Source organism: Kitasatospora sp. NPDC058170, assembly GCF_042883905.1.
Lineage (GTDB): Bacteria > Actinomycetota > Actinomycetes > Streptomycetales > Streptomycetaceae > Kitasatospora.
In genome coordinates this window covers 135,601-193,271 of the sequence record NZ_JBHVUV010000009.1, presented here as the reverse complement: position 1 = coordinate 193,271, position 57,671 = coordinate 135,601, and the positions used below count along the sequence as shown (strand labels likewise).

Here is a 57,671-nt window from a genome sequence, read left to right as displayed (position 1 = left end):
ACGTTTATCGAACGTCAATTGCCGCAGTGCACAGTGGAGTCCAGCGCCGGGGAAGCGTTGAGGGCGCTCCCGCAGCCGGGGGGCTGCGGGAGCGCCGAACGCTTCAGGGGGGAGCCTCCCGTCGGGGGACGGAGGCTCACGGCGCGGGGGGAGGGACGGGCTCGGTGTGCTGCCGGGAGATGAGGTCCGCCACGGGGGAGGCCTCTGGCACACCGAGCCGGGTGAAGATCGCGTGGGCCTCCCGCAGACACGCCAGCCCGCGGGCCGGCTGCGCCAGGCCGAGCAGCGCCTCGCCCAGCGCGGCGTTGGCGAGGCCCTGGCAGTACGCGCCGTCGATCTCCTGGGCGATCACCAGCGACTCGCCCGCCGCCTCGGCCGCTTCGGCGGTCCGGTCGCTCGCCAGCAGGCTCACCGACAGCCGCGCCAGGGCGTAGCCCTCGCGGAGCCGGCTCTGCTGCGACTGGTAGAGCGCGTGTGCCTCGCGCAGGTGCGCGACCGCCTCGCCGGGCGAGCCGGTCGACGAGAGCACCACGCCGAGCTGGTAGAGCGTGTCCGCCAGACAGGGGTCGTTCGCCGAGCGCCGCGCGGTGGCCACCGCCTCCTCCACCGAGCGCACCGCCTCCGCGCTCCGGCCGACGTCCAACTGCGCCCGGGCGATGTTGCCGAGCAGCCGGGCCTCGCCGATCGCGGCGCCGACCACCCTGCTGATGCCGAGTGCCTGCTCGAAGAACGGGAGGGCCTCGGCACCCCGGTTGGCCAGGCTCAGGATGATGCCCAGGGTGTTGGCCACCATCGAGCGCAGCACGGTGACGTCGTCGGGGTTCTGGAAGGACAGGCTGGTGCGCAGCGAGCGCTCGGCGCTCTGGAAGTTGTTGGTGAAGTACTCCAGGGTGCCCAGCGCGAAGTGGACCCGGGCGAGCGCCTGGGTGTCCCCGTGCGACTGGGCGTTGGTGTCGGCGATCTCCAGCAGTCGGCGGGCGCGCGAGGCGTGGGTCGGGTCCTCGACGATGCTGTTGAGCGCGATCAGCAGGTCCAGCGCGGGGCGCAGCAGCGCGGACGGGCCGTCCAGCGCGGCCTCCACGGTGCTCAGCAGCATGCCGACCTCGGCCCGGAGCCACTGCTGGGCGTCGGTGCCGCTGGGCATGGCGAGGCCGGGGCCGGTCATGCCGTCCAGCGGCTCGGGCAGCTGGTCGTCCGGCTCGATGAGCCGGGCGGCGTTGCGCATGGTCGGCAACAGGTGCTGCAGCAGGCGCAGCACGGCCTGCTGCTGCTGTGCCGTGTCGGCGACCTTCTCGTTCTGCCGCTGGGCGTAGAGCCGCAGCAGGTCGTGGTAGCGGTAGCGCCCCGGGGTGAAGCACTCCAGCATGTTCGCCTCGACCAGGGACTCCGCCAGGTGCTCGGCCCGCTGCTCGTCCTCCCCGAGGACCGCCACCACCGCGTCGAGCGGCAGGTCGGGCGAGTCCACCAGGGAGAGCAGCCGGAAGGCGCGGGCCTCGTCGGGCCGCAGCTGCGCGTAGCCGAGCCCGATGGTGGTCTCCACGGCCAGGTTGCCCAGCTGCAGCTCGTCGAGCCGCCGCCGTTGGTCGGCTAACCGACGGGCCAGGTCGGAGACGCTCCACCGGGGCCGGCTGGCGAGCCGCGCCGCGGCGATCCGGACCGCGAGCGGGAGGAAGCCGCAGGCGCTGACGACGGAGAGGGCGGCCTCGGGCTCCGCGGAGACCCGCTGCCCGCCGACGATCGCGGAGAACAGCGCGAGGGCCTCCGCAGGGGTCAGCTCCTCGACGTCCACCAGGTGGGCACCGGGGATCCCGGCGAGCCGGGAGCGGCTGGTGGCCAGGACGGCGCAGCCCGAGACCCCGGGGATGAGCGGCCGCAACTGCTCGGCGTCCTGGGCGTTGTCGAGCAGGATGAGCATCCGGCGGTTCGCCAGCAGGGACCGGTACAGCGCGGCCCGCTGATCGAGCGAGTCCGGGACCTCGGCGGTGCCGAGGGCGTGCAGGAAGTCGCCCAGGACGACGGCGGGGTCGGCCGGGGAGGCGCCCGCCCCGCGCAGGTCGACGTACAGCTGCCCGTCCGGGAAGTCGGACCGGACGCTGTGGGCCACGTGGACGGCGAGGGTCGTCTTGCCCACGCCGCCGATGCCCGCCAGCGAGGTCACCACGACCGCCTGGCCGGTGGCGCTCTGCAGGACCGCCCGCAGGTCGGACACCAGCTCGGTGCGGCCGCTGAAGTCCGACACGTCGGCCGGGAGCTGCGCCGGGGCCGGGGTGCCGGCGGGGGCCTCCTCGCGCGCGCCGGGGTTCGCCGGCCGGGCCGGGGGCGGCGGGGTCAGCGAGGGGTCGCCGGCCAGGATCCTGGCGTGCATGGTGGAGAGCCCGGTACCCGGTTCGACGCCCAGTTCGTCGATCAGCAGCTTCCGGGTGTCGGTGTAGACGCCGAGCGCCTCCGCCTGTCGGCCGCAGCGGTAGAGGGCGAGCATCAGCAGCTCGCGCAGCCGCTCGCGCAGCGGGTGCTCCGCGGTGAGCGAGCTCAGCTCGGCGACCACCTCGGTGTGCAGGCCGATCTCCAGCGCTGCCGCGCAGCACTCCTCCCAGACCGACACGTGGCGCTCGGCCAGCCGCAGCCGCTGGCTCTCGGCGTACGGTCCGGGCACGCCGGCCAGGGCCCGCCCGCTCCACAGCCCCAGGGCGGAGACCAGCAGCCGGTGCGCCTCGAACAAATCCCCGTTCGCCCGGGCGGTGGAGGCCTCGGAAAGGGCGGCCTCGAAGACCGACAGGTCCAATGCGCCCGAGGAGATCCGCAGGGCGTATCCATCGCTCACGGAGACGAGGATCTCGGCCGGTGCGCGGACCTCGCGATGCGGCTCGATGACCGTGCGCAGGCGGGAAACGTAAGTACGCAATGCGGCAATGGCCTGCGGTGGGGGCCGTTCCCCCCAGATGCCGTCGACGAGATCCTGCGTGGTGACCGGGCGTCCCTGCTGAAGCAGCAGGGACGTCAGGACGGCCTGCTGCTGCGGGGACCCGAGCGACAGGGACTGCTGGCCGCGCCACGCCTGCATCGGACCGAGCACCTGGAAGCGCAGCGCGTTGGTGTGCGGCGTTTCCTGAGGCTCCATGAATTCCCCCGATGACCTGTGGCGGTGCCCTGCACGTGCAGGGCGTTCGGCGGTCCCGCTGCGGTCGCACCAGCTTAGGCGGGCGCCTGCAAACACTGGAGAACAGCACAAGCGGCGCGATGTTTATAGGACATTTAACGGCTCCTACGATACTGTCCGGGCGCCTGGGTCGAGCCGGTCGGGCGCGAGCAGATGCCCGATGACCTGAAAGGCAGCCAGCCCATGGCCGAGAACGAGTCCACCAGCACCGCAACCCCGTCGGTCGAGCCAGCGGGCACCGAGGCCGCCACCGCGGCCAAGCCCGCCGACGCCGAGGTGGTGGCCGCGGCGGCGGCCGGTGTGGCCGGTCACATCGTCCCCGCGGACGAGCAGCACGTCGACCCGCAGGAGCTCTTCGGCGGCGAGGTCGTCGAGCCGGAGCACGCCGAGGAGAAGGCGGGCGAGACGTTCGAGCCGCTCGGCGCGATCAACAGCCGCCCGTAGGCGCGGCCGGTCCCAGTGCCCCGCACCCCGTTTCACCTGGGGGCGGGGCATTTGCCATGGCCGGGCCGGCGGGGCGGATCCGCCGGACGGTGTTTGCCCGCGCCCGTGACCGGGGCGGAAATCGCCACCCGTTGATCCGGTGCCCACCGGTCGGACCGGATTCCCGGATGACGGCTTCGGGCGCCTGAATATCAGGTCATTGCCGGTGTTTTGCCCGAGGTGGGTGATTTCGGGTTTTCGCCCGGCGATCAATAGCGGTCGGAGGGGTGCGGGGGGCGGCGAATCGCGGGTTCCCGGGCCGGTGGCCGGAACTCGCCGCACTGCGGACGGCCCGGGAGGTCAGGCGACCCGGCTCCCGTCGAGGCGTGGATCGTGGCCGCGGGCCGGCGGCCGGGCGCCGGGAAGGGCCCTCGCGGCCGCCGGGTCGGGGCCGTCCTCGGCGGGGGTCGGTGCCGGGCCGAGGTGCTCGGGCCGGGCGGTCCACTCGCAGCCGCCGGCGGGCGGCCGCAGGTAGCGCTCCCCGCCGATGGTGTCCATGTAGATGCCGGTGCGTCCGGTCCTCCGGTCGAGGACGAGTTCACCCACACACGGCCGGTAGGCCGCTGCGTCGCGCTTCAGGGTGCTCACCGCACTGCTCCTTGCTCTGGTGCGGGCGCGGCGACGGATCCGCCGGCCCTGGTCGCTGTCGGTGCTCGGGTTCTGCTCGGCGACTACCCAGCATCTCTAGAGAAGCTAATATCTCTAGAGATGTCAACGGTCCTACCGGCTTACCAGCGGCCGGAGGCGCGCCTACGATTTCTGGCGAGGGAGAGGACGGGGCGATGACCGGCAGCAGCGGCGGGAAGCAACCCAAGTACCAACGGATCGCCGACACGCTCAAGGCGGCCATCGACTCCGGCGAGTACCGCGCGGGCGACCGCCTGCCGGGCGAGAACGACCTCATGGACGCGTACGGCGTGGCCCGGATGACGGCCCGCCAGGCGCTCGGCGTCCTGCAGAGCGAGGGCATCGCCGAGGCGCGCAAGGGCGCGGGGGTCTTCGTCCGGGACTTCCGGCCGCTGCGGCGGCGCGGGATCCAGCGCCTCGCCCAGGGGCAGTGGGGGTCGGGCCGGTCGATATGGTCCGCGGACATCGACAACCGCACGCTGGTCGTGGACCAGGTGTCGGTCACCGAGCAGGGGGCGCCCGAGCACGTGGCGCGGGTGCTGGGGGTGAATCCGGGGACGCCGATGTGCGTGCGCCACCGCCGCTTCGTGCTGGACGGCAAACCGGTGCTGCTGTCGACGTCCTACCTGCCGGCCGGCCTGGTCGCGGGCACCGCGATCACCCGCGAGGACACCGGCCCGGGCGGCACGTACGCACGGCTGGCGGAGATCGGCGCGAAGCCGGTCCACTTCCGCGAGGAGGTCCGCTCCCGGATGCCCGGGGCCGAGGAGGGCGCCCGGCTCGAACTCTCGGCGGGCACGCCGGTCATCGTGATCTGCCGGACGGCCTTCGCCGACGAGGGCCAGGTCGTCGAGCTGAACGAGATGACGCTCGACGCGGCGTCCTACGTCCTGGAGTACGACTTCGACGCCTGAGCCCCGGCCGCGTCCCCGATCCCGCCCCGGACCCCGGGAACGCGGCCGCCCCGACCGCGCGGACGCGGCCGGGGCGACGGGAAGCCGGGGGTGCTACTCCTTCGAGCGGACCCGCAGGCTGGTGATGAGCGGGCCCTCGGTGGTCTCGCGGAAGAAGTCGTTGCCCTTGTCGTCCACCACGATGAACGCGGGGAAGTCCTCGACCTCGATGCGCCAGACGGCCTCCATGCCCAGCTCGGCGTACTCCAGCACCTCGACCTTCTTGATGCAGTCCTGGGCGAGGCGGGCGGCCGGGCCGCCGATCGAGCCCAGGTAGAAGCCGCCGTGCTCGGCGCAGGCGTCGGTGACCTGCTTGCTGCGGTTGCCCTTGGCGAGCATGACCATCGAGCCGCCGGCCGCCTGGAACTGGTCGACGTAGGAGTCCATCCGCCCGGCCGTGGTGGGGCCGAAGGAGCCGGACGCGAAGCCCTCGGGGGTCTTGGCCGGGCCGGCGTAGTAGACCGGGTGGTCCTGGAGGTACTTGGGCATGCCCTCGCCGGCGTCCAGCCGCTCCTTGATCTTGGCGTGGGCGATGTCGCGCGCGACGACCAGCGTGCCGGTCAGCGAGAGCCGGGTCTTGACCGGGTACTTGGAGAGCTCGGCGCGGATCGCCGACATCGGCTGGTTGAGGTCGACGCGCACCACGTCGTCGTCCAGGTGCTCGTCCGTGGTGTCCGGCAGGTACCCGGCCGGGTCGGTCTCCAGCTGCTCCAGGAAGACGCCCTCGGCGGTGATCTTGCCCAGCGCCTGGCGGTCGGCGGAGCAGGAGACGGCCATCGCGACCGGCAGCGAGGCGCCGTGGCGCGGCAGCCGGATCACCCGCACGTCGTGGCAGAAGTACTTGCCGCCGAACTGCGCGCCGATGCCGATCTGCTGGGTCAGCTCGGTGACCTTGGCCTCCAGCTCCAGGTCCCGGAACCCGTGGCCGGTCTTCGCGTCGCCCTCGGTCGGCAGCTGGTCCAGGTAGTGCGCCGAGGCGTACTTGGCGGTCTTCAGCGCGAACTCCGCGCTGGTGCCGCCGATCACGATGGCCAGGTGGTACGGCGGGCAGGCGGCGGTGCCGAGCGAGCGGATCTTCTGCTCCAGGAACGAGAGCATGCTCGCCTCGTTCAGGATCGCCTTGGTCTCCTGGTAGAGGTACGACTTGTTGGCCGAGCCGCCGCCCTTGGCCATGAACAGGAACTTGTAGGCGTCGCCGTCGGTCGCGTACAGCTCGATCTGCGCGGGCAGGTTGTTGCCGGTGTTCTTCTCGTCCCACATGGTGACCGGGGCCATCTGGGAGTAGCGCAGGTTCAGCCGGGTGTACGCGTCGTAGACGCCGCGCGCGATGGCGGCCTCGTCGCCGCCCTCGGTCAGCACGTTCTGGCCGCGCTTGCCCATGACGATGGCCGTACCGGTGTCCTGGCACATCGGGAGGATCCCGCCGGCCGAGATGTTGACGTTCTTCAGCAGGTCCAGCGCGACGAAGCGGTCGTTCGGGCTGGCCTGCGGGTCGTCCAGGATGCGGCGCAGCTGGGCGAGGTGGGCGGGCCGGAGGTAGTGCGAGATGTCGTGCATCGCCTCGGCGGTGAGCAGCCGCAGGGCCTCGGGCTCGACCCGGAGGAAGGTGCGACCGCCGGCCTCGAAGGTGGAGACACCCTCGGAGGTCAGCTTGCGGTACGGGGTCGGGTCAGCGCCCAGGGGGAGCAGGTCGCTGTACTCGAAGTCTGGCGTGGGAGCCATGGGGGCGGTCCTTAGTGTTCCGTGTTCCGGCTGCGTCGGCGAAGCACCCTCAAGGGTAGGACCCGGGGAAACGTCGCACGCGGACAGGGCAGCCTGCGTGACCGGTGTCACTCGGACATGCGTACGAGGCTTGCCCGGGTGACTAGTCTTGGGCCGTGGACAACTCGCCGTCGCAGGACGACCAGGGCCAGTCGCCCGTACCCATGACCAAGCCGGAGGCCGCGCCGCCCGTCCGGGCGGTGCCCGCCCCGGTCGCTGAGGCCGAGATGCGGGCCTCGGACGCCGACCGCGAGCGGGTCGCGGAGCTGCTGCGCGACGCCTACGCCGAGGGCCGGCTGAACGTCGACGAGCACGCCGAGCGGATCGAGGCCGCGTACGGGGCGAAGACCCTGGGCGAACTCGTACCGCTCACCCGGGACCTTCCGACCCACCGGTCGATCTCCTTCGAGAAGCCCCCGCTGGGCGCCCCCGAGGCCCGCCCGGACGGACCGGTGCGGCTGCCGGCCCGGCAGGAGGCGCCGACCATGGTGGCGATCTTCGGCGGGGCCTCCCGCAAGGGCCGTTGGCGGGTCGGTTCGCACCTGCGGGCGGTCGCGCTGTTCGGCGGGATCGAGATCGACCTGACCGACGCCGTCTTCGAGTCGCCCGAGGTGGTGATCGAGGTGACGGCGGTGTTCGGCGGGGTCGACATCAAGGTGCCGGAGAACGTCAGCCTGCACGGCGGCGGCGTCGGCATCTTCGGAGGCTTCGACGTGAAGGAGCAGACCGCCGCGGACCCGTACGCGCCCGTCGTCCGGGTCAAGGGGGCCGCGGTGTTCGGCGGTTGCGAGGCGCGGCCGCGCAAGGGCAAGAAGCTCAAGGAGTGGGTGCGCAAGCAGCTGGGCGCCGAGTAGGCCCGCCCGGCGGGACCAGCCGGAGCAGCGCCGGAGCGGCGCCGGAGTCGTGCCGAGGTCGGTACGGAGCCGCTCCGGGGCCGGTGCGCCCGAACTGTCCGAAGTGCCCGGCTGGGAACAACTCCCAGCCGGGCACTCCTCGTTGTGTTCGGTGCACTCTGTAGTCGATTGCGTGCAGTGTGCATGAATCACGGCGCGGCGGGGTAATTCCTCTCGCACATCGCTTCTTGTACGGCTGCGCACCGGGGGCGGCCTGTGGCCGGCCCGGGGGGTGAAGAGCGGGGGCTCGCAGCCGGGCAGGGGAGCGAGCTTCCCCGTGTCCGAGAGCCTCGTCAGGAGTACGGCCGTGCTGCATCCGATCGAGTCCCGCACCACATCGCCCATCGCCGCCGCCCAGGTACTGGACCGCAGGCCAGGCGCCCAGCCGCAGAGCGAGGACGATCCCTGGCACACCGGTGCGGCCTGTCGGCGGGACGAGGTGGGGCTGTTCTTCGCGCCCTCCAAGGAGCCCACGGCGGCCCGGCTTTCGCGTGAGGAGCAGGCGAAGCAGGTCTGCGCCCGCTGCCCGGTGCTGCTGGAGTGCCGGGAGCACGCGCTCGCGCAGCCGGAGCCGTACGGGGTGTGGGGCGGTCTGACCGCCGCCGAGCGCCGGGTGGTGCTGGCCCGCCGGCGGCGCCGGGAGGCCGAGCTGCGCGAGGCGGCCCGGGTGCCGGCCGCCCCCCGCCGGATAGCGGGCTGAGCGGGAGAACGACGGGGCGCGGCCTCGGCGGAGGGGGATTCCGCCGAGACCGCGCCCCGTCGTGCACGACCGGCCGCGAACCCGTCGCGAACCGGTCGTGAACGTGTCGCCGAAGCGGGTGCGCACCGGCCGCCGGTCCTTCGCCGGCCGGCCGCAACCCGCTTTCGGGATCCGTCAGTTGGCGCGGTCGAAGTCGATCGCGCTGTAGGCCCGCAGCTTGGACAGCTTGTGGGTGGAGTGGATCTCCCGGATGGTGCCGCTCTTGGAACGCATCACCAGCGAGCTGGTGGTGGCGGTCTCCTGGCGGTAGTGCACACCGCGCAGCAGCTCGCCGTCGGTGATGCCGGTGGCGACGAAGAACACGTTCTCGCCGCTGACCAGGTCGTTGGTGGTCAGGACGCGGTCCAGGTCGTGACCGGCGTCGAGGGCCTTCTGCCGCTCGGCCTCGTCCTTGGGCCAGAGCCGGCCCTGGATCACGCCGCCCATGCACTTCATGGCGCAGGCCGCGATGATGCCCTCGGGGGTGCCGCCGACGCCCATCAGCAGGTCGACGCCGGTGCCCTCGCGGGCGGCCATGATGGCGCCGGCGACGTCGCCGTCGGAGATGAACTTGATCCGGGCGCCGGCCTCGCGGATCTCCTGGACCAGGCCCTCGTGGCGCGGGCGGTCGAGGATGACGACCGTGACGTCCTCGACGGCGCTGCCCTTGGCCTTGGCGACCCGCCGGATGTTGACGGCCGCCGGGGCGGTGATGTCGACGAACTCGGCGGCCTCCGGGCCGCAGACCAGCTTGTCCATGTAGAACACGGCGCTGGGGTCGAACATGGTGCCGCGGTCGGCGACGGCCAGCACGGCGACGGCGTTGTTCATGCCCTTGGCGGTCAGCGTGGTGCCGTCGACCGGGTCCACGGCGACATCGCACTCGGCGCCGGTGCCGTCGCCGACCCGCTCGCCGTTGTAGAGCATCGGGGCCTCGTCCTTCTCGCCCTCCCCGATGACGACGACGCCGTTCATCGAGACGGTCGAGACGAGCGTGCGCATCGCCTTCACGGCGGCACCGTCGGCGCCGTTCTTGTCACCACGGCCGACCCAGCGGCCGGCGGCCATCGCGGCCGCCTCGGTGACCCGGACGAGTTCGAGCGCGAGGTTCCGGTCGGGAGCCTCGGGAGCGACCTCAAGGGATCGGGGGAGGTTGTGCGGGTACTGCGTGGTCATCGTCGTTACCTCTCTGTACGCGACGGCCAGTAAGCGCCCGACTACTGCCTGGTCGAACGCCGTGGTGAGGGTCCTGCGATCGTATCTGCCCACGAGATGACTGTCTGTGGCGTGGGTCGCCACCCCCTGCCGGGGCCGTGCGGTTTGCCCCGCTTCACCCGTACGTGGACACCCCGGGTGAGGGGGGCGCGAACCCCATGAGTCACCATGTGGGGGTGGCAGCGGAGAGCAAGGGCATGAGGGGCCGGCAGACGGTACGGGACATGGTCCTGTCGATGCTGGCGGTCGGTGTCGTGGTCTGGGTCGGATACCTGTTCCTCCCGCACGACGCGGACGGCGACGGTGTGCGGAAGGTCGAGTACAAGGTGGCGGCCGCCTCGGCGAAGCGGGCCGCGCCCTACCCCCTGCTGGCTCCGGAGGGCCTCTCCGACCAGTGGCGCGCCACCTCGGTGAAGTACGACCCGGCGGCGCTGGGCGGCGGCCGGGGCAACGCCTGGCACCTGGGCCTCGTCACCCCCTCCGGCCAGTACGCGGCCGTCGAGCAGAGCGACGTCTCCCGCGACACCCTGCTCGACGCGATGGTGGCGGGCGGCAAGCCGGACGGCACCTCGGAGGTGGCCGGCCAGACCTGGGACCGCATCCAGGGCACCAAGTCCCGCGCCCTGGCCGTCCAGAACGGCGGCGCCACCACCGTGCTCACCGGTACCGCCTCGTACGAGGAGCTGGCCGAGCTGGCCAAGGCGCTCAAGTAGGCCCGGACCAAAACGGGAGGGCCCGCACCGGTACGACCGGTGCGGGCCCTCCCGCATGCCTCGCGCGTGCCTCGCGGCTTCCGCGCCCGAGGGTGATCAGACGGTGGTGACGACCTCGTCGTAGGCCAGTCGCGGCGAGCGCGGGTACCAGGCGTCCTCGCCCGGCTTGCCGATGTTGACGACGGCCAGCACCGAGTGCTCGCCGTCGGCGAAGAACTCCTTGTTGATGCCCGCGGCGTCGTAGCCGGTCATCGGGCCCGCGGCCAGGCCGGCGGCGCGCACGCCGATGATGAAGTAGCCCGCCTGCAGGGCGCCGTTCAGCGCCGCGGAGGACTCGCGGACCGGGCGCTCGGTGAAGAAGAGGTCCTTGGCCTGCGGGAAGCTGGGCAGCTGGGTCGGCAGCTCCTCGTGGAACTCGTTGTCCACGGCCAGGATGGCGACCAGCGGCGCGGCGGCGGTCTTGGCCTTGTTGCCGTCCGCCAGGTGCTGGACCAGGCGCTCGCGGCCCTCGGCGGAGCGGACCAGGACGACGCGCAGCGGCTGCTGGTTGAACGCGGTCGGGCCGAACTTGACCAGGTTGTAGATGGCCTGGACCTGCTCCTCGGAGACCGGCTCGTCGGTGAAGGTGTTCGCGGTGCGGGCCTCGCGGAACAGCAGGTCCTGAGCGGCGGCGTCGAGTACCAGGGCGTCGGTGGTCATGCTTGTCTGCACCTCATGCGGGACGGGGTTCGTCTGGACGGCCGGCGGCGCCGGTCATCTCATCCCAACATGGGTGAACTTTCAACTGTTCCCCGGGGTGCTGTGATCCGGATCACTCCCGGGCCGGCCCGCCCTCCTCGGCGGCCAGTGCGGCGTCCAGCCGGGCCCGGGCGCCGTCCAGCCAGCGCTGGCAGACCTTCGCCAGCTGCTCGCCGCGCTCCCAGAGCGCCAGCGACTCCTCCAGCGAGGTGCCGCCGTTCTCCAGCTGCCGGACGACCTCCAGCAGTGCGTCCCGGGCGTGCTCGTACCCCAGCGCGTCGTCCGGGGTCCGCGGCGCCGCCTCCACCTGCTCCTGCTCAGCCATGGGAGCCAGCGTAGGGGCTGGCGCCGACAGAGCGCGGAACCCGCCCTCGGCGGGCACCCCGCTCACGCCCTACGGCTGCGGGCCCGCCGTCACGTCGAAGCCGCCGCCCGCCACCCGGGCGTGCAGCGCGTCGCCTGCGGCGACCTGCGCCGGATCGGTCACCACCGTGCCGTCCGCGCGCTGCAGCACCGCGTAGCCGCGCTCCAGGGTCGCGGCGGGGGACAGCGCGACCACCCGGGCCAGGGTGTGCCCGAGGTCGCTCTGCGCGTGGTCCAGCCGGTGCCCGAGGGTGCGCCGGGCCCGCTCCAGCAGGCCCGCCACCTCCTGGCCGCGCCCGTCCAGCATCCGGTGCGGCGCGGCCAGCGCCGGGCGGCTGCGCAGGCCGTCCAGCCCGTGCTGCTCCCGGTCGACCCGGCCGAGCACCTGCCGGCGGGCCCGGTCGCGCAGGTGCAGCACCTTCGTCAGCTCCTCGCCGACGTCCGGAACCACCCGTTTGGCGGCATCGGTCGGGGTGGAGGCGCGCAGGTCGGCGACGAAGTCCAGCAGCGGCTGGTCCGGCTCGTGCCCGATCGCGCTGACCACCGGCGTCCGGGCGGCCGCGACCAGCCGCACCAGGCCCTCGTCCGAGAACGGCAGCAGGTCCTCGACGCTGCCGCCGCCCCGGGCCACGATGATCACGTCCACCTCGGGGTGCTCGTCCAGCTCGCGCACCGCCGCGCTCACCCGCTCGACCGCGCTGACGCCCTGCACCGGCACGTTGCGCACCTCGAAGCGGACGGCCGGCCAGCGCCGCCGGGCGTTCTCCAGGACGTCCCGCTCCGCCGCCGAGTCGCGACCGGTGACCAGGCCGACGCACTGCGGCAGGAACGGCAGCGGCCGCTTCCGCTCGGCGGCGAACAGGCCCTCCCCGGCGAGGCGGCGCTTCAGCTGCTCCAGCCGGGCCAGCAGCTCGCCGAGCCCCACCAGCCGGATCTCGGCCGCCCGCAGCGAGAGCTGCCCGCGCGCCGCGTACCACTCCGGCTTGGCGTGCACGACGACCCGCGAGCCCTCCTGCACCGCGTCCGCGACCTGTTCGAAGACCGAGCGGAAGCAGGTGACGGTGAGCGACACGTCGGCCTGCGGGTCGCGCAGGGTCAGGAACACCACGCCCGCGCCCGGCCGCCGGCTGAGCTGGGTGATCTGCCCCTCCACCCAGACCGCGCCGAGCCGGTCGACCCAGCCGCCGATCAGCGCGGAGACCTTGCCGACCGGGAGCGGGGCTTCGGGGGAGCTGGTGTTGGCCATGCGTACGAGGCTAGCGCCGGATGCCGACAGGGGAGGCGCCCTGGACGAGCAGGACGAGGAGCCCGGCTCCCAGCCAGACCGCCCCCGCGATCTGTGCCGTGTGCGAGGCCTCGTAGACCACCGCGCCGATCACCGCCAGGCCCAGCACCGGCACCACCACGTGCCGCAGCCAGTCCCGCGAGCCGTGCTTCACCACGTACCAGCCGATCACCGAGGCCTGCAGCAGGGCGAAGGCCGTCAGCGCGCCCATGTTCACCACCGAGGTCAGCTGGTCCAGCCCGTCGTCGCGGTCGGCCGCCCAGACCGCCGCGCCCAGCGTGATCACCGCCGCCACCAGCAGCGCCCGGCGCGGTACCGCGGTGGCCGGGTCCACCGTGCCCAGCAGCCGCGGCAGCCGCCCGTCGCGGGCCATCGCGTACACCAGCCGCCCGGCCGCGGCCTGGCCGGCCAGCGCCGCGAACGCCGCGCCGATCGCCTTGCCGGCCGCCACCAGGACGTGCAGCCAGTGCCCGATCCCGCTCTCGACGGTGTCGTAGAAGGCCGAGCCCTGCGCCGCCGGATCGGCCGCCAGCTGCTGCGGGGTCGTCGGCTCCAGCAGCGCCGCCAGGTAGGTCTGCACCACGAACAGCACCCCGGCCAGCACCAGGCACCACAGCACGGCCCGGGCGACCGCCGCGGAGGCGCCCACCGCCTCCTCCACGAAGGTGGCGATCGCGTCGAAGCCCAGGTACGAGAGCACTGCCACCGACACCGCCGAGACCACCGCGGTCAGCGAGAAGCCGCCGACCGCCGTGAACGGGGTGTCCCAGCCGCGCTGCGCGCCGTCCCGCACCAGCACCACCACCGCCGCGACGACGAAGACGGCCAGCACCGCGATCTCCATCGCCAGCACCGCGAACCCGACCGAGGCCGCCGTCCGCACCCCGACCAGGTTGAGCGCGGTGGTCACCAGCACCGCCAGGGCCGTCCACACCCAGCGCGAGACCTCCGGCACCAGCGAGTGCAGCGCGATCCCGGAGAACAGGTACGCCACCGCCGGGATCAGCAGGTAGTCCAGCATCGCCATCCACCCGGCGATGAAGCCCGGCCCCTCGCCGAGCCCGGCCCGCGCGTAGGCGAACACCGAGCCGGTCTGCGGCACCGCGCGCACCATCTGGGCGTACGAGAAGGCGGTGAGCCCCATCGCGACGGTGGCCGCCAGGTACACCGAGGCGACCGCGCCGTGGCTCTTGGCGTCCAGGACGCCGAACACGCCCACCGGTGCCATCGGGGCGATGAACAGCAGCCCGTACACCATCAGGTCGCGCACGCTCAGGGTGCGCCGCAGCTCGCCGTGACCCGCTTGCTCGCTCATAGACTCCACATTTGAGCATTTGCGGCGGATTCCGACCCGAAGGCGCCAACCGTCGGCGCGGCTCGGTACCGCCCTTACGATGGAGCCATGTCCAACACCGCGCAGCGCCGTGTCCTGCTCGCCGCCCCCCGGGGCTACTGCGCGGGCGTCGACCGCGCCGTGATCGCCGTGGAGAAGGCCCTGGAGCAGTACGGGGCCCCCATCTACGTCCGCAAGCAGATCGTCCACAACAAGTACGTGGTGCAGACCCTGGAGAAGCAGGGCGCGATCTTCGTCGACGAGACGGAGGAGGTGCCCGAGGGCTCGATCGTGGTGTTCTCCGCGCACGGCGTCGCGCCGTCCGTCCATGACGAGGCCGAGGCCGGCCGGCTGGCGACCATCGACGCCACCTGCCCGCTGGTCACCAAGGTGCACAAGGAGGCCGTCCGGTTCGCCGACGAGGGCTTCGACATCCTGCTGGTGGGCCACGAGGGCCACGAGGAGGTCGTCGGCACCATGGGTGAGGCGCCGGACCGGATCCACCTGGTCGACGGCGCCGAGGACGTGGCCAACGTCGAGGTCCGCGACGAGTCCAAGGTGGTCTGGCTCTCCCAGACCACGCTCTCGGTGGACGAGACCATGGCCACCGTCGGCGAGCTGAAGAAGCGCTTCCCGCTGCTGGTCAGCCCGCCCAGCGACGACATCTGCTACGCCACCCAGAACCGCCAGGTCGCCGTCAAGCAGATGGCGCCCGAGACGGACCTGCTGATCGTGGTCGGCTCCAGGAACTCCTCCAACTCGGTCCGCCTGGTCGAGGTCGGCCTGGAGTACGGCGCCAAGGCCGCCCATCTGGTGGACTTCGCCGAGGAGATCCAGGAGTCCTGGCTGGAGGGCGTCACCACGGTCGGCCTCACCAGCGGGGCCTCCGTCCCGGAGATCCTGGTCGATGGCGTCCTCGACTGGCTGGCCGCGCGCGGCTACGGCGACGTGTCGACCGTCAAGACCGCCGAGGAGCACCTGACCTTCTCGCTGCCCAAGGAGCTCCGCCGCGACCTGCGCGCCGAGGCCGCCGGCAAGCTGTAGGACCGTCCCGCGATGCCCGGTGCCCTCAGGGGTACCGGGCATCGCGCTGTGCAGGGCCGGGCCCGCTCTCGTAGTTTTGTGCACAGTTGTGCACAGGCCTGTGGACAACGGTTCGGGACGGCCGTCCCGGACAAACGGTCCGGCGGAGGGTGTTCGTCATGACGGCGGTATTCGGTGTGGACATCGGCGGTTCGGGCATCAAGGGCGCCCCCGTCGACCTCGGCCGGGGCGTGCTCGCCCAGGAGCGGCACAAGGTCCTCACCCCGCAGCCCTCCGCGCCGGAGGCCGTGGTCGCCGCCGTCCGCGAGGTGGTCCGCCACTTCGACCACCAGGGCCCGGTCGGGCTGACCTTCCCCGGGGTGGTGGTCGACGGGCAGACCAGAACCGCGGCCAACGTGGACAAGGGCTGGATCGGCCTGGACGCCGCGGGCCTGTTCCGGGAGGCGCTGGACCTGCCGGCCACCGTGCTCAACGACGCGGACGCGGCCGGCTTCGCCGAGACCGCGCACGGGGCGGGCCGCGACCAGTCGGGCGTGGTGCTGGTGCTCACCTTCGGCACCGGCATCGGCAGCGCCCTGTTCGTGGACGGCACGCTGGTGCCCAACACCGAGCTGGGGCACCTGGAGCTACGCGGCAAGGACGCAGAGCGGCGCGCCTCCTCGGCGGCCAAGGAGCGGCACGGGCTGAACTGGGAGCAGTGGGCCGGCCGGGTGGACGAGTACCTGGACCTGGTGGAGATGCTGTTCTCGCCGCAGCTGATCGTGATCGGCGGCGGGGTGAGCCGCAAGCACGAGAAGTTCCTGCCGCTGCTGCGCGAGCGCGGGGCGCGGATCGTCCCGGCGGAGCTGCGCAACGACGCGGGGATCGTCGGGGCGGCCATGGCGGCCGCGCGGGCGGCGGGCTGACCGCCGCCACTGCGGCGGCCGCAGAGCGGGAAGGCCAGGGAGCCGTGAAGCCGTGAAGCCGTGAAGCTGTAGAGCCGTAGAGCCGTGAGCGGGGGATCGGGAGCAGCGAGCGCGGCGGGCACGACGGGAGTGGAAAGTCGAACCGGCCGACTTTCCACTCCTCAGCGCGCCCGGTGGATCCGCTTCTGGGCCACGAACCGGGCGATGACGATCGCCGCCGCCAGACCGGTGCCGGAGAACAGCCAGCCGGCCCGCAGCGCCAGCCCCGTCGCGAGGGCCACCACCTGGGCGGTCACCCCGGCGGAGGTCACCGGGCCGAGCAGCAGCAGGGCGGCGGCGAAGGCGATCGGCCCGCTGATCGGGGCGGCCAGCAGGTCGACGAAGCGCACCCGGACGGCCAGCTGGAAGCAGATCACCAGGTAGCCGAGGCCGAACAGCACCCCGAGGCCGCCGAACACCAGCCGGTCCACGGCGGCCACCGCGAGGGTCGCCGCCAGCGCGACCACGCCGGCCCCGACCGCGGTCAGCCGGGCCGGCCGGCCGTTGCGCCGGCGGCCGTAGACCCGCACCTCGGGGCGGCCCTCGCCGCGGGCGTCCGCACGCCCCTCGGTGCGCGCGCCGAACGGCAGCCGCAGCCGCGCGCCGCCCGGGCGGGCCCGTTCGGGCGCGCCGGCCACGGGGCGTAGCCGGGAGGCGGGGGCTGCGGCCCCGTCGGTCTCGGGGGCCCGCCCGGGCCCGGGGACGGCGGCCCCGGCCGCGCCGTTCGGCGGTCGGCGTCTGGGCCCTGGCGGCTGGGTTCGGATGCTCTGCTCCACCCGTCCAACGTACGGTCCGATCATCGCCACACTGTGTAATGGGGGTCCGGGCCTTGCTCCGTGTCTCCGGACGGAGTACTGATGTGATCGTCGATCAACTCGTCCAGGGGGATTCATGACCAGCGGTTTCACCTTCGAGCGCCTGCACCACGTGCAGCTCGACATCCCGGCCGGTGCGGAGGAGGACTGCCGCGCGTTCTGGGCGGGGGTGCTCGGTATGACCGAGCTGGTCAAGCCGCCGGTGCTGGCCGCGCGGGGCGGCTGCTGGTTCCGCGGCGGCGGGGTCGAGGTGCACCTCGGCGTGGTCCCGGAGTTCCGGCCCGCCCGCAAGGGGCACCCGGGGATCCAGGTGGGAGCGCTGGACGCGCTGGCCGAGCGGCTGGCCGCCCATGGTCATGAGGTCATCTGGGATGACAACCTGCCCGGTCACCGTCGGTTCCACTCCAGCGACCGGCTCGGTAACCGGTTGGAGTTCCTGGAGCCGCTACCGGCGGCGGCGGGCGCCTGAGTCGCTGCCCGTAGACTGGGGGATCGGCCCGCACGGTGCCGACCCAACTCCTCCAAGCCCACGGGACTGCGCTTCATGTCGCTCACGATCGGAATCGTCGGCCTGCCGAACGTCGGCAAGTCGACCCTGTTCAACGCCCTGACCAAGAACGACGTGCTGGCGGCCAACTACCCGTTCGCCACCATCGAGCCGAACGTGGGCGTCGTCGGCGTACCGGACGCCCGGCTGGCGAAGCTCGCCGAGATCTTCGGCTCGCAGCGGATCCTCCCGGCGACCGTGGACTTCGTGGACATCGCCGGCATCGTGCGCGGCGCCTCGGTCGGTGAGGGACTGGGCAACAAGTTCCTGGCGAACATCCGTGAGTCGGACGCGATCTGCCAGGTCATCCGGGCCTTCGTCGACCCGGACGTGGTGCACGTGGACGGCAAGGTCTCGCCGAAGGACGACATCGAGACCATCAACACCGAGCTGATCCTCGCCGACCTCCAGTCGATCGAGAAGGTGCTGCCCCGGCTCCAGAAGGAGGCCCGCCTGAAGAAGGAGTCGGCCGCCACGCTGGCCGCCGCCGAGGCCGCCCAGAAGATCCTGGAGACCGGCAAGACCCTCTTCGAGGCGGGCTTCGACGCCTCCTCGGTGCGCGAGCTGCACCTGCTCACCACCAAGCCCTTCCTCTACGTCTTCAACGTCGACGAGGACGAGCTGGTCGACGAGGAGTTCAAGGAGGCCCAGCGCGCCCTGGTCGCCCCCGCCGAGGCGATCTTCCTGAACGCCAAGATCGAGTCCGAGCTGATCGGCATGGACGAGGACGAGGCGCTGGAGCTCCTCCAGTCGATGGGCCAGGAGGAGACTGGCATGGCCACCCTCGGCCGGGTCGGCTACGAGACCCTCGGCCTGCAGAGCTACCTCACCGCGGGCCCCAAGGAGACCAGGGCCTGGACCATCAAGAAGGGCGCCACCGCCCCCGAGGCCGCCGGTGTCATCCACACCGACTTCCAGAAGGGCTTCATCAAGGCCGAGGTCATCTCCTTCACCGACCTGGTCGAGACCGGCTCCATCGCCGAGGCCCGCTCCAAGGGCAAGGCCCGCATCGAGGGCAAGGACTACGTCATGCAGGACGGCGACGTGGTGGAGTTCCGCTTCAACGTGTGATCCGGTCGTCGCTCCAGGCTGACACCACTTGTCGTGTTCGCAGGTCGGACGGGGCCCGCCTCTCCTGAGGCGGGCCCCGATCGCTTTCCCGAGCCGGCGGCACCGGGTGATCAGAACCGCGTCGTCGGCGACCTTGTGGATCAAGGTGATCCTCACTCCGGGGCCGTTGGATCCCGTACTGCCCCTCCGTCGTTCTCCAGTTCCTCGATCGCGGCGAGGATGCGGCGGGCGTTGGCCGGGCTGCGCAGGAGGCGGGCGGTCTCCTTGAGGGACTGGTAGTCGTCCAGGGGGACGATGACCACCGGCTCATGTCCGGTGCGGGTGATCACTACCTCCTCGCGGTCGTCCGTGACCGCGGCGAGCACCTCCGCGTAGCGTGCGCGGGACTCCGAGTAGGTCATCGTCTTCGTGGTCGAGCCCTCCTTGGGTGTACCGGAAACCGTACGTCCGCGGCGGTGCTCGACAGGCGTGCAGGGGCGGTTGCGGTATGCGGAGTGCGGTCTCCCAGTTGGCGTTCATTCGTGGTCGGCCGAGCCGATCGGACGGATGTTTGATTGACTGTTGATCAGTTCGCCAGGGGGGCGGGAGCGGTGGCGGCCGTGCCCGTGTCGTCGCCCTGGTCGCATGCCGTCCATGCCTCCGCGACCGGTCGTGCCGGTGCGCGGGGAGGCGCTCCGCACGATCGCTGGGGGAAGAATGACCCGTCCGAGCAAGCCCGTTCTGAGTCGTCGCGGTCTGATCGGGGGCACCGCGGCGGCCGGCGTCGGCGCCGTGCTGGCGTCCGGCACTCCGGCCGCCGCGGACTCCGGCCGCCGTCGGGACCACGTGGACCAGGCCGCGGTCGAGGCCGTCGCCGCCGGGCTCGACCGCGACCTGATCGCCTTGCGGCGCGACCTCCACCGGAACCCGCAGGTGGCGGGAGCCGAGGCGTTCGCCGCCGCGGCGGTGGCCGACCGGCTGACCGCCGCCGGGCTCGCCGTGACCACCGGCGTGGGCGGCACCGGGGTGGTGGCCGTGCTGAAGGGCGCACGCCCCGGCCGGACGGTGGCCTACCGGGCCGACATGGACGCGGTGCCGGGGGACGGGATCATGCCCCCGCTGAAGGACCGCCCCGCGGCGCACGCCTGCGGGCACGACATCCACACCACGGTCGGAGTCGGCGTCGCGCAGGTGCTGGCGCAGCTGCGGCACCGGTTGAGCGGCACGGTGGTCTTCCTCTTCCAGCCCGGCGAGGAGAAGCTGGAGGGCGCCGCGGCGATGATCAATGCGGGGGTGCTGGAGCGGACCGGCGCCGAGGAGATCCACGCGCTGCACTGTGGGCCGTACCCGGTGGGGCAGCTGTCCGTGACGCCGGGCAGCGGGCTGCCGGGCCAGGACTGGGCCACCGTGACGCTGACCGGGCCGGACGCGGCCGCGGCGGCGGGCCGGCTGGCGGCCGAGATCAACGCCCTGGCCGCGGTGGCCCTGCCGCAGACGGAGGCGGACCTGGCCCGGCTCGTCGCGGACGTGCAGACGCCGGACGGGCCGCTGACGCGGTTCGTGGTCGCCCGGAGCCGGGTGCAGACCGACGCCGAGGGCCGGGTGCAGGTGGCCGCCATGTACCGCTGCTGGCCCGAGGAGCGCACCGCCGAGGTGCGCGAGGACATCCGCCGGGTGGCGCGGTCGTACGCCGGGGCGACGGTGGCCTTCCCCCGGGACCCGTTCCCGGCGATGGTCTGCCCCGCGGACGACGCGAACGCGCTGGCCCGGCACCTGCGCCGGGTGCTCGGCGCCCGCGGGGTGACGGTTAACCATGGCGCGTTCCCCTTCAACGGCGAGGACTACGCGCTGTTCCTGCGCCGGATCCCGGGCACCTACACCTTCCTCGGTGTGCGCTCGCCCGGCGCCGGGGTCGCGTCGGCCTTCCCGCACTACGACACCTTCGTGCCGGACGAGCGGGCGATCGGCGTCGGCGTCAGGGCGATGGCGGGCTGGCTCGCCACCCGCGTCCGCGGGTGAGCGGCTGAGGCTGGCGTCCGGGCGGCACCTTCACCGCCCGGGCCGTGAGGCTGCCGCCCGGGCCGCCGCCCTCACCGCCCGGCGATGCCGACGGTGAGGGTGCCGTCCGGGGCGGCGGTGACCGTGACGGCCTCCAGGGTGGGGGCGTGCGCGGTGGGGTGGTGGGCGGCGGCGCGCGGGCCGATGCCGACGACGGGCATGCCGGCGGCCAGCGCCGCGGCGACACCGGCCTCGGAGTCCTCGAAGGCGAGGCAGTCGGCGGGGGCGAAGCCGAGCGCGGCGGCGCCCTTCAGGAAGCCCTCCGGGTCGGGCTTGCCGGCGCCGACGGACTCGGCGGTGACCAGGACGGGCGGCAGCGGCAGTCCGGCGGCGGCCATCCGGACCCGGGCCAGGTGCTCGTCGGCGGAGGTGACCAGGGCGTGCGGGAGACCGGTCAGGGAGGCCAGGAAGGCGGCGGCGCCGGGAATGGCGACGACGCCCTCGGTGTCGGCCTTCTCGTCGGCGAGCATCCGCTGGTTGTCGGCGTGGTTGAGCTCGGCCGGGCGGTCGGGGAGCAGCAGGGCCATGGTGAGGTGGCCCTGGCGGCCGTGTGCCAGGCGCAGCACCGCGGCGGGGTCGAGGCCGTGCGCGTCGGCGAAGCGGCGCCAGCAGCGCTCGACCACGGCGTCGGAGTCGACCAGGGTGCCGTCCATGTCCAGCAGCAGGGCGCGGACGGGCGGCAGGGTGGCGTTGGCGGGCATGGCGAGGCTCCTCGCTACGGGTTCGGAAGACCTGCGAGTCTATTGTTCAGCAAGGATACAAAACCTACCCGAGCAGGTGGGCGTTGACCGCACGGGCCGCCTCGGCCAGCTCCGGCAGCTCCACCACCTCGACCCCGGCCGCCTCCAGCAGGGCCGTCCCCTGGCAGTCGGTGACGAACAGATCCGGCTCGCGCCAGGCCACGACCACCCGCGGGACGCCGGCCGCGACGAGCAGCCGGGCGCACGGCAGCGGCCGGGAGGCCCGCTGCCCGCACGGCTCCAGCGAGCTGTAGACGGTCGCGCCGCGCAGTCGCGCGTCCCCGGCCGGGAGCTTGGCCAGGGCGGCCTCCTCGGCGTGGTCGTGGGCGTCCGCCTCGCGGCTGAAGCCCTCGGCCAGCACCTCCCCGTCCGCGCCGACGATCACCGCGCCGACCGAGAAGGCGGTCGCGGAGGGCGGGCAGAGCCGGGAGAGTTCGACGGCCCGGCGGAGGTGGTCGAGGTCGGTGGCGGTCACGGCGCGGACTCCTTCGGGGCGTACCTGAGCAGGACGACGTCGCCCACGGTACGTGCCTCCAGGAGGCGCATCCGGCGCGCGGGGCCGCCCGGGAACGCCGCCGGGTGGACGAAGCGCGGTGCCTGCGCCTGCCCGACCAGCAGCGGGGCGACGGCCAACTGCAGCTCGTCCGCGAGCCCCTGGGCCAGGAACTGGGTGTGCACGCTGCCACCGCCCTCGACCATCAGCCGGCGCACCCCGCGCGCCCCCAGGTCGTCCAGGACCGCGCCCAGTCCCACTGCCGCGCCCAGGGCCACCACCTCGGCCAGCCCGTCCAGCGCCGGGCGCAGCTCCGCGGCCCCCTGGTCCGTGGTGTAGGCGACCTTGTCGCCGCCGGTGTGCCAGAACCTGAGCTCCCGGTCGAGCCGGCCGCTCGCACTGAGCGTCACCTTCAGCGGGTGGGCGGGCCGGCCCGCCGCCAGCCTGGCGGCCCGCCGGGCGGGGTCGTTGACCAGCAGCCGGGGGTTGTCCGTGCGCAGGGTGTTGCCGCCCACCAGGACCGCGTCGGCGGCGGCGCGCTCCTCGTCGACCCGGTCGAAGTCGGCCGGACCGGAGAGCAGCAGCCGGTCGGGCGAGGCGTCGTCGAGGTGCCCGTCGAGCGACATCGCGGCGCTCAGCAGGACAAAGGGGCGGGACATGGAGGACCGTCTTCTGTAGGGGTCCGTCCACAGTACGGCCCACCGTGACGGCGCAGGGCCCGGAGGGCTGCTGTTCGTCCGGAGGCCGGTTCCCGTAGGGGCGGCGTTCGCCGACCGCCCCCACCCTGGTCCGGACCTCGCACCGCCCCCTCGTCGAAGGGCCAGCCCCGTGTCCCGCTTCTCCCGCGGCATCCTCCCGCTCGCCGTCGCCGTGCTGCCGGCCGTCGCGCTGCCGGGCGGCTCCGCCACCGCGGCCTCCTACGGCACGCCCACCATCACCCTCTCTACCGGCTACCTCTCCGGCGCGGTCGGTGCCACCGGCGACCCGACGGTCACCGTCACCGTGGCGCAGAGCGGCGCGAGCACCTCCGCGCTGACCGTCGCCGCCTCGGCCACCACGCGCAGCAGCGTCGCCCGGACCACGGACGTGACGGTGGCCGGTACCACCGGTACCCGTACCCTCGCGGTGGCCGCCCAGGGCGTCGGCTACACCGACCTCACCATCAAGGTCACCGGCCTCGGCGGCAAGACGGCCACCAGGACGCTGCACTACGCGGCCTCGCCCGCCGTCCGGGACTCCGCCGACAGCCGGTACCTGACCGGCTCCAGCGACGCCTCGGCGGCCGTGGACGCGGGCGGCGGCCACCTGGTGGTGGCCGACGACGAGTCCAACGTGCTGCGCCTGTACGACCGCAGCGCCTCCGGCGCGCCCGTGCGCACCTGGGACTTCAGCTCGGCGCTCGGCGTGTCCAAGGAGATCGACATCGAGGGCGCCGCCCGGGTCGGCGACACGATCTACTGGACGGGCTCGCTCGGCAACAACAAGGACGGCGAGATCAAGCCCGACCGGCACACCGTCTTCGCCACCACGGTCACCGGCTCGGGTGCCACCACCCAGCTGGCGCCGGCCGGTTCGTACGACGGGCTGCGCGACGACCTGATCGCCTGGGACCGGGCCAACGGCGACCGCTACGGCTTCGCGGCGGGCGCGGCCGCCGGGCAGGCGCCCAAGCAGATCGACGGATTCAACGTCGAGGGCCTGGAGTTCGCGCCGGGCAGCTCGACCACGGCGTACCTGGGCTTCCGCGCGCCGCTCGCCCCGGCCGTCACCGGCGGCCGGGCGCTGATCGTGCCGGTCACCAACTTCTCCTCCCTGCCGGGCGGTTCGGCGCACGCCACGTTCGGCGCCCCGATCGAGCTGGACCTCGGCGGGCTCTCCATCCGCGACCTGCGGCGCAACGCGGCCGACCAGTACCTGATCGTGGCCGGCTCCTGGGCGGCCGACGACAACTCCGACCCGTACGCGCTCTACCGCTGGAACGGGCAGCCGGGCTCGGCGCCGGTCAAGGTGTTGGACCTGCCGACCAGCGACGCCGGCGGCTGGGAGGCCGTGGCGGACATCCCGGACCTCACCGCGCCCGGCGCGCGGGTGCAGGTGATCACCGACGACGGCTCCGCCGACCTGTACGGCGACGGCACGGCGGCCAAGGACCTCACCCACCCGGAGTGGAAGAAGTCCCGCACCACCTGGTTCACCGTCAACTAGTCGGCGCCAAGTGGAAGTACGCCCTCGTCCGATCCGGGCGGGGGCGTTTTTCCGCTGTCTCGAAGTCAGAATATGAGACGAATCTTCTCGTCATGCGGGACGAGGAGTAGCGTCGGAGGCGTCGAGAAACCGACCCGCATCCAGGGGGACACCATGACCGGACAGCAGCCCGCCACCGTCTACACCCATGGCCACCAGGAGTCCGTGCTGCGCTCGCACCGCTCCCGCACCGCCGCCGACTCGGCCGGTTACCTGGTGCCCGAACTGCGGCCGGGCCAGGCCCTGCTGGACGTCGGCTGCGGACCGGGCACGATCACCGCCGACCTGGCCGAACTGGTCGGCCCCACCGGGCGGGTGGTGGCCGTGGACACCTCGGCCGAGGTGCTGGAGCAGGCGGCCGCGTACGTCGCGGGGCGCGGGCTGGACAACGTCGTCTTCGAGGTCGCCGACGTGCACGCACTGCACCACGCGGACGGGGAGTTCGACGTGGTGCACGCCCACCAGGTGCTGCAGCACGTCGCCGACCCGGTGGCGGCGCTGCGCGAGATGCGCCGGGTCACGGCCGAGGACGGCGTGGTCGCGGCCCGGGACGTCGACTACGCGACGATGACCTGGTACCCGCAGGCGCCGGAGCTGGACCGCTGGCTGGAGCTGTACCGGCGGATCGCCCGGTCCAACGGCGGCGAGCCGGACGCCGGGCGGCGGCTGCTGTCCTGGGCCCGGGCGGCGGGCTTCACCGAGGTCGCCGCCACCTCGTCCACCTGGACGTACGCGACGCCCGAGCAGCGCGCGTGGTGGGGCGGGCTGTGGGCGGACCGGATCCTGGACTCCGCCATCGCCGCGACGGCGGTCGCCGAGGGGTTCGCGGACAGGGCGGAGCTGGAGCGGATCTCGGCCGGGTGGCGGGAGTGGGCGGCCGCCGACGACGGATGGTTCGCGATGCTGCACGGCGAGGTGCTGGCGCGCGGGTAGCGGGGCTGGTGGCGGGGCTGGTGGCGGGCCGGAAAAGGGGTGGCGGGGTGATCTCCAAGATCGGGTAAAGTCGCGCGTCCGTTCCATTGCTCCGTCTGCGGAACGGTCGAGTCGAACTGTCGAGCTGATGCCCGTATCCGGCGGGCCGGGGGAGTCCCACGTGTCCAAGCCCGAGCCCGACGCGCCCCGCCCCGCGTCGGACACCCCGGCACCCGCCGAGCAGCCCGTCGAGCGTGTGGAGTTCACCAAGCCGGTCCGGGCCGACGCCGGGTCCGCCGCCGGGTCCGACGCCGAGCCGGGCACCGAAGCGGTTGCCGAGCCGGTCGCGCCCGCCGCCGGGGAACCGGCCGCCGAGGTGCCCGCCGTCGAGGTGCCCGCCGCCGAGGTGCCCCTCGTCGGGGAGCCCGCGCCGCCCGCCGACCCGTGGGCCGCCCCGGCGGCCTCCGGCGCCGTCCCGCCCCCGCCCGGCGCGCCGCCTGCGCCCGGCGCCCCCGTCGGCTCCCCGCCCGGCGCGCCGCTCCCGCCCGTCCCGCCCCGGCCGCAGGCCACCGGCTGGGCGGCGGTCACTCCCGGAGCGGTGTCCGGAGTCCAGCCCGGCTACGGCCACACCTACGGCTACCCGCAGGTGCCCGCCGTCACCAACGGCTTCGCCGTCGCCGCACTGGTCACCGGCGTGCTCTGCCTGTGGCCGCTCTCGCTGGCCTTCGCGATCACCGCGCTGGTTCAGATCCCGAAGCGCAACGAGCGCGGCCGGGGCATGGCGGTCGCCGGCCTGCTGCTCTCCGTCGGCGCGGTGCTGGTCTCCGCGGTAGGCGCGGTGGGCCTCCTCGCGGACAACGCCGACACCGTCCTCGGTGACCGGCCCGGCCGGGTGCCCAAGGCGCCGCCCGGGGCTGTCCACTGGGGCTCGCTCAGGTCCGGCGACTGCTACAACCAGCCCGGGGACTCCGCCGAGGAGGACTCGGAGGGCGGGGACCAGACCGTCTACTGGGTGCTCAAGGTGCCGTGCCTGATCCCGCACCAGGGCGAGGTGGCCGGCACCGCCCGGATCCCGGAGAGCGACGGCCCGGGCTACCCGGGCGAGACCAAGGTCCGTGAGCGCGCCGCCGTCCTCTGCGGGCCGGTGCTCGACGACTACGCCCTCGACAGCTGGGCCGTCCCGGACGGCATGGACGAGGTCTACCTCTACCCCGGCCGGGGCAACTGGAAGGCCGGGGAGCGGTACGTCACCTGCGCCTACGAGGACCGCGACACCCAGCACCGCGGCAGCGTCCGCACCGACCGGGGCAGTCTGACCCAGGCCCAGCTCACCTACCTGGAGGCCGCCCGGGCCTTCAACACGGCCTACGCGAACGAGCCGGACGCCGAGATCGCCGACGCGCGCCCCGAGTACTGGTCCTGGGCCGGCCAGATGGCCGCGGCCTCCCGCAAGGAGGCCGAGGACCTGTCCAAGGGCTCGACGCTCTGGCCGGAGGGCGTCAAGCCGAAGCTGGCCGAGCTGGTGGCCGTCCAGCGGGAGGCCGCCACCGCCTGGGACACCGCGGTGAAGACCGTCGACGCGACCGCGCTCGAACGCGAGGTGCGACGGGCGAAGGCCCTGGTGGCGAAGTCGGGCAAGCAGACCGTGGAGATCCGCCGCGAGCTCGGCCTGTCGACCGGCGAGCAGGCCGGCGAGGCCCGGGCCTGATCCGGACCGCGCCACGTCTTACCGGGCGTTAACCCGGCCCGCATCCGCCGGAATCAGGCGGGGCGTAGCGTCCTGCGGTGCGCGGCCCCGGCCCGACCCCCACGCGGGCCGGGCCGCGCACCGCCCCGGACCGCTCCCGGGCACCCCGGACCGCGCCAGGCCGCCCCGGACCGCTCCCCGACACCCCGCACTACGCTCGCCGCCATGGGGACCTACCGGGTGATGAGGCAGGACGACAACGGCAACCGCGTCGTGGTCGCCACCGGTCTGGAACGGGCCGAGGCCGAGCGGCCGGCGGCGCAGTTCGAGGCGCGCGGCCACAAGCGGCTCTACTGGGTGGAGGCCGAGGCCGCCGGGGCGCTCTGACCGGTCGCGGCCCGGCAGGGCCGGCCGGACAAAGCCCTACGCTCGGGGCCATGGAGAAGGCAACGCAGCACCGGATCGTCGTCGGCGGCGCACTCGTCCACCACGGGAGGGTGCTGGCCGCCCGCCGCAGCGCGCCGCCGGAGGTGGCGGGGCGCTGGGAGTTCCCGGGCGGCAAGACCGAGCCCGGCGAGACCGAGGCCGCCGCGCTGGAGCGCGAACTGCTGGAGGAGCTGGGCGTGCGGGCGCGGGCCCTGGCGCAGCTGCCCGGTTCCTGGACCGTCCGGCCGGGGCTGGAGCTCCGCTTCTGGACCGCGGAGCTGCTCTCCGGTGACCCCCGCCCGCTGGAGGACCACTCCGAACTCCGCTGGCTCACCCCCGCCGAACTCGGCGACCTCGACTGGCTCGACCACGACCGCGAGGTCCTCCCGCACGTCGCCCGCCTCCTCACCGAGGACTGAGCGCACGACTGCGCGCACGAGTGAGCGCACGACTGCGCGCACGGCCGGGTACCTGACGGGGTACATGACTGGTGGAACGGTCGCGCGAACGTCCGAACGCATGCTCGGGCCGCCGTGCGGCCCCGGTGGTCGGCCCCGGCGACGCGCGATACGCCGGGTAGGCCAATCGGAAAAGACGAACCACAAGCCGGGATAGCCTTGGTTCTGCTGGGTATGTCACTTTTCGGCACTATTCGTCACCATCGGTGAGCCGTCCCCAGCCGGCGACGCCGATCCCGACCAGAGCCGGAGGCCCCGTCGGTGTCGAGTACCGGTAACGGCGGCGGGGGAGCACGGCGTACGGGCGCCGGGGGGAGTGCCGCCGCCCGCGCGCGGCTGCGCCGCGGCGTGCGCCGGACGCCGCAGCCGGCGGAGGCCACCCGCCGCCGGGGCGAGGGAGCCACCGGCACCCCCCAGCCGGCCCCCTCCCTCGTGGTGCCCGACGCGACGCCCCGGACGGGCCTGCGCAGCCTGCCGGGCCGGCCGTTCCCCGCCGGCGCAGGCGGTGCCCCGGCCGCCCCGGCCGAGCACACCGGGGGCAGCCTGTTCGACGTGGTCAAGGTCGCCATCGCGATCCTGGACACCTCCGGCCGGGTGGTCCTGTGGAGCCCGGCCGCCGAGGAGCTGCTGGGCTGGCCCAACGAGCTGCTGGTCGGCCGCCGGATCGACGAGCTGATCCCGGACGAGGACCAGGTCGCCCGGATCCAGGCGGCGATCCAGGCCACCCTGCGGCACGGCCGCTGGGCGGGCCTCGCCGAGCTGCGCGACCGGGAGGGCGCCGGGGTCCGGGTCGAAGCCCGGATCTCCCTGCTGGTGGACGGCGACGGCACCCCGTTCCTCCAGGTCAACCTGGCCGAGGCGGATACCGTCCAGGCCGTCGAGCGGGACCTCGCCGTCCGCGACGCGCTGTTCGAGCAGTCCCCGCTGGGCATCGCCATCCTCGACACCGACCTGCGGTACACCGCCGTCAACCAGACCCTCGCCGAGATGAACGGCGTCTCCACCGAGGACCACGTCGGCCGCACCACCGGCGAGACCCTGCCCGAGCGCGCCGCCGACGAGATCACCGCCATCCAGCGCCAGGTGCTGGCCACCGGCGAGCCGGTGATCGACGTCACCCTCGCCTCGCCGGTCACCGCCCGCTCCGGCTACCGCTCGATCTCCTACAGCCGGATGACCGACCGGGCCGGCCGGGTGCTCGGCATCTCCGGCACCGTGATGGACGTGACCGAGCGCTACCGGGCGGTCGCCAAGGTCGAGCACGCCCGGCGCCGGCTCTCGCTGCTCAACGAGTTCGGCTCCCGGGTCGGCGACCTGCTGGACGCCTCCCGGATCGCCCAGGAGCTGGCCAGCGCCGTCGTCCCCCGGCTGACCGACCACTCCGCCGTGATCCTGCTGCAGGCCGTCGCCCACGGTGACGACCTGCCCCGGCACGGGCACGACCGCCGCACCTCCCTGCTCCAGCTGGGCACCGCCTCCGTCCAGGACGGCCCCGAGGTGGAGGTGATGCTGCGCCGCGGCGCCCGGATCACCTTCGCCGAGGACTCCGCCTGCGGCCGGGTGCTGCGCACCGGCGTCCCCGAGCTGCTCTCCGGCGCCGACCAGCTGAGCGACGTCACCTACCCGGGCGACCCGAAGATGCAGGCGGCGCACGACATCGGCGTGCACTCGATGCTGGTGGTGCCGCTGCGCGCCCGCGGCATCGTGATCGGGCTGCTGCTGGTCAGCCGGGCCGGCTACCGGGAGGGCTTCGACCGCGACGACCTGGCCTTCACCGTGGAGCTCGCCGACCGGGCCGGCAGCTCCCTCGACAACGCCCGCCTCTACGCCCGCGAGCGCACCGCCGCGCTCACCCTGCAGCGCACCCTGCTCCCGCAGCAGGTCCCGCAGCCGACCGGGGTCGAGGTCGCCTACCGGTACGTGCCCGGCAGCAGCGGCACCGAGGTCGGCGGCGACTGGTTCGACGTCATCCCGCTGCCCGGGGACCGCACCGCCCTGGTGGTCGGCGACGTGATGGGCCACGGCCTGCGGGCCGCCGCCACGATGGGCCGGCTGCGCACCGCCGTCCGCGTGCTGGCCGCCCTGGACCTGCCGCCGGACGTGCTGCTGCGGCACGTCCACGAGCTCGCCGACGACCTCGCCCAGGGCCCGGACGAGGCGCTGCTGGCCACCTGCATCTACGCCGTGTTCGACCCGGCCACCGCCCGGCTCACGGTCGCCAAGGCGGGCCACATCCCGCCGGTGCTGATCGTCCCGGGGGAGGGGGAGGAACCGACCAGGACCGGCGGCCCGCTGCCCGGCGGCGGCGGCCGGATCCTGGACCTGCCCTCCGGCGCCCCGCTCGGCGTCGGCGGCGTCCCCTTCGAGTCCGTCGAGCTGAAGATCCCCGAGGGCAGCCTGCTGGCCCTGTGCACGGACGGCCTGGTGGAGTCCCGGGACAAGGACCTGGACGTCGGACTCGGCCGGCTGCGCCTGGTGCTCGAACAGCCGCACGCCTCCATCCAGGCCGCCTGCGAGGCGGTGCTGGACACCATGGAGCAGGGCCGCGAGCCCGACGACGTGGCCCTCCTGCTGGCCCGGCTCGGCCACGGCCAGGCCGGCACCCCGACGGCCGGCTGGACCTTGCCGGCCGAGCCCACCGCCGTCTCCCGGGCCCGCCGGCTGGTCCGCGCCACGCTCGTCGAGTGGGGCGTCGAGCAGCTCACCGACATCGCGGAACTGCTGGTCAGCGAGCTGGTCACGAACTCCGTCCGGTACGCCAGCGCACCCATCGGCGTCCGGTTGACGCTCGGCGAGACGCTGCTGGTCGAGATCTCCGACCCGCTGCCGGACCCGCCCCGCGAGCGCCACGCGGCCGAGGCCGACGAGGGCGGGCGGGGCCTGGAGCTCGTCCGCCGGCTCGCACTGCGCTGGGGGGCCCGCGCCGAGGGCATGGGCAAGGTCGTCTGGTTCGAGCAGGCCCTGCCGGGTAATGAGCCCGACGAGCCGGGAGTCGAGTAGGACGCGAGTAGAACGGGGCTGCATATGCCAGCGGGAGGCCGGGGGGAGCGCGCACTCCGGCGGGGGGCGCGAGCGTGGCATTGTGGTTGCGCGGGCGGTAGGACAAAAACCTTCGCCCGATCTGATGTTGTGATGTTGAGGGCGTGTGAACGTACCCCTCGATGATGAATACTCGGTCTTCTCGGCATCCGGACGGTCACGGGTTTGGAGGGGTCGGTCCGTTGAACAGCACCCCGGCGCGTAACGCGCCGAGCAGCAGCGGTCATGCCGCTGTGCCCGGGCAGGCCGGCTCCCCGCACCTGCCCGCCGCGGCGGCATCGCCGGCCGCGGCCCCGGGTCAGGCCCGAGCCGCCCGCCCGGAGGTCGGCGCCCACCGGTGGGGAGCCGGGGACCCGGGCTCGATCTACGACTACATCCGGGTCGCCACCTTCGCGATCGGCCCCGACGGGCGGATCAGCCAGTGGAGCGAGCGGGCCGCCGAGTTCTTCGGCCTGCCCGCCGCCGAGGCCGTCGGCGCCGACCCGATCACCACCTTCGTCCCGCGCGAGCTCTGGCAGCGCGGCCGCGCCCGGCTGGAACGCACCCTGGCCGGCGAGGAGTGGGTCGGCACCACCCCGTACCGGGACGCCTCCGGCCGCGAGGGCCTCGCCGAGCTCTATCTGATGCCCGACAGCGCGCTGCCCACCGCCGGCGCCACCTGCCTGGCCGTCGACCTCGGCCGGCTGCGCCGGATCGAGACCGACCTCGCCGCCTCCGAGGCGGTCTTCGGGCAGACCCCGACCGGCTTCATCCTCTTCGACGACCGGCTGCGGCTGCAGCGCGTCAACGACGCCTTCGCCTCCGGGATGGGCCTCGTCCCCACCGACCTCGAGGGCCTCACCCCGCACGACCTCTTCCCGCAGTCCGAGGCCGACCGGCTCACCGCGGCCCTGCGCAAGGTCCTCGCCACCGGGGAGCCGGTCTTCGACCTGCGCTTCCACTCCGCCGTCCCCACCCGCGAGGGCAACCGGCTCTGGGCCGTCTCGCTCTACCGCCTCAACGGCTCGGCCGGCCAGCCGATGGGCGTCGCCGGCCAGGTCTCCGACGTCACCAGCCGGCACGTCGCCGAGCGCGAGGCGGACGGCGTCCGCCGCAACCTCGCCCTGCTGAACGAGGCGAGCGCCCACATCGGCTCCACCCTCGACCTGGAGACCACCGCCAAGGAGCTGCTGGACGTCGTCGTCCCGCCGTTCTGCGACCTCGCCACCGTCGACCTCTACACCGCCCTGCTCTCCGGCGAGTCCGTCCCCAGCGCCGGGCGGCTCGGCGACACCGTGCTTACCGACGGCAGCGGCGAACTGCGCCGGGTCGCCGTCTCCAGCGTCGTCGGCGGCGCCTCCTCCGTCCTCGGCTCGGTCACCGGCCTGCCGATCGCCGAGGCCGGCGGCACCCTCTGCTACCCCCGCCGCTCCCCGCACGCCCGGGCGCTGCGCACCGGCCGCAGCGTCGTCCCCGAGCCCGGTCCCGACCCGCTGCTGCGCTCCACCCTGATCGTCCCGCTGGTCGCCCGCGACCAGGTGCTCGGCCTGGTCCAGCTCTCCCGCGCGATCGGCAGCGAGCCCTTCGACGCGCGCGACGTCGCGATCGCCGAGGAGCTCGTCGCCCGCGCCGCCGTGTGCATCGACAACGCCCGGCTCTACCGCCGCGAGCACGAGCGGGCCCTGATCCTCCAGCGCAGCCTGCTGCCCCCGGGCAACCCGGCCGCCAGCGGCCTGGAGATCGCCTGTCGCTACCTGCCCAGCAACAACAACACCGAGGTCGGCGGCGACTGGTTCGACGTCATCCCGCTGCCCGGCAACCGCACCGCCCTGGTGATCGGCGACGTGATGGGCCGCGGCCTGCGCGCCGCCGTCGCGATGGGCCAGCTGCGCACCGCCGTCCGCACCCTCGCGATGCTCGACCTCGAACCCGCCGAGGTGCTCACCGCGCTGGACGAGATCGCCCGGGGGCTGGGCGACGACTCCGCGCCGACCAGCCCGCCCACCCCGTACGGACGGCTCACCTCGACCGCCGACGAGGAGGCCCGCGAGGTCTACCTGGCCACCTGCGTCTACGCGGTCTACGACGCCGTCACCCGGCGCTGCACCTTCGCCAACGCCGGCCACCTGCCGCCGGTCCTGCTCAGCCCGGGCGAGAGCGCCCGGATCCTGGACGTGCCGCCCGGCCTGCCGCTCGGCGTCGGCGGCGAGCCCTTCGAGGAGGTCGAGCTGACCCTCCCGGACGGCGCCGTGCTCGCCCTCTACACCGACGGTCTGGTCGAGAGCCGCAAGCACCAGCTGGACGAGGGCCTGCGGGCCTTCCGCACGGCGCTGTCGGCCGAGGGCAAGGGCCTGGAGGACCTCTGCGACCACGTCCTCGGCGAGCTCAACCCGCACCACGGCGAGGACGACATCGCGCTGCTGATGGCCAGGGTGCACGCCTTCGCCGAGGACGCCGTCGGCAACTGGTTCCTGCCGCCCGAGCCCACCTCGGTGGCCAAGGCCCGCGAGCTGGCCTGCAGCTGGCTGCTGGCGCGCGGCCTGGACGAGCTGGTCGACACCACCGAGCTGCTGGTCAGCGAGCTGGTCACCAACGCGCTGCGGCACGGCCGGGGCGAGATCCGGCTGCGGCTGCTGCGCGACCGCAACCTGGTCTGCGAGGTCTGGGACGACGGCTACGCCCAGCCGCGCCAGCGCCGCGCCCAGGAGACCGACGAGGGCGGGCGCGGGCTCCAGCTGGTCAGCCTGTTGGCCGAGCGCTGGGGCAGCAGGCGGACGCCCAAGGGCAAGATCGTCTGGTTCGAGCTGTCCGTCTGACCGGCCGGCCGGGCGTTTCGGCTGTCCGGGTGCAGTAGCCCGGCGGCCGCCGTGTCGCCGGGCCGGGCCCCGCCCGGGCGGCGTTCGATGGCCGCCATGCGCGTCCGCCAGCCCACCGCCGCAGCCGCCGCGCTGCTGCTCGCCACCGCCGCCCTGGCCGCCTGCTCCGGCGGCCCCCCGGCCCCCGCCCCCTCGCCGGTCCCGGCACCGGCCCCGCCCGCCGCCACCACCGGGGACGTGCGCCCGTCCGACCGCGGGGCCGTCCGGGACGGCGGCACGCTGCGCTGGGCGGTGGACGAGGTGCCGGCCACGCTCGACGTCTACCAGCCGGCCGCGACCGCCGACTCCGCGCTGCTCGCCCGCGCCCTCTACCCCTCGCTGTTCCGCCCGGACGAGCACGGCCGGCTGCTCGCCGACCCGGACTACCTGGTGGCGGCCGAGTCCACCCCGCCGGGCCGGCTGCCGCAGGTGGTCACCTACCGGCTCAACCCGGACGCCGTCTGGAGCGACGGCACCCCGCTGTCGGCGGCCGACTTCGCCGCCCAGCGGGCCGCGCTCTCCGGCCTCGACCCCGCCTACACCAGCACCCGCCCGGCCGGGTACGACGCCATCGACGCGATCGGGCCGGGAGCGGACGCCCACGAGGTCACGGTCACCTTCCGGCAGCCGTGCGCGGGGTGGCGGGCCCTGTTCGGGCCGCTCTACCCCGCCACCGAGACCGCCTCCGCCGCCGTCTTCAACCGCCCGTCGACGGCCGGTGCACGGGTGACGGCCGGGCCGTTCGCGCTCTCCGGAGCCGACCCGGCCGGCGGGCGGATCACCCTGGCGCGCAACCCGCTCTGGTGGGGCGAGCGGCCGAAGGTCGACCGGATCGACTTCCTGGCCGTCCCGCCCGACCGGCGGCTGGACGCGCTCGACCGGGACCAGCTCGACATCGCCCCGCTCACCGCGGCCGTCGACCGGGCCCCGGCCGCCCCCGGCAGCTCGGCCGACCTCGCCCAGGCCTCCGCCCAGGCGCTGCGCCGGGCCGAGGCGCTGCCCGGCATCACCGTGCACCGGGCGTCCGCCGCCTCGCTCACCCAGCTCACCCTGAACGCCGCCCGCGCTCCGCTCGGCGACCCCGCCGTCCGGCGCTCCCTGGCCAGGGCCGTCGACCGCCGCCGCGCCGCCGAGGCCGCGCTCGGCCCGCTCGGCCTGGCCGCCGCGCCGCTCGGCAGCCACCTGCTGGCCGGCGACCAGGACGGCTACCGGGACAACGGCGACGCCCTCGGCACCGCGGACCCCGACCGACTGCTGGACGCGGCCGGCTGGAAGCGGCCGAAGAACGGCGGCACCCGGGCCAGGGACGGCAAGGAGCTCGCGCTCACCCTGCTGATCCCCGCCGACTCCGCGCTGGCCCGGCGGACCGCCGACGCGCTGACCGCGGACCTGGCCGGGCACGGCATCGCCCTGCGGCCGGTCGCGGTGCCCGCCGCGGCCTTCCTGCGCGACCACCTCGCCACCGGCGACTACGACCTCGCCCTGTTCTCCTGGCCGGCCGGCCCGGACCCGGCCACCGAGCAGCGCCCGGTCTACGCCAAGCCCCGGCCCGGCCCGGACGGCGCCCTGGCGGCCGGCAGCAACTACGGCCGCTCCGGCACCGAGGAGATCGACCGCCTCCTCGACCGCGCGGCCGCCGAGCTCGACCCCGCCGCCCAGCTGGCGCTGCTCCAGGAGGCCGACACCCGGATCTGGCAGCTGGGCCACTCGGTGCCGCTCTTCCAACGCCCGGATCTGGTCGCGGTGCGCGAGGGCGTGGTGGGCGCCGGCGCCTGGGGTTTCGGCCCTCCGCGCTTCCAGGACCTGGGGTTCGCCCAGGGGTAGCGCGGGGCCGTCGGGAGTGATCCACCTGTGATCTTGATCCCGCCCGACCTGCCCGTTTCGGCCGACCTGGACGGTTCCCCGTACGATAGGAGGAAGCCGTGGCATGTCCTGCCCGGCGGGTGGACCGGTAGTAGCAGGCGGTACGGGCGGCGGCGATCGACAGGGATCGCCGGTCGGCGTCACGCAGCCGGGCGCCGTAACCCACGATTCCGGGAGAATCCGCTCCGCATGCCCACGCGCAATGACATCCGCAACGTTGCCATCGTCGCCCACGTCGACCACGGCAAGACCACGCTGGTCGACGCCATGCTGAAGCAGGCCGGCGCCTTCGCCGCCCACCAGCACCTCGACGACCGCATGATGGACTCCAACGACCTGGAGCGCGAGAAGGGCATCACCATTCTCGCGAAGAACACCGCCGTCAAGTACCACCCCAAGGAGGGTGGCGCGCCGATCACGATCAACATCATCGACACCCCCGGCCACGCCGACTTCGGTGGCGAGGTCGAGCGCGGCCTGTCGATGGTCGACGCGGTCGTGCTGCTGGTCGACGCGTCCGAGGGTCCGCTGCCGCAGACCCGCTTCGTGCTCCGCAAGGCGCTGACGGCCAAGCTGCCGGTCATCCTCTGCATCAACAAGACCGACCGCCCGGACTCCCGGATCGACGAGGTCATCAACGAGACCTACGACCTCTTCCTGGACCTCGACGCCACCGAGGAGCAGATCGAGTTCCCGATCGTCTACGCCTGTGCGCGTGACGGCGTCGCCTCGATGACCAAGCCGGAGAACGGCACCGTTCCCGCGGACAGCGAGAACCTGGAGCCGTTCTTCTCCACCATCCTGCAGCACGTCCCGGCCCCGACCTACGACGAGAACGCGCCGCTCCAGGCCCACGTCACCAACCTGGACGCCGACAACTTCCTCGGCCGCATCGCGCTCTGCCGCGTCGAGCAGGGCGAGCTGCGCAAGGGCCAGCAGGTCGCGTGGATGAAGCGCGACGGCTCGGTCCAGCAGGTCAAGATCACCGAGCTGCTGATGACCGAGGCGCTCACCCGCAAGCCGGCCGAGGTGGCCGGCCCCGGCGACATCTGCGCCGTCGCGGGCATCCCGGAGATCATGATCGGCGAGACCCTGGCCGACCTGGAGAACCCGGTCGCGCTGCCGCTCATCACGGTCGACGAGCCGGCCATCTCGATGGTCATCGGCACCAACACCTCGCCGCTGGTCGGCAAGGGCGGCAAGGGCCACAAGGTCACCGCCCGCATGGTGAAGGACCGCCTGGACCGCGAGCTGATCGGTAACGTCTCGCTCCGCGTGCTGCCGACCGAGCGTCCGGACGCCTGGGAGGTCCAGGGCCGTGGCGAGCTGGCGCTGGCCATCCTGGTCGAGACCATGCGCCGGGAGCTGTTCGAGCTGACCGTCGGCAAGCCGCAGGTCGTCACCAAGCTCGTCAACGGCAAGACCCACGAGCCGGTCGAGCGGATGACCATCGACAGCCCCGAGGAGTACCTCGGCGCGATCACCCAGCTCATGGCGACCCGCAAGGGCCGCATGGAGACCATGACGAACCACGGCTCCGGCTGGGTCCGCATGGAGTTCATCGTCCCGTCGCGCGGCCTGATCGGCTTCCGGACCCAGTTCCTGACCGACACCCGCGGCACCGGCATCGCGCACAGCATCTTCGAGGGCCACGAGCCGTGGTTCGGCGAGCTGCGGATGCGCAACAACGGTTCGCTCGTCGCGGACCGCGCGGGCGTCGTGACGCCGTTCGCGATGATGGGCATCCAGGAGCGCGGCACGCTCTTCGTCGAGCCCACCACCGAGGTGTACGAGGGCATGATCGTCGGCGAGAACTCGCGCCAGGACGACATGGACATCAACATCACCAAGGAGAAGAAGCTCACCAACATGCGTGCGGCCTCCTCCGACACCACCGAGAACCTGGTGCCGCCGCGCAAGCTCTCGCTGGAGCAGTCGCTGGAGTTCTGCCGCGAGGACGAGTGCATCGAGGTCACCCCGGAGACCGTGCGCATCCGCAAGGTCGTCCTGGACCAGAAGGAGCGCGGCCGTTCGGCTTCGCGCGCCAAGAAGGCCTGACGTCCGGTTTTAAAGGGCCTTTGGCCGAATCGATCGCCCCCCTCTCCAATGGAGAGGGGGGCGATCTTTTTCAACTACTCCAAGTTGTCGATGCGCCTATAAACCGAATAGCGCTTACCACGGAGAGGTGTCCGCTGAGCGAACGTGACAGTCCGTCATTCATGACGACTGTCCGTTTGATGCCTGTCTGGGTATGCCTTATATGTCCGATTTTCGGAACTTACCGACCGTTCATGTGACCTAATTGAGATCGGCAGTGGTCACTTTCGTGTCCGTCCGTGACACATAGTTGGTGCAGTCAGGCTCGGGTCAAGGGTTAACGCGCAGGGGTGCGCGCCGAAACCACGAGCGCGGACGGCACAACGGAAGCGGCGTCAGTCGCCCGTGGTGCTCTCCTCGTTGGAAAGTCGATTTCAGGAGGCATCCCCCATGCGCGGTGCAACCCAGACCAAGTGGATCGTCGCGGCGACCGCGATCGCTCTCGCGGCTACCGCTTGCAGCACCAGCTCGAAGAGCAGTGACAGCAAGGCCTCGTCGGGTGGCGGCACCATCGCCGTCGAGCTGGGCGAGCCGCAGCACGGTCTGGTGCCGCAGAACACCGCCGAGTCCGAGGGCACCGAGGTCCAGAACGCGATCTTCGCCGGCCTGGTCGACTACGACCGCAAGACCAACGCCCCGAAGCTGCGCGTGGCCGAGTCGATCGAGACCGCCGACAGCAAGGTCTGGACGATCAAGCTGAAGGACGGCTACACCTTCCACAACGGTGAGAAGGTCACCGCCCAGTCCTTCGTGGACGCCTGGAACTGGGGCGCCAACCAGGACAACGCGGCCGAGGGCCTGCCCTTCTTCGCGAAGATCGACGGCTCCGAGGAGCTGGCGCCGGGCAAGGACAAGAAGCCCACCGCCAAGGAGCTCAAGGGCCTGAAGGTCGTCGACGACAAGACCTTCACCGTCACCCTGTCGGCGCCGTTCTCGCAGTTCAAGACGATGCTCGGGTACAACCCGTTCTACCCGCTGCCGAAGGCGTTCTTCAACGACCCGAAGGCGTTCGGCGAGAAGCCGATCGGCAACGGCCCGTTCGAGATGGACGGCGCCTGGGAGCACAACAAGCAGATCAAGGTCAAGCGCTACGAGAACTTCCCGGCCTCGGACGGCAAGGCGAAGCTCCAGGGCGTCACCTTCAAGATCTACGACAACCTGGACACCGCGTACAACGACCTGCGCGCCGACAACATCCAGGCCACCGACAAGCTGCCGATCTCGGCGCTGTCGACCGTGAAGAGCGAGTTCGGCGACCGCTACATCTACAAGCCGGAGTCCGGCGTCGGTTACATCGGCTTCCCGATCGCGACCAACCCGGCCACCTACGGCAAGCCGGAGATCCGCAAGGCGATCTCCATGGCGATCGACCGCGAGGCGATCACCAAGACCATCTTCTCGGGCACCCGCGTCCCGGCCGACGACTTCGTCAACCCGCTCATCCCGGGCTACCGCAAGGGCGCCATGGGCGACGCGGCCAAGTACGACCCGGCCAAGGCCAAGGCGCTCTTCGACACGGCCGGCGGCGTCCCGAACAACTCGATCGAGCTCGGCTACAACGCCGACGGCGGCCACAAGGAGTGGATCGAGGCCGTCGGCAACCAGCTGAAGAAGAACCTCGGCGTCGAGGTCACCTTCAAGCCGTTCGAGAAGTTCGGCAAGATCCTGGACGCGCTGGGCGAGAAGCAGTACTCGGGCGCCTTCCGCATGGCCTGGTCGATGGACTACCCGTCGATCGAGGACTACCTGCGTCCGATCTTCTCCAAGATCGCGATCGAGAACGGCTCCAACTACGGCGGCTACGTCAACCCGCAGTTCGAGACCCTGCTCGACCAGGCCGACCAGGCGAAGACGGACGACGAGGCCATCAAGCTGTACCAGCAGGCCGACGACATCCTCGTCCAGGACCTGCCGTACATCCCGGTGTACACCTACATGTCCTCCGCCGCGTACAGCAAGAAGATCAAGAACTTCGACACCGACGCCCAGGGTCGTATGAACCTGGCCGAGGTCGAGCTCGCCGGCTGATCCGGTAGTCAGACGAACGGGGGCGGGCGGGCCGGACTACAGTCCGAGTCCTCCCGCCTCCCTTCCTTGTCCGAAAGTATGGAGGTCTGATGGGCCGCTATGTCATCCGCCGACTGATACAGGCGATCCCTGTTCTGATCGGTGCGACGTTCCTGATCTACGCCGTGGTGTTCGCACTTCCCGGTGACCCGGTACAGGCGCTGGCCGGCGAGAAGCGCGCCGACCCGATCGTGGCGGAGATGATCCGCCAGAAGTACCACCTGAACGACCCGTTCCTGCTCCAGTACTGGAACTACATCACGGGCGTCTTCCAGGGGGACCTCGGGGAGAGCCTGACCGGTCGCCAGGTGAGCGACATGATCAGTGAGGCGTTCCCGTACACCGTCAACCTCGCCTTCGTCGCCTTCATCATCGAGGCGGTCATGGGCGTGCTGGCGGGTGTCATGGCGGCCCTGCGCAAGGGCAAGTTCATCGACCAGCTGGTGCTCATCAGCACGCTGTTCGTGATCTCGATCCCGGTCTTCGTCACCGGCTTCATCCTCCAGCTGATCCTGGGTGTGAAGCTGAAGAACGACTACGGCATCGACTTCTTCCCGGTCTCCTTCAACGAGGAGGACGGACTGCGGGCCTACCTGCTGCCCGCCCTCGTGCTGGCGTCCACCTCGCTGGCGTACGTCGCCCGACTGACCCGCACCAGCCTGATGGAGACCATGCGCGCGGACTACGTCCGTACCGCGGTCGCCAAGGGTCTGAAGCGCCGTCGGGTGATCGGCCGCCACGCCCTGCGCAACGCGCTGATCCCGATCGTCACCTTCCTCGGTGCCGACCTCGGCGGTCTGATGGGCGGCGCGGTCATCACCGAGAAGATCTTCAACATGCACGGCATCGGCGGTCTGCTCGCCCAGTCCGTGTACCAGAAGCAGGGCACGGTGATCGTGGGTGTGGTCACCCTGCTGGTGCTGATCTACCTGATCACCACCCTGCTCGTGGACCTGCTGTACGCCGTGCTCGACCCGAGGATCCGCTATGAGTGACACCATCACCGTGGGCAGCGAGGCCCCGGAGGACAAGACCCCCAAGGCCGCGCCGGAGAAGAAGCAGAAGCCGGAGCGGGTGGCCAGCCTCTGGACCGACGCGCTGCGCGACCTGCGTCGCAACCCGATCTTCATCATCGGAGCCGTGCTGGTCTCCGCGCTGCTGGTGATCGCCGTCGTGCCGCAGCTGTTCACCGACGGCAGCCCGCTCGCGGGCGGCGCGTGCGACCTCGCCAACTCCCTGAAGCGCCCGAGCGCCGACCACTGGTTCGGCTTCGACGTCCAGGGCTGCGACGTCTACACCCGCACGGTGTGGGGCGCCCGCAACTCGATCATCGTCGGCGTGCTCACCACCACCGTGGTGACCCTGATCGGCACCCTGCTCGGCCTGCTGGCCGGCTGGGTCGGCGGCATCACCGACAGCATCCTGTCGCGCTTCACCGAGATCTTCTTCTCGATCCCGCTGCTGCTCGGCGGCATGCTGATCATGTCGATGCTCGGCAAGGGCAACGCCTACACCGTCTCCGTCGTGATGGCCGTGCTCGGCTGGCCGCAGATCTTCCGCATCATGCGCGCCTCGGTGATCTCCAACAAGCACAACGACTACGTGATGGCCGCCCGTGCGCTGGGCGCCGGCGCCTACCGGATCACCTTCCGGCACATCCTGCCGAACGCCATCGCGCCGGTCATCGTCGTCTCCGCGATCAGCCTGGGCGTCTACATCGGTGCCGAGGCCGCCCTGTCCTACCTGGGCATCGGTGTCCAGTCCCCGGAGATCTCCTGGGGCCTGATGATCAGCGACGCCCAGCCCCGCTTCCTGAACGCCCCGCACGTCCTGCTCTTCCCGTCCGCGGTGCTGAGCATCACGGTGCTGGCGTTCATCATGCTCGGCGACGCGGTCCGCGACGCCCTCGACCCGAAGCTCCGCTGAGAGAAGAGGTGACGACCCGATGACCACCGTGATCGAGAAGAACCAGAAGAGCGGACGCCTTGAGGTTGGCACCCCGCTGCTGGAGGTCCGTGACCTCCACGTGGAGTTCCACACCCGGGACGGCGTCGCCAAGGCCGTGAACGGAGTCAACTACTCCGTGGCCGCCGGTGAGACCCTGGCGGTGCTCGGCGAGTCCGGCTCCGGCAAGTCGGTGACCGCCCAGACCATCATGGGCATCCTCGACATGCCGCCCGGCAAGATCAGCCAGGGCCAGATCCTCTTCCGCGGCGAGGACATGCTCGCCATGAAGGAGGAGGAGCGCCGGCTGATCCGCGGCCAGAAGATCGCGATGATCTTCCAGGACGCCCTGTCCTCGCTGAACCCGGTGATGACCGTCGGCGCCCAGCTCGGCGAGATGTTCCGGGTGCACCGCGGCGCCTCCAAGAAGGAGGCCCGGGAGAAGGCCATCGAGCTGATGGAGCGGGTGCGCATCCCCGCCGCCCGGCAGCGGGTGGGCGACTACCCGCACCAGTTCTCCGGCGGCATGCGCCAGCGCATCATGATCGCGATGGCGCTCTCCATGGAGCCGGACCTGATCATCGCCGACGAGCCCACCACCGCCCTGGACGTCACCGTCCAGGCCCAGGTGATGGACCTGCTCGCCGAGCTGCAGTCCGAGTACAACATGGGCCTGATCCTGATCACCCACGACCTCGGCGTGGTCGCCGATGTCGCGGACAAGATCGCCGTGATGTACGCGGGCCGGATCGTCGAGACGGCCCCGGTGCACGACCTGTACGCCAACCCGGCGCACCCGTACACCAAGGGCCTGCTCCGCTCCATCCCGCGCCTGGACCAGAAGGGCCAGGAGCTCTACGCGATCAAGGGTCTGCCCCCGAACCTGCTGAAGGTCCCGGCGGGCTGCGCGTTCAACCCTCGCTGTGACTTCGCCACCGACCTGTGCCGCACGGAGATCCCGAAGCTGCACCAGGTGGCGGACAAGGACGGCAAGGAGCTCACCGGCCGCCGCAGCGCGTGCCACCTCTGGAAGGAGACCCTCCATGGCTGAGCCCATCCTGGAGGTCAAGGACCTGGTCAAGCACTACCCGCTGACCCAGGGCATCCTCTTCAAGAAGCAGGTCGGCGCCGTCAAGGCGGTCGACGGTGTCTCCTTCGAGCTGGCCAAGGGTGAGACCCTCGGCATCGTCGGCGAGTCCGGCTGTGGCAAGTCCACGCTGGCCAAGGTGCTGATGAACCTGGAGCGGGCCACCTCCGGCCAGGTGCTCTTCAAGGGCGAGGACATCTCGAAGCTGTCCGGTGCCGGCCTCAAGGCCGTCCGCCGGAACATCCAGATGGTGTTCCAGGACCCGTACACCTCGCTGAACCCGCGCATGACGGTCGGCGACATCATCGGCGAGCCCTTCGAGATCCACCCCGAGGTGGCTCCCAAGGGCGACCGCCGCAAGGCCGTCCAGGACCTCCTGGACGTCGTCGGCCTGAACCCGGAGTACATCAACCGGTACCCGCACCAGTTCTCCGGCGGCCAGCGCCAGCGCATCGGCATCGCCCGCGGCCTCGCGCTCAAGCCCGAGATCATCATCTGCGACGAGCCGGTCTCCGCCCTGGACGTCTCCGTCCAGGCGCAGGTGATCAACCTGCTCGACCAGCTGCAGACCGAGTTCGAGCTGTCGTACATGTTCATCGCGCACGACCTCTCCATCGTCCGGCACATCTCCGACCGCGTCGGCGTGATGTACCTCGGCAAGATGGTCGAGATCGGCACCGATGAGGAGATCTACGAGAACGCCACGCACCCGTACACCCAGGCGCTGCTCTCCGCGGTGCCGGTGCCGGACCCGACGGCGCGCGAGTCCCGCGACCGGATCATCCTGACCGGCGACATCCCCTCGCCGGCCAACCCGCCGTCCGGGTGCCGGTTCCGCACCCGCTGCTGGAAGGCGGAGGAGCGCTGCTCCACCGAGGCCCCGCTGCTGGCGGTGCCGTCCGTGCTGAGCGGCCCGGCCGCGCACGAGTCGGCCTGCCACTTCGCCGAGGTCCGCGAGACGGCCGCCGCCGTCTGATCCCGAGGCGTTTCCCGGAAGGGCCCGCGGCCGTCGTGCCGCGGGCCCTTCCGGCGTTCCGTCAACTTCCCACCGGGTCCGGTGCACCCGTCCGGGGGTACCCGACTCGCGCCGCCGCGCGGGCGCGCTTCTCATGGGGTGTGATGCGACACACACCTTGAGGAGGGACCTCCATGCCCGCAGCTCCCCGCGCTCGTTGGGTTCTTGCCGGTGCGACATCCGTGGCCCTGGTGGCCGGCGGGTGCAGCAGCAGCGGAGGCGGAAGCAGTTCGTCGGACGCCGGCAAGACCTTCAGCTACCAGAGCAGCGAGCCGCAGAACCCGTTGCAGCCCGCGAACGCGAACGAGACGGGTGGCGGTCGCATCCTGCAGAACCTGTTCAAGGGGCTGGTGGACTACAACCCCAGCAACGCCGAACTGCGGATGCAGGTCGCGCAGTCGATCGACACCAGTGACTCGCAGACCTTCAACGTCACGCTGAAGACCGGCTGGACGTTCCACGACGGCACCCCGGTCAAGGCGAACAACTTCGTCGACGCCTGGAACTGGGCCGCGACCACCAGCAACAACCAGATCAACAGTTCCTGGTTCTCCGACATCGAGGGCTACCAGGACGTCCACCCGGCCTCCGGCCAGCCGACGACGACCAAGATGTCCGGGCTGACCGTCGTGGACGACACGCACTTCACCGTGAAGCTGAGCAGCAAGGTCTCGTACTTCGAGTACAAGCTCGGCTACATCGCCTTCTCGCCGCTGCCGGACGCCTTCTTCAACGACCCGGCCGGGTTCGGCCAGAAGCCGGTGGGCAACGGGCCGTACCAGTTCGTCAGCTGGGACCACAACCAGCAGGTGGTCACCAAGAGCTACCCGAACTACCAGGGCGTCGACAAGCCGAAGAACGGCGGCGTCGTCTTCAAGATGTACAGCACCTCCGAGGCCGCCTACGCCGACCTGCAGTCCAACAACCTGGACGTGATGGACCAGGTACCGCCGTCCGCGCTGGCGACGTACAAGAGCGACCTCGGCGACCGGGCGATCGACTCCCCGCAGGGCGCCATCCAGAACATCGGCTTCACGCTGTACCAGCCGGAGTGGGCCCCGCCGGAGAAGGCCAAGGTCCGTCAGGGCCTGTCGATGGCGATCGACCGGAACACCATCACCAAGACGGTGCTGCAGGGCTCCCGCGCGCCGGCCAGCGCCTGGGTCGCCGAGGGCGTCCAGGGCTACAAGGCCGGCCAGTGCGGTGACAACTGCAACTTCGACCCGGCCAAGGCCAAGCAGCTGATCACCGAGGGCGGCGGCGTCCCCGGCAACAAGCTGACGATCACCTACAACGCGGACGGCGGCCACAAGGAGTGGGTCGACGCGGTCTGCAACTCGATCCGGCAGAACACCGGGGTGGACTGCGTCGGCGACCCGAAGCCGGACTTCAAGACCGCCCGCGCGGCGATCACCGGGCACACCATCAACGGCGCCTTCCGCACCGGCTGGGTGCAGGACTACCCGCTGAACGCCAACTTCCTGGCCGACGTCTACCGCACCGGCGCCGCGTCCAACGACTTCGGGTACAGCAGCCCGCAGTTCGACCAGCTGGCCACCCAGGCCGACCGGGCCGCCAGCATCGACGACACGGTGACCGGTTACCAGCAGGCCGAGGCGGTGCTGGCGCAGGACATGCCCGCCATCCCGCTCTGGTACTACCGCACCAACTCGGGCTACTCGACCAACGTCCAGAACGTCGCGTTCGACTCCTTCGGCAACCCGGCCTGGACCCAGGTCGAGGTCAAGGGCTGATCCCACCCCGTGCCGGCCCCGTCCTCCCCGCACGGAGGGCGGGGCCCGGGCACTCGGTCCAACGGCCCTCCGCACCCGCTCACGGGCCGACCAGTCACCTAGGAAGGAGGCTCGGATGGGAAGTTACGTGCTGCGGCGGGTGCTGCAGATGATCCCGGTGTTCTTCGGCTCGACATTCCTGATCTTCCTGATGGTCTACACGCTGCCGGGGGACCCGGTCGCCGCGCTGTTCGGGGACAAGGCCGCGGACCCCGCGGTGGTGGCCAACCTGAAGCACAAGTACTACCTCGACCAGCCGCTCTGGAAGCAGTACCTGCACTACATGGGGAACCTCTTCCAGGGCGACTTCGGGACGAGTTTCACCGGCCGCTCGGTCACCGACATCATGGCGGACGCCTTCCCCGTGACCATCCGGCTGGCGCTGATGGCCTTCGCCTTCGAGCTGATCGTCGGGCTGACGCTCGGCCTGGTCTCCGGCCTCAAGCGCGGCAGCGTCCAGGACACCCTGGTGCTGATCCTCACCCTGGTGGTGATCTCGATCCCGGTGTTCGTCCTCGCGTACATCGCGCAGACGATCTTCGCGACCAACCTGGGCTGGGTCACCCCGACCGTGCAGGACTCCACGGACCTCTCCCAGCTGATCCTGCCCGCGATCGTGCTGGGCTCGCTCTCCCTCGCGTACGTCGCCCGGCTCACCCGGACGTCGATCGGGGAGAACCTGCGGGCCGACTACATGCGCACCGCGGTCGCCAAGGGCCTGCCCCGGCGTACCGTCATCACCCGACACCTGCTGCGCAACTCGCTGATCCCGGTGGTCACCTTCCTCGGCACCGACCTCGGCGCGCTGATGGGCGGTGCGATCGTCACCGAGGGGATCTTCAACGTCCAGGGCATCGGCAACGTGCTGTACCGGGCGATCAACCAGAAGGAGGGCCCCACCGTGGTCGGCATCGTGACCGTCCTGGTGATCGTCTACCTGGTCGCCTCCCTGATCGTCGACCTGCTCTACGCGGTCCTGGACCCGAGGATCCGTTATGCCTGACCTGCATGACGAGAGCGAGTTCAAGCCGCATCCGGCGCCCGGTGTCGACCACCTCGACTACGCCGGGGAGCAGGGCATGGCGGTCGAGCAGGAGACCCTGGTCGAGGGCGATCCGACCAAGCGCGAGGAGGCCCGCAGCCTCTGGGGCGACGCCTGGCGGGACCTGCGGCGGCGGCCGATCTTCCTGATCTCGGCGCTGCTGATCCTGCTGCTGGTGGTGATGTCGATCTTCCCCTGGGCGTTCACCGACGCCGACCCGCGCAAGGCCGACCTGATCAACGACTACCTCAAGCGCCCGGACTGGACGGACTTCTTCGGCGCCGGCTGGTTCGGCTACGACGGCCAGGGCCGGTCCATCTACGCCCGGGTGGTCTACGGGGCCAGGGCCTCGATCACCGTCGGCATCTTCGTGACCCTGGGGGTCACCCTGCTCGGCGGGCTGACCGGCATGGTCGCCGGGTACTTCGGCGGCGCGGTGGACGCCGTGATCTCCCGGATCGTCGACATCTTCTTCGGCATCCCGCTGCTGCTCGGCGCGCTGGTCCTGCTGGGCGCCTTCTCCGCCCGCACGGTGTGGAGCGTGGTCGTCGCCCTGGCCGTCCTCGGCTGGACGCAGATCGCGCGCGTCATGCGCGGCGCCGTCCTGACCGTCAAACAGTCCGACTACGTGGTGGCCGGCCGAGCACTCGGCGCGGGCACCGGGCGGCTGATGTTCCGGCACATCCTGCCGAACGCGCTCGCCCCGGTGATCGTCGTCGCCACCATCGCCCTGGGCGGCTACATCGCGACCGAGGCCACCCTGAGCTTCCTCGGCATCGGGCTGCAGGACCCGACCATCTCCTGGGGCATCGACATCGCCTCCGCCCAGAAGGTGATCCGGACGGCCCCGTACGTGCTCTTCTTCCCGGCCGCGGCGCTCTCCGTCACCGTGCTGGCCTTCATCATGCTGGGCGACGCGGTGCGCGACGCCCTCGACCCGAAGCTTCGCTGAGCGAGGGGACTCGTCGTGACCACAGCTGTCGACACCGGCAAGCCGAAGCGGGAGGCGCCCTACGAGGGGCCGCTGCTGGACGTCCGGGACCTGCACGTGGAGTTCGTGACCCGGGAGGGCGTGGCGAAGGCGGTCAACGGGGTCAACTACAGCGTCCGGGCGGGGGAGACCCTGGCGGTGCTGGGGGAGTCCGGTTCGGGCAAGTCGGTGACCGCGCAGGCGATCATGGGCATCCTGGACATGCCCCCGGCCCGCATCCCCCAGGGGGAGATCCGCTTCCGGGGCCAGGACATGCTGAAGATGGGCAAGGAGGAGCGGCGGAAGATCCGCGGGCAGAAGATCGCGATGATCTTCCAGGACGCGCTCTCCTCGCTCAACCCGGTGCTCACGGTGGGCTTCCAGCTCGGCGAGATGTTCCGGGCCCACCACGGGACCTCGCGCAAGGAGGCCAGGGCGAAGGCCGTCGAGCTGATGGAGCGGGTGCGCATCCCGGCGGCGAAGGAACGGGTGGGCGACTACCCGCACCAGTTCTCCGGCGGCATGCGCCAGCGCATCATGATCGCGATGGCGCTGGCGCTGGAGCCGGACCTGATCATCGCCGACGAGCCCACCACCGCCCTGGACGTCACCGTCCAGGCCCAGGTGATGGACCTGCTGGCCGAGCTCCAGGCCGAGTTCCACATGGGGCTGATCCTGATCACCCACGACCTCGGCGTGGTCGCCGACGTCGCGGACAAGATCGCGGTGATGTACGCGGGCCGGATCGTCGAGACGGCGCCCGTGCACGAGCTGTACGGGCGCCCGGCCCACCCGTACACCCGGGGCCTGCTGGACTCGATCCCGCGGCTGGACCAGAAGGGCCAGGAGCTCTACGCGATCAAGGGCCTGCCGCCCAACCTGCTCCGGATCCCGCCGGGTTGTGCGTTCAACCCGCGCTGCCCGCGGGCCCAGGACATCTGCCGGGCCGAGGTGCCCCAGCTCTTCCAGGTCACCGAGGACGACGGCACCGAGTCGGCCGGGCGGGGCAGCGCCTGCTTCTTCTGGAAGGAGACCCTCCATGGCTAACGGGGCCAGCCCGCTCGGGCCCGCGGTGCCGGAGGAGATCGCGTTCGCCCAGGAGGTGCCGCGCGGCGAGCCGATCCTCGAAGTCCGGGACCTGGTCAAGCACTTCCCGCTGACGAGGGGCGTCGTCTTCAAGAAGCACGTCGGCGCCGTGAAGGCGGTCGACGGGGTCAGCTTCGACCTGGTCCAGGGCGAGACGCTGGGCATCGTCGGCGAGTCCGGCTGCGGCAAGTCGACGCTGGCCAAGGTGCTGATGAACCTGGAGCCGGCCACCGGCGGTTCGGTGCGCTACAAGGGCGAGGAGATCTCCCGGCTCTCCGGCGCGGGGCTCAAGGCGGTGCGCCGCAACATCCAGATGGTGTTCCAGGACCCGTACACCTCGCTGAACCCGCGGATGACGGTCGGCGACATCATCGGCGAGCCCTACGAGATCCACCCCGACGTGGCTCCCAAGGGCGACCGGCGCAAGGCCGTCCAGGACCTGCTGGACGTGGTCGGGCTCAACCCGGAGTACATCAACCGCTATCCGCACCAGTTCTCCGGCGGGCAGCGCCAGCGCATCGGCATCGCCCGGGGGCTGGCGCTCAAGCCGGAGGTGATCATCTGCGACGAGCCGGTCTCCGCGCTGGACGTCTCCGTCCAGGCGCAGGTGATCAACCTGCTGGAGCAGCTCCAGGGCGAGTTCAACCTCTCCTACATGTTCATCGCCCATGACCTCTCGATCGTCCGGCACATCTCCGACCGGGTCGGGGTGATGTACCTCGGCAAACTGGTCGAGATCGGCTCCGACCTGGAGATCTACGACCACGCGACGCACCCGTACACCCAGGCGCTGCTCTCCGCGGTGCCGGTGCCGGACCCGACGGCGCGCGAGTCCCGCGACCGGATCGTGCTCACCGGGGACGTCCCCTCGCCGGCCAACCCGCCGTCCGGCTGCCGGTTCCGCACCCGCTGCTGGAAGGCGCAGGAGCGCTGCTCCACCGAAGTCCCGCTGCTGGTGGCTCCGGCCTGGCTGGGCGGCCTGGCCGCGCACGAGTCGGCCTGCCACTTCGCCGCGGAGCGCGGGCCCGGGGCCGGGACGGGAACGGCGGAGCCGGCACCGCCGGAAACCGGTTGACACGTCCGTAGCGATCCGCCACAAGAGCGCGCCCTCCCCCCGGAGGGCGCGCTCTCGCGTTGTCCTGCGGAAACTCCCGAATGCCGGTCGACCGGCATGTTCATTTCCGTCCATTACGCTGCGTAAAGCTTCGAATACCGGAGAATATTGTTCGTTATCCGGAAAACGGAATCCCATATTCCGAGCGCGATATGCAGGAATTGGCGAGCATTGTCACGACTTGGTCTGAGCATGTAATTGAAAAGAGATGTGAGGGCGATTCCGTGGAAGGGGTCGGGTGATCGATAGTTGCTCTGCGCGTATCAGCGGTCACCTCGCCAACTGTGTGGACGGCCCTGAGATGTCGATCCTCGCCATGCCCGGCACACCGAGTGGCGGGGCGCCGTTCGTTCGTAAGCCCCTAAATCGAGAGGCAGTTGAATGAGGCTCACCAAGACGATGCGTTGGACCGCACTCGCGGCGTGCACCGCGCTGGCGATCTCCGCCTGCAGCACCGGCAGCGGGAAGAAGTCCTCGGAGCAGGCGAGCGGCGGGACGGGCAAGAAGGGCGGCTCGATCAGTGTCGAGCTGGGTGAGCCGCAGCACGGCCTGGTGCCGCAGAACACCGCCGAGTCCGAGGGCGCCGAGGTGCTCAACGCGATCTTCGCCGGCCTGGTCGACTACGACATCAAGGACAACTCGCCGAAGCTCCGGGTCGCCGAGTCGATCGAGTCCCCGGACGCCACCACCTGGACGATCAAGCTCAAGGACGGCTACACCTTCCACAACGGGGAGAAGGTGAACGCCCAGTCCTTCGTCGACGCCTGGAACTACGGGGCGAACCAGGACAACGCGCAGGAGGCGCTGCCGTTCTTCGACAAGATCCTCGGCTCCGACGAGCTGGCTCCCGGCAAGGACAAGAAGCCCACCGTCAAGGAGCTCAAGGGCCTCAAGGTCGTCGACGACAAGACCTTCACCGTCACCCTCAAGGCGCCGTTCTCCCAGTTCAAGACCATGCTGGGCTACAACGCCTTCTTCCCGCTGCCGAAGGCGTTCTTCACCGACCCGAAGGCCTTCGAGGACGCGCCGATCGGCAACGGCGCGTTCCAGCTCGACGGGAAGTGGGAGCACAACAAGCAGATCAAGGTGAAGCGGTACGAGAACTTCCCGGCGTCGGACGGAAAGGCCAAGCTGGATTCCGTCACCTTCAAGATTTACGACAAGCTGGAAACCGCGTACAACGATCTCCGCGCGGACAACATCCAGATCACCGACAAGCTGCCGATCTCGGCGATGGGGACGGTCGCCCAGGAGTTCGGTGACCGCTACATCTACAAGCCCGATTCCGGGGTCGGCTACATCGGATTCCCGATCGCGACGAACCCGGCGTTCGCGAATCCGGACATCCGGAAGGCGATCTCCATGGCGATCGACCGGGAGTCGATCACCAAGACGATCTTCTCGGGCACCCGGAAGCCCGCCGACGACTTCATCAACCCGATCATTCCCGGGTACCGCCAGGGCGCGCTCGGCGACCTCTCCAAGTACAACCCGGCGAAGGCGAAGGCGCTCTTCACCCAGGCCGGCGGCCTGCCCGGCAACACGATGGAGATCGGCTACAACGCCGACGGCGGCCACAAGGAGTGGATCGAGGCGGTCGGCAACCAGCTGAAGGCCAACCTCGGCGTCGAGGTCACCTTCAAGCCCTTCGAGAAGTTCGGCGCCATCCTCACCGCGCTGGGCGACAAGAAGTACTCCGGGGCCTTCCGCATGGCCTGGTCGATGGACTACCCGTCGATCGAGAACTACCTGCGGCCGATCTTCTCCAAGATCGCCATCGAGAACGGCTCCAACTACGGCGGCTACGTCAACGAGGAGTTCGAGTCCCTGCTGGCGAGGGCGGACGCCGCCAAGACCGACGCCGAGGGCATCAAGCTCTACCAGCAGGCCGACGACGTCCTGATCAAGGACCTCCCGTACATCCCGGTCTACACCTACATGTCCTCCGCGGCGTACAGCAAGACCGTGAAGAACGTGAACGTCAACGCCCAGGGGCAGATGGACCTGGCCGACGTCGAGCTGGCCTGACCGGAGTCCATCTGACCGGTTCGCCCTGATGGGCGGCGCGGGAAACCCCCGCGCCGCCCGCCACCGGCGTGCCCCGAACCACGAGGAGGCCGCATGGGCCGCTATGTGGTCCGCCGGATCATCCAGGCCATACCTGTGATCCTCGGCGCGACGTTCCTTATCTACGCACTGGTCTTCCTGCTGCCTGGCGACCCCATCACGGCACTGGCCGGTGAGAAGCGGCAGGACCCGGCCGTGGTGGCCGTCCTGCGGGACCGGTACCACCTGGACGACCCCTTCTTCATCCAGTACTGGGACTACCTGGTCGGGCTGTTCAAGGGCGACTTCGGTGAGGACTACCGCGGCAACGCGGTGGTGGACGTGATGAAGACGGCGTTCCCGTACACCGTCAACCTGGCGCTGACCGCCCTGGTCATCGAGATGGCGGTGGGTGTCACGGCCGGTGTGGTCGCGGCCCTGCGGCGCGGCCGGTTCATCGACAACGTGGTGCTGATCTCGACCCTGATGGTCATCTCGATCCCGGTCTTCGTGATCGGCTTCGTGCTCCAGCTGATCCTCGGCGTGAAACTCAACACCGACTACGGCATCGACTTCTTCCCGGTCTCCTTCAACGAGGAGGCGGGCTTCCGGTCCTACCTGCTGCCCGCGTACGTCCTGGCCTCCACCTCGCTGGCGTACGTCGCCCGGCTCACCCGGACCAGCCTGATCGAGGTCATGCGGGCGGACTACGTCCGGACGGCGGTCGCCAAGGGGCTGAGCCCGATCCGGGTGGTGGTCCGGCACGGTCTGCGCAACGCGCTGATCCCGATCGTCACCTTCCTGGGCATGGACCTCGGCGGCCTGATGGGCGGTGCGGTCATCACCGAGGGCATCTTCAACATCCCCGGGGTCGGACACCAGCTCTTCCAGTCCGTCTACCTGCGCGAACGCACCATCGTGGTGGGCATCGTGAGCGCCCTGGTGCTGGTCTACCTGCTGGCCAACCTGGTGGTCGACCTGCTGTACGCCGTCCTGGACCCGAGGATCCGCTATGAGTGAGCCGACGAAGAGCGAGAACGTGACGGCCGCGATCCCCGGGCAGCCCGGCCCCGGATCCGCCGGGAGCGGACCGGCCGCCGAGGCGTCGGCCCCGGCGAAGGCGGACGGCGGCGAGCGGGTCGCCAGCCTCTGGACCGACGCCTGGTACGACCTGCGGCGCAACCCGCTGTTCCTGATCGGCGGGGTGCTGGTGCTGTTCATGGTGGCGCTCGCCGTCGCCCCGCAGCTGTTCACCGACCAGGACCCGTCCTCGGGCGGCTTCTGCAACCTGTCCGACTCGCTGAAGCGGCCCAGCGGCGACCACTGGTTCGGCTTCGACGTCCAGGGCTGCGACATCTACACCCGGACCGTCTGGGGCGCCCGCAACTCCATCATCGTCGGCATCCTGACCACCACGCTGGTCGTCGCGGTCGGCGGCGTGCTGGGCCTGTGGGCGGGCTGGATCGGCGGGATCTGGGACAGCGTGCTCTCCCGGATCACCGAGATCTTCTTCGCCATCCCGCTGCTGCTCGGCGGCATGCTGATCATGTCCACCTGGAAGACCGGCAACGCCTGGACGGTCTCCGCGGTGATGGCCGTGCTCGGCTGGCCGCAGATCTACCGGCTGATGCGCTCGGCGGTGCTGTCCAACAAGCACAACGACTACGTGGTCGCGGCCAAGGCGCTCGGCGCCGGCACCCGGCGGATCGTCAGCCGGCACATCCTGCCGAACGCGGTGGCGCCGGTGATCGTGGTGTCGACGATCAACCTGGGCGTCTACATCGGCGCCGAGGCCGCGCTCTCCTACCTGGGCATCGGCATCCAGTCCCCGGCGATCTCCTGGGGCCTGATGATCAGCGACGCCCAGTCCCGCTTCCTGAACGCCCCCCATGTGCTGCTGTTCCCGGCCGTCGTGCTGAGCATCACCGTGCTGGCGTTCATCATGCTCGGCGACGCGGTTCGCGACGCCCTCGACCCCAAGCTGCGCTGAGGAGGGCCGCGGACGATGAGTGACGCGACAAGGCTGTCGAAGGACGGGGTGCCGGGGAGGCCCGCGGTGGAGGTGGTCGGCGGCCGGGAGAGCCTGGTGCCCGGCACGCCGCTGCTGGAGGTCGACGACCTGCACATCGAGTTCCACACCCGCGACGGGGTGGCCAAGGCCGTCAACGGCGTGAGCTACTCGGTGGCCGCCGGTGAGACCCTGGCGGTGCTGGGGGAGTCCGGTTCGGGCAAGTCGGTGACCGCGCAGGCGATCATGGGCATCCTGGACATGCCCCCGGGGAAGATCACCGCCGGATCGGTCCGGTTCCGCGGTGAGGACCTGCTGACCATGAGCCCCAAGGCCCGGCGGGCGGTGCGCGGCCGGAAGATCGCGATGATCTTCCAGGACGCGCTCTCCTCGCTCAACCCGGTGCTCAGCGTGGGCTACCAGCTCGGCGAGATGTTCCGGGTGCACCAGGGAGCCTCGCGCAAGGAGGCGAAGGAGCGGGCCGTCGAGCTGATGGAGCGGGTGCGCATCCCGGCGGCGCGGGAGCGGGTGGGGGACTACCCGCACCAGTTCTCCGGCGGCATGCGCCAGCGCATCATGATCGCGATGGCGCTGGCGCTGGAGCCGGACCTGATCATCGCCGACGAGCCCACCACCGCCCTGGACGTCACCGTCCAGGCCCAGGTGATGGACCTGCTGGCCGAGCTCCAGGCCGAGTTCAACATGGGCCTGATCCTGATCACCCACGACCTCGGCGTGGTCGCCGACGTCGCGGACAAGATCGCCGTGATGTACGCGGGCCGGATCGTCGAGACGGCCCCGGTGCACGAGCTGTACGCGCGCCCGGCCCACCCGTACACCAAGGGCCTGCTCAACTCGATCCCCCGGCTGGACCAGAAGGGGCAGAACCTCTACGCGATCCAGGGCCTGCCGCCGAGCCTGCTGCGGATCCCGCAGGGCTGCGCCTTCAACCCGCGCTGCGACCGGGCGGCGGACCGCTGCCGGAGCGAACTCCCGCGGCTGGTACCGGTGCTGGACGCCGAGGGGGCCGACCTGCCGGGCCGCCGCAGCGCCTGCCACTTCTGGAAGGAGACCCTCCATGGCTGAGCCCATCCTGGAGGTCAAGGACCTGGTCAAGCACTACCCGCTGACCCAGGGCATCGTCTTCAAGAAGCAGGTCGGCGCGGTGAAGGCGGTCGACGGCATCTCGTTCGACCTGCGCAAGGGCGAGACGCTGGGCATCGTGGGCGAGTCCGGCTGCGGGAAGTCCACGCTGGCCAAGGTGCTGATGAACCTGGAGCGGGCCACCTCCGGCCAGGTGCTGTTCAAGGGCGAGGAGATCACCCGGCTCTCCGGCGCCGGCCTGCGGGCGGTGCGCCGGAACATCCAGATGGTGTTCCAGGACCCGTACACCTCGCTGAACCCGCGGATGACGGTCGGCGACATCGTCGGCGAGCCCTTCGAGATCCACCCGGAGGTGGCTCCCAAGGGCGACCGGCGCAAGGCCGTCCAGGACCTGCTGGACGTCGTCGGCCTGAACCCGGAGTACATCAACCGCTATCCGCACCAGTTCTCCGGCGGGCAGCGCCAGCGCATCGGCATCGCCCGGGGGCTGGCGCTCAAGCCGGAGGTGATCATCTGCGACGAGCCGGTCTCCGCGCTGGACGTCTCCGTCCAGGCGCAGGTGATCAACCTGCTCGACCAGCTGCAGAGCGAGTTCGAGCTGTCGTACATGTTCATCGCGCACGACCTCTCGATCGTCCGGCACATCTCCGACCGGGTCGGCGTGATGTACCTCGGCAAGATGGTCGAGATCGGCACGGAGGACGAGATCTACGTCCACCCGACCCACCCGTACACCCAGGCGCTGCTCTCCGCGGTGCCGGTCCCGGACCCGACCGGGCGCGAGCGGCGCGAGCGCATCCTGCTCAGCGGCGACCTGCCCTCGCCGGCCAACCCGCCGTCCGGCTGCCGCTTCCGCACCCGCTGCTGGAAGGCGGAGGAGCGCTGCTCCACCGAAGTCCCGCTGCTGGCGGTGCCCGCCGCGCTGAGCGGTCCGGCCGCGCACGACTCGGCCTGCCACTTCGCGGAGGTGCGGGACGTGATCGGCGCGGGCTGAGCGCGCGCGGCGGCCGGGCCCCGGGGCGAACCGCTCCCGGGGCCCGGCTGGTCACTTCTGGAAGCCGACGTTCTCCCAGACGATGTCGGACAGGCCCTGCGCGCCGATGTTGGCGAGGTTCGCGCGGGCGCCGTACAGCTGCGGGCGCTGGTAGAGCGGCAGCACGCCGGCCACCTTCCACAGCTCGCCGTCGGCCTGGTTGATCGCCTCGAAGGCGGTGGCCGCGTCGGTGGCGGCGGAGGCCCGGTCGAGGGCGGCGTCGACGACGGGGCTGCCGGCCTGCGCGTGGTTGGTGCCGCCGCCCAGCACGAAGTTGGCGCGGTTGCCGGAGGCCGGGAAGGGCGTGCCGAGCAGCGAGTACGCGGCGATGTCGAAGTCCCGCCGGTTGACGTACTTGTCGAAGAACTCGTTGGCGTTGGCGGTGACGGTGGTGACCTTGACGCCGACGTCCTTGAGCATCCGGGTGGCGACCGAGGCCTCGTTCTGGGCTTGGGTGACGCCGGCCGGGATGACCATCCGCAGGTTCAGCTCCCGGCCGTCCTTCTTGCGGACGTCGCCGTCGAGCTTCCAGCCGGCCGCCTCCAGCTTGTGGACGGCGTCGTCCGGGTCGAAGCGGCTGAGGCCGAGGGAGTTGTCCCGGTAGGCGTTCTGGTTGGCCACCAGCAGGTGGTTGTTGAGGGTGACGGTCGGCCAGTCCAGGCCGTTGAGGTCGGAGCGGGTGATGGCGTCCCGGTTGATCGCCTGGAACAGGGCCTGGCGGACGGCCGGGTCGGTCAGCACGGGGCTCTTGGCGTTCAGCGTGAACTGGCGGAAGTCCGGGCCGCCGGCCCGGCGGACGGCGGCGCCCTTGGTGCTCTTGATGACCTGGTAGCCGGCCACGTCCGGGCCGTTGTTGAAGAAGTCGATCTGGCCCTTGGCGAAGGCCGCGGCCATGGTGTTGGGGACCATGGCGTGGAAGACGATCCGGTCCAGCAGCGGCCGGTCGCCCCACCAGCCCGGGTCGGCGGCCAGCGTGACGGTCTGGCTCGCCCGGTCCAGCCTCTCGACCCTGAAGGGGCCCGCGGTGACCGGGATGGCGTCCAGGTACGCGGTGTTGAACAGCTCCGGGGTGGCGACCTTGGCGGCGGGCAGCAGCGGGGCGTTGGCGGCGCCGTTGAACATCGACTGCCACTCGGAGAACGGCCGCTCGAAGGTCATCACCGCCTGGAAGTCGTCCTTGCCCCGCTCGACCGAGGAGACCAGCTCGAACCCGGTGCTGCTGGAGGCCTTGTAGGCCGGGTCCTTCCCGTTCAGGGCCTTCCAGTTGGCCTCGATGTCCCGCCAGTTGATCGGGGTGCCGTCGGACCAGCGGGCCTTCGGGTTGAGCGTCCAGGTGACCACCTGGCGGCCGTCCTTCAGCTCGGACCGGGCGTCCTGGAGGTAGGCCGGGTTGACGCTCTGGGTGCCGGCCGCGTCGGAGCGGAAGAAGGTCGGCAGCAGCGGCTTGGTGACGCTGATGGTGGAGGACTCGCTGCCGTCGGCCTGGATCGGCGACCACTGGGCGGAGAACTGGGCGACCGCGACGTGCAGCGTGCCGCCCTGGCGCAGCTCGGCGCGGTCGTGCGGGTTGACGTCCACGGTGGTGAGCTTGGGCGTCTCGGCCTGGGCGGGGAGTGCCTGGCCGCCGCCGTTGGTGCCGCAGGCGCAGAGCGTCAGTGACAGCGCGACGGCGCCGAGGCCGGCCGGCAGGGCCGTCCGGCGGGACACCGCGGATCGGTGGGGCGGGGCCGTTCGGTGCGGCGCGGGGCGGCCCATGGTGGTTCTCCCTGGTACGGATGTGACGGAGGGTATGGCGTCACATCTTGCTGACCGGGGGGAGCAGTTGTCGAGGGGCGGGCCCGGATCCGGGCC

At 71.6% G+C, this 57,671-nt stretch carries 46 protein-coding genes and 1 pseudogene; 34 read left to right on the top strand and 13 right to left on the bottom strand.

What is annotated here, in order from left to right; genetic code table 11:
- Nucleotides 1-136: 136 nt before the first annotated feature.
- Entirely contained in the window at nucleotides 137-3,118 is a 2,982-nt protein-coding gene (locus ACFVVX_RS12875) for a BTAD domain-containing putative transcriptional regulator (protein ID WP_387944544.1), read from the bottom strand.
- Nucleotides 3,119-3,340: 222 nt separating this feature from the next.
- Between ACFVVX_RS12875 and ACFVVX_RS12870 the strand changes: the two genes are divergently transcribed.
- Entirely contained in the window at nucleotides 3,341-3,601 is a 261-nt protein-coding gene (locus tag ACFVVX_RS12870; RefSeq protein WP_387944542.1) for a hypothetical protein, read from the top strand.
- Between the two features lie 339 nt (nucleotides 3,602-3,940).
- Here ACFVVX_RS12870 and ACFVVX_RS12865 read toward each other — a convergent pair whose 3' ends face one another.
- Entirely contained in the window at nucleotides 3,941-4,228 is a 288-nt protein-coding gene (locus ACFVVX_RS12865; RefSeq protein ID WP_387944540.1) for a hypothetical protein, read from the bottom strand.
- Between the two features lie 194 nt (nucleotides 4,229-4,422).
- On the opposite strand from ACFVVX_RS12865, the gene ACFVVX_RS12860 reads away from it, so the two are divergent.
- Nucleotides 4,423-5,181, top strand: a complete 759-nt coding sequence (locus ACFVVX_RS12860) for a GntR family transcriptional regulator (protein ID WP_387944538.1) — start codon at nucleotides 4,423-4,425, stop codon at nucleotides 5,179-5,181.
- 93 nt (nucleotides 5,182-5,274) lie between these two features.
- Here ACFVVX_RS12860 and ACFVVX_RS12855 read toward each other — a convergent pair whose 3' ends face one another.
- The gene (locus tag ACFVVX_RS12855; protein WP_387944536.1) at nucleotides 5,275-6,942 is read right to left on the bottom strand and encodes a fumarate hydratase; all 1,668 of its coding nucleotides are present in this window, start codon (nucleotides 6,940-6,942) and stop codon (nucleotides 5,275-5,277) included.
- A 155-nt stretch (nucleotides 6,943-7,097) separates the two neighbouring features.
- On the opposite strand from ACFVVX_RS12855, the gene ACFVVX_RS12850 reads away from it, so the two are divergent.
- Both ACFVVX_RS12850 and ACFVVX_RS12845 read left to right on the top strand, forming a co-directional pair.
- Entirely contained in the window at nucleotides 7,098-7,835 is a 738-nt protein-coding gene (locus ACFVVX_RS12850) for a DUF1707 domain-containing protein (RefSeq protein ID WP_387944534.1), read from the top strand.
- Nucleotides 7,836-8,217: 382 nt separating this feature from the next.
- On the top strand, nucleotides 8,218-8,574 hold the full coding sequence (locus ACFVVX_RS12845) for a WhiB family transcriptional regulator (RefSeq protein ID WP_387944652.1): 357 nt from the start codon (nucleotides 8,218-8,220) through the stop codon (nucleotides 8,572-8,574).
- A 174-nt stretch (nucleotides 8,575-8,748) separates the two neighbouring features.
- Here the strand turns inward: ACFVVX_RS12845 and glpX are convergent, their stop codons facing one another.
- The gene (gene glpX / locus ACFVVX_RS12840) at nucleotides 8,749-9,789 is read right to left on the bottom strand and encodes a class II fructose-bisphosphatase (protein WP_387944532.1); all 1,041 of its coding nucleotides are present in this window, start codon (nucleotides 9,787-9,789) and stop codon (nucleotides 8,749-8,751) included.
- A 215-nt stretch (nucleotides 9,790-10,004) separates the two neighbouring features.
- Between glpX and ACFVVX_RS12835 the strand changes: the two genes are divergently transcribed.
- Nucleotides 10,005-10,541, top strand: a complete 537-nt coding sequence (locus ACFVVX_RS12835) for a DUF4245 domain-containing protein (RefSeq protein ID WP_387944530.1) — start codon at nucleotides 10,005-10,007, stop codon at nucleotides 10,539-10,541.
- Between the two features lie 96 nt (nucleotides 10,542-10,637).
- Here the strand turns inward: ACFVVX_RS12835 and ACFVVX_RS12830 are convergent, their stop codons facing one another.
- The 4 genes from ACFVVX_RS12830 to ACFVVX_RS12815 form a co-directional block, all read right to left on the bottom strand.
- Nucleotides 10,638-11,240, bottom strand: coding sequence for a malonic semialdehyde reductase (locus tag ACFVVX_RS12830; protein ID WP_387944528.1), 603 nt, complete (start codon nucleotides 11,238-11,240; stop codon nucleotides 10,638-10,640).
- Nucleotides 11,241-11,352: 112 nt separating this feature from the next.
- Nucleotides 11,353-11,604, bottom strand: a complete 252-nt coding sequence (locus ACFVVX_RS12825; RefSeq protein ID WP_387944526.1) for an exodeoxyribonuclease VII small subunit — start codon at nucleotides 11,602-11,604, stop codon at nucleotides 11,353-11,355.
- Between the two features lie 69 nt (nucleotides 11,605-11,673).
- A complete protein-coding gene (gene xseA, locus ACFVVX_RS12820; RefSeq protein ID WP_387944524.1) occupies nucleotides 11,674-12,888 on the bottom strand; it encodes an exodeoxyribonuclease VII large subunit in 1,215 nt (404 codons plus the stop codon).
- Nucleotides 12,889-12,898: 10 nt separating this feature from the next.
- Nucleotides 12,899-14,242 (bottom strand): APC family permease, encoded by a 1,344-nt coding sequence (locus tag ACFVVX_RS12815; RefSeq protein ID WP_387944522.1) that lies wholly within the window; start codon nucleotides 14,240-14,242, stop codon nucleotides 12,899-12,901.
- A gap of 87 nt (nucleotides 14,243-14,329) precedes the next feature.
- On the opposite strand from ACFVVX_RS12815, the gene ACFVVX_RS12810 reads away from it, so the two are divergent.
- Together ACFVVX_RS12810 and ppgK are read left to right on the top strand one after the other, a co-directional pair.
- Nucleotides 14,330-15,304, top strand: coding sequence for a 4-hydroxy-3-methylbut-2-enyl diphosphate reductase (locus tag ACFVVX_RS12810; RefSeq protein ID WP_387944520.1), 975 nt, complete (start codon nucleotides 14,330-14,332; stop codon nucleotides 15,302-15,304).
- A 158-nt stretch (nucleotides 15,305-15,462) separates the two neighbouring features.
- Nucleotides 15,463-16,209, top strand: a complete 747-nt coding sequence (gene ppgK, locus ACFVVX_RS12805) for a polyphosphate--glucose phosphotransferase (RefSeq protein ID WP_387944518.1) — start codon at nucleotides 15,463-15,465, stop codon at nucleotides 16,207-16,209.
- 161 nt (nucleotides 16,210-16,370) lie between these two features.
- On the opposite strand, the gene ACFVVX_RS12800 is transcribed toward ppgK, so the two are convergent.
- Entirely contained in the window at nucleotides 16,371-17,024 is a 654-nt protein-coding gene (locus tag ACFVVX_RS12800) for a DUF6542 domain-containing protein (protein WP_387944516.1), read from the bottom strand.
- A gap of 115 nt (nucleotides 17,025-17,139) precedes the next feature.
- Between ACFVVX_RS12800 and ACFVVX_RS12795 the strand changes: the two genes are divergently transcribed.
- Together ACFVVX_RS12795 and ychF are read left to right on the top strand one after the other, a co-directional pair.
- On the top strand, nucleotides 17,140-17,532 hold the full coding sequence (locus ACFVVX_RS12795; protein ID WP_387944514.1) for a glyoxalase: 393 nt from the start codon (nucleotides 17,140-17,142) through the stop codon (nucleotides 17,530-17,532).
- 75 nt (nucleotides 17,533-17,607) lie between these two features.
- On the top strand, nucleotides 17,608-18,681 hold the full coding sequence (ychF, locus tag ACFVVX_RS12790) for a redox-regulated ATPase YchF (RefSeq protein WP_387944512.1): 1,074 nt from the start codon (nucleotides 17,608-17,610) through the stop codon (nucleotides 18,679-18,681).
- Nucleotides 18,682-18,833: 152 nt separating this feature from the next.
- Here the strand turns inward: ychF and ACFVVX_RS12785 are convergent, their stop codons facing one another.
- Nucleotides 18,834-19,082 carry a type II toxin-antitoxin system Phd/YefM family antitoxin gene (locus ACFVVX_RS12785; protein ID WP_387944510.1) on the bottom strand — a complete coding sequence of 83 codons (249 nt, stop codon included), beginning with the start codon at nucleotides 19,080-19,082 and terminating at the stop codon, nucleotides 18,834-18,836.
- 295 nt (nucleotides 19,083-19,377) lie between these two features.
- Between ACFVVX_RS12785 and ACFVVX_RS12780 the strand changes: the two genes are divergently transcribed.
- Nucleotides 19,378-20,679: a M20 family metallopeptidase gene (locus ACFVVX_RS12780; protein WP_387944508.1), complete on the top strand. Its 1,302-nt coding sequence runs from the start codon at nucleotides 19,378-19,380 to the stop codon at nucleotides 20,677-20,679.
- A gap of 71 nt (nucleotides 20,680-20,750) precedes the next feature.
- On the opposite strand, the gene ACFVVX_RS12775 is transcribed toward ACFVVX_RS12780, so the two are convergent.
- Nucleotides 20,751-21,419, bottom strand: a complete 669-nt coding sequence (locus ACFVVX_RS12775; RefSeq protein WP_387944506.1) for an HAD-IA family hydrolase — start codon at nucleotides 21,417-21,419, stop codon at nucleotides 20,751-20,753.
- Nucleotides 21,420-21,483: 64 nt separating this feature from the next.
- Nucleotides 21,484-22,610 (bottom strand): annotated as a pseudogene (locus tag ACFVVX_RS12770) (dihydrofolate reductase family protein).
- Nucleotides 22,611-22,800: 190 nt separating this feature from the next.
- Between ACFVVX_RS12770 and ACFVVX_RS12765 the strand changes: the two are divergent.
- The 24 genes from ACFVVX_RS12765 to ACFVVX_RS12650 all read left to right on the top strand — a co-directional run bounded on the left by ACFVVX_RS12765 (nucleotide 22,801) and on the right by ACFVVX_RS12650 (nucleotide 55,781).
- A complete protein-coding gene (locus tag ACFVVX_RS12765; RefSeq protein WP_387944650.1) occupies nucleotides 22,801-24,156 on the top strand; it encodes a DUF3616 domain-containing protein in 1,356 nt (451 codons plus the stop codon).
- Nucleotides 24,157-24,309: 153 nt separating this feature from the next.
- Nucleotides 24,310-25,128: a methyltransferase domain-containing protein gene (locus ACFVVX_RS12760; RefSeq protein WP_387944504.1), complete on the top strand. Its 819-nt coding sequence runs from the start codon at nucleotides 24,310-24,312 to the stop codon at nucleotides 25,126-25,128.
- Between the two features lie 160 nt (nucleotides 25,129-25,288).
- Nucleotides 25,289-26,815 carry a DUF4190 domain-containing protein gene (locus ACFVVX_RS12755; RefSeq protein ID WP_387944502.1) on the top strand — a complete coding sequence of 509 codons (1,527 nt, stop codon included), beginning with the start codon at nucleotides 25,289-25,291 and terminating at the stop codon, nucleotides 26,813-26,815.
- A 204-nt stretch (nucleotides 26,816-27,019) separates the two neighbouring features.
- Nucleotides 27,020-27,181, top strand: a complete 162-nt coding sequence (locus ACFVVX_RS12750; protein WP_387944500.1) for an SPOR domain-containing protein — start codon at nucleotides 27,020-27,022, stop codon at nucleotides 27,179-27,181.
- Between the two features lie 50 nt (nucleotides 27,182-27,231).
- Nucleotides 27,232-27,639 carry an NUDIX domain-containing protein gene (locus ACFVVX_RS12745; RefSeq protein WP_387944498.1) on the top strand — a complete coding sequence of 136 codons (408 nt, stop codon included), beginning with the start codon at nucleotides 27,232-27,234 and terminating at the stop codon, nucleotides 27,637-27,639.
- 300 nt (nucleotides 27,640-27,939) lie between these two features.
- Nucleotides 27,940-30,678, top strand: a complete 2,739-nt coding sequence (locus tag ACFVVX_RS12740) for a SpoIIE family protein phosphatase (RefSeq protein ID WP_387944496.1) — start codon at nucleotides 27,940-27,942, stop codon at nucleotides 30,676-30,678.
- Between the two features lie 221 nt (nucleotides 30,679-30,899).
- Complete coding sequence (locus tag ACFVVX_RS12735) at nucleotides 30,900-33,512, top strand: SpoIIE family protein phosphatase (RefSeq protein WP_387944494.1); 2,613 nt, start codon at nucleotides 30,900-30,902, stop codon at nucleotides 33,510-33,512.
- A gap of 96 nt (nucleotides 33,513-33,608) precedes the next feature.
- On the top strand, nucleotides 33,609-35,375 hold the full coding sequence (locus tag ACFVVX_RS12730; protein ID WP_387944492.1) for an ABC transporter family substrate-binding protein: 1,767 nt from the start codon (nucleotides 33,609-33,611) through the stop codon (nucleotides 35,373-35,375).
- 228 nt (nucleotides 35,376-35,603) lie between these two features.
- Nucleotides 35,604-37,472 carry a translational GTPase TypA gene (gene typA, locus ACFVVX_RS12725; protein ID WP_387944490.1) on the top strand — a complete coding sequence of 623 codons (1,869 nt, stop codon included), beginning with the start codon at nucleotides 35,604-35,606 and terminating at the stop codon, nucleotides 37,470-37,472.
- 429 nt (nucleotides 37,473-37,901) lie between these two features.
- Nucleotides 37,902-39,539 (top strand): ABC transporter substrate-binding protein, encoded by a 1,638-nt coding sequence (locus ACFVVX_RS12720; RefSeq protein ID WP_387944488.1) that lies wholly within the window; start codon nucleotides 37,902-37,904, stop codon nucleotides 39,537-39,539.
- Nucleotides 39,540-39,628: 89 nt separating this feature from the next.
- On the top strand, nucleotides 39,629-40,573 hold the full coding sequence (locus ACFVVX_RS12715) for an ABC transporter permease (RefSeq protein WP_387944486.1): 945 nt from the start codon (nucleotides 39,629-39,631) through the stop codon (nucleotides 40,571-40,573).
- Nucleotides 40,566-41,504, top strand: coding sequence for an ABC transporter permease (locus ACFVVX_RS12710; RefSeq protein WP_387944484.1), 939 nt, complete (start codon nucleotides 40,566-40,568; stop codon nucleotides 41,502-41,504). Before ACFVVX_RS12715 ends, ACFVVX_RS12710 begins: the two co-directional genes overlap by 8 nt.
- 19 nt (nucleotides 41,505-41,523) lie before the next feature.
- Nucleotides 41,524-42,573: an ABC transporter ATP-binding protein gene (locus ACFVVX_RS12705; protein WP_387944482.1), complete on the top strand. Its 1,050-nt coding sequence runs from the start codon at nucleotides 41,524-41,526 to the stop codon at nucleotides 42,571-42,573.
- Nucleotides 42,566-43,585: an ABC transporter ATP-binding protein gene (locus ACFVVX_RS12700; protein WP_387944480.1), complete on the top strand. Its 1,020-nt coding sequence runs from the start codon at nucleotides 42,566-42,568 to the stop codon at nucleotides 43,583-43,585. The genes ACFVVX_RS12705 and ACFVVX_RS12700 overlap by 8 nt, the downstream gene beginning before the upstream one ends.
- Nucleotides 43,586-43,758: 173 nt before the next feature.
- On the top strand, nucleotides 43,759-45,378 hold the full coding sequence (locus ACFVVX_RS12695) for an ABC transporter substrate-binding protein (RefSeq protein WP_387944478.1): 1,620 nt from the start codon (nucleotides 43,759-43,761) through the stop codon (nucleotides 45,376-45,378).
- A 115-nt stretch (nucleotides 45,379-45,493) separates the two neighbouring features.
- The gene (locus ACFVVX_RS12690; protein WP_387944476.1) at nucleotides 45,494-46,420 is read left to right on the top strand and encodes an ABC transporter permease; all 927 of its coding nucleotides are present in this window, start codon (nucleotides 45,494-45,496) and stop codon (nucleotides 46,418-46,420) included.
- 76 nt (nucleotides 46,421-46,496) lie between these two features.
- Nucleotides 46,497-47,411 (top strand): ABC transporter permease, encoded by a 915-nt coding sequence (locus tag ACFVVX_RS12685; RefSeq protein ID WP_387944648.1) that lies wholly within the window; start codon nucleotides 46,497-46,499, stop codon nucleotides 47,409-47,411.
- 15 nt (nucleotides 47,412-47,426) lie between these two features.
- A complete protein-coding gene (locus ACFVVX_RS12680; protein WP_387944474.1) occupies nucleotides 47,427-48,476 on the top strand; it encodes an ABC transporter ATP-binding protein in 1,050 nt (349 codons plus the stop codon).
- On the top strand, nucleotides 48,469-49,590 hold the full coding sequence (locus ACFVVX_RS12675; RefSeq protein ID WP_387944472.1) for an ABC transporter ATP-binding protein: 1,122 nt from the start codon (nucleotides 48,469-48,471) through the stop codon (nucleotides 49,588-49,590). Before ACFVVX_RS12680 ends, ACFVVX_RS12675 begins: the two co-directional genes overlap by 8 nt.
- A gap of 420 nt (nucleotides 49,591-50,010) precedes the next feature.
- Entirely contained in the window at nucleotides 50,011-51,657 is a 1,647-nt protein-coding gene (locus tag ACFVVX_RS12670) for an ABC transporter substrate-binding protein (RefSeq protein WP_387944470.1), read from the top strand.
- A 93-nt stretch (nucleotides 51,658-51,750) separates the two neighbouring features.
- Nucleotides 51,751-52,695, top strand: coding sequence for an ABC transporter permease (locus ACFVVX_RS12665; protein WP_387944468.1), 945 nt, complete (start codon nucleotides 51,751-51,753; stop codon nucleotides 52,693-52,695).
- Nucleotides 52,688-53,665 (top strand): ABC transporter permease, encoded by a 978-nt coding sequence (locus tag ACFVVX_RS12660; protein WP_387944466.1) that lies wholly within the window; start codon nucleotides 52,688-52,690, stop codon nucleotides 53,663-53,665. Before ACFVVX_RS12665 ends, ACFVVX_RS12660 begins: the two co-directional genes overlap by 8 nt.
- Nucleotides 53,666-53,680: 15 nt before the next feature.
- Nucleotides 53,681-54,769: an ABC transporter ATP-binding protein gene (locus ACFVVX_RS12655; RefSeq protein ID WP_387944464.1), complete on the top strand. Its 1,089-nt coding sequence runs from the start codon at nucleotides 53,681-53,683 to the stop codon at nucleotides 54,767-54,769.
- A complete protein-coding gene (locus tag ACFVVX_RS12650) occupies nucleotides 54,762-55,781 on the top strand; it encodes an ABC transporter ATP-binding protein (RefSeq protein WP_387944462.1) in 1,020 nt (339 codons plus the stop codon). Before ACFVVX_RS12655 ends, ACFVVX_RS12650 begins: the two co-directional genes overlap by 8 nt.
- A gap of 51 nt (nucleotides 55,782-55,832) precedes the next feature.
- On the opposite strand, the gene ACFVVX_RS12645 is transcribed toward ACFVVX_RS12650, so the two are convergent.
- Entirely contained in the window at nucleotides 55,833-57,527 is a 1,695-nt protein-coding gene (locus ACFVVX_RS12645) for an ABC transporter family substrate-binding protein (protein ID WP_387944460.1), read from the bottom strand.
- Between the last annotated feature and the right edge of the window lie 144 nt (nucleotides 57,528-57,671).

Bases quoted from the DNA above. Each gene is read 5' to 3' on its own strand.
- ACFVVX_RS12875 (WP_387944544.1), bottom strand. From the start codon at position 3,118: ATGGAGCCTCAGGAAACGCCGCACACCAACGCGCTGCGCTTCCAGGTG.
- ACFVVX_RS12870 (WP_387944542.1), top strand. From the start codon at position 3,341: ATGGCCGAGAACGAGTCCACCAGCACCGCAACCCCGTCGGTCGAGCCA.
- ACFVVX_RS12860 (WP_387944538.1), top strand. From the start codon at position 4,423: ATGACCGGCAGCAGCGGCGGGAAGCAACCCAAGTACCAACGGATCGCC.
- ACFVVX_RS12855 (WP_387944536.1), bottom strand. From the start codon at position 6,942: ATGGCTCCCACGCCAGACTTCGAGTACAGCGACCTGCTCCCCCTGGGC.
- glpX (WP_387944532.1), bottom strand. From the start codon at position 9,789: ATGACCACGCAGTACCCGCACAACCTCCCCCGATCCCTTGAGGTCGCT.
- ACFVVX_RS12830 (WP_387944528.1), bottom strand. From the start codon at position 11,240: ATGACCACCGACGCCCTGGTACTCGACGCCGCCGCTCAGGACCTGCTG.
- ACFVVX_RS12825 (WP_387944526.1), bottom strand. From the start codon at position 11,604: ATGGCTGAGCAGGAGCAGGTGGAGGCGGCGCCGCGGACCCCGGACGAC.
- xseA (WP_387944524.1), bottom strand. From the start codon at position 12,888: ATGGCCAACACCAGCTCCCCCGAAGCCCCGCTCCCGGTCGGCAAGGTC.
- ACFVVX_RS12815 (WP_387944522.1), bottom strand. From the start codon at position 14,242: ATGAGCGAGCAAGCGGGTCACGGCGAGCTGCGGCGCACCCTGAGCGTG.
- ACFVVX_RS12810 (WP_387944520.1), top strand. From the start codon at position 14,330: ATGTCCAACACCGCGCAGCGCCGTGTCCTGCTCGCCGCCCCCCGGGGC.
- ppgK (WP_387944518.1), top strand. From the start codon at position 15,463: ATGACGGCGGTATTCGGTGTGGACATCGGCGGTTCGGGCATCAAGGGC.
- ACFVVX_RS12795 (WP_387944514.1), top strand. From the start codon at position 17,140: ATGACCAGCGGTTTCACCTTCGAGCGCCTGCACCACGTGCAGCTCGAC.
- ychF (WP_387944512.1), top strand. From the start codon at position 17,608: ATGTCGCTCACGATCGGAATCGTCGGCCTGCCGAACGTCGGCAAGTCG.
- ACFVVX_RS12785 (WP_387944510.1), bottom strand. From the start codon at position 19,082: ATGACCTACTCGGAGTCCCGCGCACGCTACGCGGAGGTGCTCGCCGCG.
- ACFVVX_RS12780 (WP_387944508.1), top strand. From the start codon at position 19,378: ATGACCCGTCCGAGCAAGCCCGTTCTGAGTCGTCGCGGTCTGATCGGG.
- ACFVVX_RS12775 (WP_387944506.1), bottom strand. From the start codon at position 21,419: ATGCCCGCCAACGCCACCCTGCCGCCCGTCCGCGCCCTGCTGCTGGAC.
- ACFVVX_RS12760 (WP_387944504.1), top strand. From the start codon at position 24,310: ATGACCGGACAGCAGCCCGCCACCGTCTACACCCATGGCCACCAGGAG.
- ACFVVX_RS12750 (WP_387944500.1), top strand. From the start codon at position 27,020: ATGGGGACCTACCGGGTGATGAGGCAGGACGACAACGGCAACCGCGTC.
- ACFVVX_RS12745 (WP_387944498.1), top strand. From the start codon at position 27,232: ATGGAGAAGGCAACGCAGCACCGGATCGTCGTCGGCGGCGCACTCGTC.
- ACFVVX_RS12730 (WP_387944492.1), top strand. From the start codon at position 33,609: ATGCGCGTCCGCCAGCCCACCGCCGCAGCCGCCGCGCTGCTGCTCGCC.
- typA (WP_387944490.1), top strand. From the start codon at position 35,604: ATGCCCACGCGCAATGACATCCGCAACGTTGCCATCGTCGCCCACGTC.
- ACFVVX_RS12720 (WP_387944488.1), top strand. From the start codon at position 37,902: ATGCGCGGTGCAACCCAGACCAAGTGGATCGTCGCGGCGACCGCGATC.
- ACFVVX_RS12715 (WP_387944486.1), top strand. From the start codon at position 39,629: ATGGGCCGCTATGTCATCCGCCGACTGATACAGGCGATCCCTGTTCTG.
- ACFVVX_RS12710 (WP_387944484.1), top strand. From the start codon at position 40,566: ATGAGTGACACCATCACCGTGGGCAGCGAGGCCCCGGAGGACAAGACC.
- ACFVVX_RS12705 (WP_387944482.1), top strand. From the start codon at position 41,524: ATGACCACCGTGATCGAGAAGAACCAGAAGAGCGGACGCCTTGAGGTT.
- ACFVVX_RS12700 (WP_387944480.1), top strand. From the start codon at position 42,566: ATGGCTGAGCCCATCCTGGAGGTCAAGGACCTGGTCAAGCACTACCCG.
- ACFVVX_RS12695 (WP_387944478.1), top strand. From the start codon at position 43,759: ATGCCCGCAGCTCCCCGCGCTCGTTGGGTTCTTGCCGGTGCGACATCC.
- ACFVVX_RS12690 (WP_387944476.1), top strand. From the start codon at position 45,494: ATGGGAAGTTACGTGCTGCGGCGGGTGCTGCAGATGATCCCGGTGTTC.
- ACFVVX_RS12685 (WP_387944648.1), top strand. From the start codon at position 46,497: ATGGCGGTCGAGCAGGAGACCCTGGTCGAGGGCGATCCGACCAAGCGC.
- ACFVVX_RS12675 (WP_387944472.1), top strand. From the start codon at position 48,469: ATGGCTAACGGGGCCAGCCCGCTCGGGCCCGCGGTGCCGGAGGAGATC.
- ACFVVX_RS12670 (WP_387944470.1), top strand. From the start codon at position 50,011: ATGAGGCTCACCAAGACGATGCGTTGGACCGCACTCGCGGCGTGCACC.
- ACFVVX_RS12665 (WP_387944468.1), top strand. From the start codon at position 51,751: ATGGGCCGCTATGTGGTCCGCCGGATCATCCAGGCCATACCTGTGATC.
- ACFVVX_RS12660 (WP_387944466.1), top strand. From the start codon at position 52,688: ATGAGTGAGCCGACGAAGAGCGAGAACGTGACGGCCGCGATCCCCGGG.
- ACFVVX_RS12655 (WP_387944464.1), top strand. From the start codon at position 53,681: ATGAGTGACGCGACAAGGCTGTCGAAGGACGGGGTGCCGGGGAGGCCC.
- ACFVVX_RS12650 (WP_387944462.1), top strand. From the start codon at position 54,762: ATGGCTGAGCCCATCCTGGAGGTCAAGGACCTGGTCAAGCACTACCCG.